This is a genomic window from Pseudomonas sp. BO3-4, from assembly GCF_034044115.1.
GTDB classification, from domain to species: Bacteria; Pseudomonadota; Gammaproteobacteria; order Pseudomonadales; family Pseudomonadaceae; genus Aquipseudomonas; species Aquipseudomonas alloputida.
In genome coordinates this window covers 5,392,501-5,450,171 of sequence record NZ_CP139018.1, presented here as the reverse complement: position 1 = coordinate 5,450,171, position 57,671 = coordinate 5,392,501, and the positions used below count along the sequence as shown (strand labels likewise).

Sequence of the window (57,671 nt, the reverse complement as noted above, 5' to 3'; positions counted from 1 at the left end):
TCCTGGTGAACTCCAACCCAGCCACCATCATGACCGACCCGGCCATGGCCGACGCCACCTACATCGAGCCGATCAAGTGGCAATCGGTGGCCAAGATCATCGAGAAAGAGCGCCCGGACGCCGTCCTGCCGACCATGGGTGGCCAGACCGCCCTGAACTGCGCCCTGGACCTGGAGCGCCACGGCGTTCTGGAAAAGTTCGGCGTAGAGATGATCGGTGCCAACGCTGACACCATCGACAAGGCCGAAGACCGCTCGCGCTTCGACAAGGCCATGAAGGACATCGGCCTGGAGTGCCCGCGCTCCGGTATCGCCCACAGCATGGAAGAGGCCAATGCGGTCCTCGAGAAGCTCGGCTTCCCATGCATCATTCGCCCGTCGTTCACCATGGGCGGCACCGGCGGCGGTATCGCTTACAACCGTGAAGAGTTCGAAGAAATCTGCACCCGTGGTCTGGACCTGTCGCCGACCAAAGAGCTGCTGATCGACGAATCGCTGATCGGCTGGAAGGAATACGAGATGGAGGTGGTCCGCGACAAGAAGGACAACTGCATCATCGTCTGCTCGATCGAGAACTTCGACCCGATGGGTGTGCACACCGGTGACTCGATCACTGTTGCCCCGGCACAGACCCTGACCGACAAGGAATACCAGATCATGCGCAACGCCTCGCTGGCGGTGCTGCGTGAAATCGGTGTGGAAACCGGCGGTTCCAACGTCCAGTTCGGCATTTGCCCGAACACCGGCCGCATGGTCGTCATCGAGATGAACCCGCGCGTATCGCGTTCGTCCGCCCTGGCCTCCAAGGCCACCGGCTTCCCGATCGCCAAGATCGCCGCCAAGCTGGCCATTGGTTACACCCTCGACGAGCTGCAGAACGACATCACTGGCGGTCGCACCCCTGCGTCCTTCGAGCCGTCGATCGACTACGTCGTTACCAAGCTGCCACGCTTCGCCTTCGAGAAATTCCCGAAAGCCGACGCCCGCCTGACCACCCAGATGAAATCCGTGGGTGAAGTCATGGCCATCGGCCGTACTTTCCAGGAATCCCTGCAGAAAGCCCTGCGCGGCCTGGAAGTCGGCGCCTGCGGCCTCGACCCGAAAGTCGACCTGGCCAGCCCAGAAGCCGCCAGCATCCTCAAGCGCGAACTGACCGTGCCGGGTGCCGAGCGTATCTGGTACGTGGCTGACGCCATGCGTTCGGGCATGACCTGCGAAGAAATCTTCAATCTGACCGGCATCGACATGTGGTTCCTGGTGCAGATGGAAGACCTGATCAAGGAAGAAGAGAAGGTCAAGACCCTGGCCCTGTCGGCAATCGACAAGGACTACATGCTGCGCCTCAAGCGCAAGGGCTTCTCGGACCAGCGTCTGGCAGTACTGCTGGGCATCACCGACAAGAACCTGCGTCGCCACCGCCACAAGCTGGAAGTGTTCCCGGTGTACAAGCGCGTCGACACCTGCGCCGCCGAGTTCGCCACCGACACCGCCTACCTGTACTCCACCTACGAGGAAGAGTGCGAGGCCAACCCGTCGACCCGCGACAAGATCATGATCCTGGGTGGCGGCCCGAACCGTATCGGCCAAGGTATCGAGTTCGACTACTGCTGCGTACACGCCGCCCTGGCGCTGCGTGACGACGGTTACGAGACCATCATGGTCAACTGCAACCCGGAAACCGTCTCCACCGACTACGACACTTCCGACCGCCTGTACTTCGAGCCGCTGACCCTGGAAGACGTGCTGGAAGTCTGCCGCGTCGAGAAGCCGAAAGGCGTGATCGTTCACTACGGCGGCCAGACCCCGCTGAAGCTGGCCCGCGCTCTGGAAGAAGCTGGCGTGCCGATCATCGGTACCAGCCCTGACGCCATCGACCGCGCCGAAGACCGTGAGCGCTTCCAGCAGATGGTTCAGCGCCTGAACCTGCTGCAGCCGCCAAACGCCACCGTGCGCAGCGAAGAAGAGGCTATCCGTGCTGCGGGCAGCATCGGCTACCCGCTGGTCGTGCGTCCGTCCTACGTACTGGGCGGCCGTGCAATGGAGATCGTCTACGAGCTGGACGAGCTCAAGCGCTACCTGCGTGAAGCGGTGCAAGTGTCGAATGACAGCCCGGTACTGCTCGACCACTTCCTCAACTGCGCCATCGAGATGGACGTGGATGCGGTGTGCGACGGCACCGACGTGGTCATCGGCGCGATCATGCAGCACATCGAGCAGGCCGGCGTACACTCCGGCGACTCGGCGTGCTCGCTGCCACCTTACTCGCTGAGCAAGGAAGTGCAGGACGAAGTCCGCGTTCAGGTCAAGAAAATGGCGCTGGAGCTGGGCGTGGTCGGCCTGATGAACGTGCAGTTGGCCCTGCAGGGCGACAAGATCTACGTGATCGAAGTCAACCCGCGTGCCTCGCGTACCGTACCGTTCGTGTCCAAGTGCATCGGCACGTCCCTGGCGATGATCGCGGCCCGTGTCATGGCGGGTAAAACCCTGAAAGAGCTGGGCTTCACCCAGGAAATCATCCCGAACTTCTACAGCGTGAAGGAAGCCGTCTTCCCGTTCGCCAAGTTCCCAGGGGTTGACCCGATCCTCGGCCCTGAGATGAAATCGACCGGTGAAGTCATGGGTGTCGGTGACAGCTTCGGTGAAGCCTTCGCCAAAGCCCAGATGGGTGCCAGTGAAGTGCTGCCGACGGGCGGTACCGCGTTCATCAGCGTACGCGACGACGACAAGCCACAAGTGGCCGGCGTTGCCCGCGACCTGATCGCCCTGGGCTTCGAAGTGGTTGCCACTGCCGGCACCGCCAAGGTTATCGAGGCGGCTGGCCTGAAAGTGCGCCGTGTGAACAAAGTGACCGAAGGTCGCCCGCACGTGGTCGACATGATCAAGAACGACGAAGTGTCGCTGATCATCAATACCACCGAAGGTCGCCAGTCGATCGCCGACTCCTACTCGATTCGTCGCAATGCGCTGCAGCACAAGATTTACTGCACCACTACCATTGCGGCTGGTGAAGCCATCTGCGAAGCGCTGAAATTCGGTCCGGAAAAGACCGTTCGTCGCTTGCAGGATCTGCATGCAGGACTGAAAGCATGAGCATTACCAAATACCCGATGACCGTCCAGGGCGCTCGCGCCCTGGAAGAAGAGCACCTGTTCCTGAGCAAGACCGAGCGCCCGCGCCTGAGTCAGGCCATTGGTGAAGCGCGTGAGCTGGGTGACCTCAAGGAAAACGCCGAATACCATGCTGCCCGTGAGGAGCAGGGTATGGTCGAAGCGCGTATCCGTGATATCGAAGGCCGTCTGCAGAATTCGGTGGTCATCGATGTGACCACCATCCCTCACACCGGCAAGGTGATTTTCGGTACCACCGTGGTACTGGCCAACACCGAAACCGATGAAGAGGTGACCTACCAGATCGTTGGCGAGGATGAAGCTGACGTGAAGCAGGGCAAGCTGTCGAGCGGCGCACCCATTGCCCGTGCCATCATCGGCAAGGAAGAAGGTGATACTGTCGTCGTCAAGACGCCTAGTGGCACGGTCGAGTACGAGATTGTCGAAGTCAAGCACATCTGACCGACGCCTGCGGGCGCCGTCCCTCGAGGGGATCCTCTGGCAACTGGCCCAGGTTTTCTGGGTCGGTGGCCTGTGGGTGTTCCATGTAGGGCTGGTGCCTGCGCTCAAGGTCAGTGGCCTGGCCCCGCTGCTGGTACAGGATATCGCCGGGCAGATCGACCGCTGGTTGATCGGCGTGGCGTTGCTTGGCTTGTTGACTCAGCTGGCAGTGCTGGCGAGGGTGGACGGCCTGGCGGCCTGGTGGCGGCAGTTCCGCGGCCAGATGCTGTTGCTCGGCTTTGGTGCCTGCGTGGGGTATTACACCTTGCGCTACGGTATTTCCGTGGGCGAGCGCTGGCAGATGTTCTGCTTCCTGGTGCTGGGCTTTTCCGGCATCGTGCTGGTGGCCCAGCCGGTACCGGTCAGGGCGCGTTCACCGCGCCACTGATCGGAGCCACCGTTACTTGTAACGGTGGATGTTGGACAGCTGTTTGTTCGGCTGTGGGTTCTTGCGGTAGATCAGGGCTTTCTTGCCGATGGTCTGCACCAGCTCGGCACGGCCGGCCTTGCACAGCTCGGCGATGGTCTCGGCGCGTTCCTCGCGGTCTTCCGAGCGAATTTCGACCTTGATCAGCTCATGGTCGACCAGAGCGCGCTCCAGTTCGGCGATCACGCCTTCATTCAAACCGTTGCCAGCAACGATCAGGACCGGCTTCAGGTCATGACCAATGGACTTGTATTGCTTCTTCTGCTCGTTATTGAGCGGCATAATCTGACCCTTTCCGTCTGATTCTGTAAAATTGACCGGCATTTTACCCGAGGGCCACCGGCTCCGCCCAGTCAATCACGACGCATATCATCGAGGTGCCCCGTGGTACAACGTTCCAAAAGCAGCGCAAACTGGCTGCGAGAGCATTTCAACGACCCTTTTGTGAAGCAGGCGCAGAAGGATGGGTATCGCTCGCGTGCGAGCTACAAACTGCTGGAGATCCAGGAGAAGGACCGCCTTATCCGCCCAGGCATGAGCGTGATCGACCTCGGCGCGGCCCCTGGTGGCTGGTCCCAGGTGACCAGTCGTCTGATTGGTGGCCAGGGTCGCCTGATCGCTTCCGACATTCTGGAAATGGACTCGATCGCCGACGTGACCTTCATTCAAGGTGACTTCACCCACGACGAAGTGCTGCAGCGCATTCTCGAAGCGGTGGGCGATTCGCATGTAGACCTTGTGATTTCCGACATGGCCCCCAATATGAGTGGTACGCCCGCGGTGGACATTCCGCGTGCCATGTTCCTCTGCGAGCTGGCCCTCGATCTGGCGACCCGCGTGCTCAAGCCCGGGGGCGACTTCCTGATCAAGATTTTCCAGGGCGAAGGTTTTGACGTGTACCTGAAGGATGTGCGCAGCAAGTTCGACAAGGTGCAAATGCGCAAGCCATCGTCGTCACGGGACCGTTCCCGCGAGCAGTACCTGTTGGGCAGGGGCTTCAAAGGGTAATGAAAGGTGTGAAGCGGGGTGGTCGATAGTTAATTCCAATCGGCCACTGCGTCAGGATCGTCCGAACTTCGTGTAGTCTAGCTTTCACAAAGGGTTACAGACGGTGCCTGCGGCTGCGTAGGTAATGTAGTAAGTTAGGGCGATGAATATCATGCGAGGCACGGCTGCGTCGTGCGCCGGCCTCAGAGGGTAGCTAATTGAACGACATGGCAAAGAATCTGATCCTGTGGTTGATCATCGCAGCTGTCCTGGTGACAGTGATGAACAACTTCTCCAGCCCTAACGAGCCGCAGACCCTCAACTACTCCGACTTCATCCAGCAGGTCAAGGATGGCAAGGTCGAGCGTGTGACCGTCGATGGCTACATCATTACTGGCAAGCGCACCGATGGCGACAACTTCAAGACTGTGCGCCCGGCCATCACCGACAATGGCCTGATCGGCGATCTGGTCGACAACCACGTGGTCGTCGAAGGCAAGCAGCCTGAGCAACAGAGCATCTGGACGCAGTTGCTGGTGGCGAGCTTCCCGATCCTGGTGATCATTGCCGTGTTCATGTTCTTCATGCGCCAGATGCAAGGGGGCGCGGGCGGCAAGGGCGGGCCGATGAGCTTCGGCAAGAGCAAGGCACGCCTGCTGTCCGAAGACCAGGTCAAGACCACGCTGGCTGACGTTGCGGGCTGCGACGAGGCCAAGGAAGAGGTTGGCGAGCTGGTCGAGTTCCTGCGCGATCCGGGCAAGTTCCAGCGCCTGGGCGGCCGTATCCCGCGCGGTGTGCTGATGGTTGGCCCACCCGGTACCGGTAAGACCCTGCTGGCCAAGGCCATTGCGGGCGAGGCGAAAGTACCGTTCTTCACCATTTCCGGTTCGGACTTCGTGGAAATGTTCGTGGGTGTCGGTGCCAGCCGTGTGCGCGACATGTTCGAGCAGGCCAAGAAGCACGCCCCGTGCATCATCTTCATCGACGAAATCGACGCCGTTGGTCGCCATCGTGGCGCTGGCATGGGCGGCGGTCACGACGAGCGTGAACAAACCCTCAACCAGTTGCTGGTGGAGATGGACGGCTTCGAGATGAACGATGGCATCATCGTCATCGCTGCCACCAACCGTCCGGATGTGCTCGACCCTGCGCTGCTGCGCCCCGGCCGCTTCGACCGCCAGGTGGTGGTTGGCCTGCCGGACATTCGTGGTCGCGAGCAGATCCTCAAGGTGCACATGCGCAAGGTGCCGATTGGCGAGAACGTCAACCCGGCGGTCATCGCGCGGGGTACCCCAGGCTTCTCCGGCGCCGACCTGGCCAACCTGGTCAACGAGGCTTCGCTGTTTGCCGCGCGTTCCAACAAGCGCCTGGTCGAAATGAAAGAGTTCGAGCTGGCCAAGGACAAGATCATGATGGGCGCTGAGCGCAAGACCATGGTCATGTCCGAAAAGGAAAAGAGAAACACGGCCTATCACGAGGCTGGCCACGCCATTGTCGGTCGCCTGGTGCCTGAGCACGACCCTGTCTACAAGGTTTCGATCATCCCGCGTGGTCGTGCCTTGGGTGTGACCATGTTCCTGCCGGAAGAAGACCGCTACAGCCTCTCCAAGCGTGCGCTGATCAGCCAGATCTGCTCGCTGTATGGCGGCCGTATCGCCGAGGAGATGACCTTGGGCTTCGATGGCGTGACCACTGGCGCGTCCAACGACATCATGCGCGCCAGCCAGATCGCTCGTAACATGGTGACCAAATGGGGCCTGTCCGAGAAGCTTGGCCCGCTGATGTATGCAGAGGAAGAGGGCGAGGTGTTCCTCGGCCGTAGTGCCGGTAGCCAGCATGCCAGCGTGTCCGGTGAGACGGCCAAATTGATCGACTCCGAGGTGCGCAGCATCATCGATCAGTGCTACGCCACTGCCAAACAGTTGCTGATCGACAACCGCGACAAGCTCGAGGCGATGACCGAAGCGCTGATGAAGTACGAGACCATCGATGCCGATCAGATTGACGACATCATGGCTGGGCGCACACCACGTGAGCCGCGTGATTGGGACGATGACAAGCACTCGGGCACGCCTGCGGCCCAGGATGAGCGTCCGGAATCGCCAATCGGCGGCCCAGCGGCTGAACACTAAGGGCATCTATGAGCTCAGTGCAGTACCCCACCCGGTTGCCTTGCGGCAGCCGGGTTCTTGATTTGTCACATACCCATGTCATGGGTATTCTCAATATCACCCCCGATTCCTTCTCCGATGGCGGTCGCTTCAGTCAGCGCGACGAGGCCCTGCGCCATGCCGAAGCGATGGTGGCCGCTGGCGCAACGCTGATCGACATCGGTGGCGAATCCACGCGCCCGGGTGCGCGTGCAGTGTCGGTGACCGAGGAGCTGGAGCGTGTGGCGCCAATGGTCGAGGCCATCAACAGTCGCCTCGACGTGGTCATTTCGGTCGATACCTCCACGCCTGCTGTCATGCGTGAAGCCGCACGCCTGGGTGCCGGGCTGATCAACGACGTGCGGGCTCTGGAGCGCGACGGCGCCCTGGACGCTGCGGCGGATACCGGTCTGCCGGTGTGCCTCATGCACATGCGTGGCGAGCCAGGCAACATGCAGGACGATCCGCATTACCAGGACGTGACCGCCGAGGTCACCCGTTATCTTGAACAGCGGATGGCCGCCTGCGCCGCAGCGGGCATCGACGCTGACAGAATCATCCTTGACCCGGGCTTCGGTTTCGCCAAGACACTGGCGCACAATCTGAGCCTGTTCAAGCACATGGAAGCGCTCTATCGCCTTGGGCGCCCACTGCTGGTGGGCGTTTCACGAAAGAGCATGATCGGCCTGACGCTGGAACGTCCGGTCGGCGAGCGCTTGTACGGCAGCCTTGCGCTGGCGGCGTTGGCCATGACCAAAGGGGCGAGCATCCTTCGGGTACATGACGTGGCCGAAACCGTTGATGTGGTACGCATGATCGCTGCGGTGCAAAACGCCGAATAAGAACATTGGAGTCCCTATGAGCAGAAAATACTTTGGTACCGACGGCATTCGTGGCCGCGTCGGCGAATACCCGATCACGCCTGACTTCATGCTGAAGCTTGGCTGGGCGGCCGGCATGGCCTTCCGCAAGCAAGGCCATTGCCGCGTGCTGGTGGGCAAGGACACGCGTATCTCCGGCTACATGTTCGAGTCCGCACTCGAAGCCGGCCTGTCCGCGGCAGGTGCCGATGTGATGCTGCTCGGGCCGATGCCGACACCGGCCATCGCTTACCTCACGCGTACCTTCCACGCCGAAGCCGGCATCGTCATCAGTGCCTCGCACAATCCGCACGATGACAACGGCATCAAGTTCTTCTCGGGCCAGGGCACCAAGCTGCCGGACGAGGTCGAGCTGATGATCGAAGAGCTGCTCGATCAACCGATGACCGTTGTCGAGTCGGGCAAGCTGGGCAAGGTTTCGCGTATCAACGATGCCGCCGGCCGCTACATCGAATTCTGCAAGAGCAGCGTGCCGAGCAGCACCAGCTTCGAAGGCCTCAAGCTGGTGGTCGACTGCGCCCATGGTGCGACCTACAAGGTTGCGCCCAGCGTATTCCGTGAGCTGGGTGCCGACGTGACCGTGCTGCATGCGCAACCGGACGGCCTGAACATCAACGAAGGTTGCGGCTCGACACACATCGAATCGCTGCAGGCCGCTGTACTGGTCGGGCATGCCGATCTCGGCATTGCCTTTGACGGTGATGGCGATCGCGTGCTGATGGTCGACCACACGGGCGCCATCGTCGACGGTGACGAGCTGCTGTTCATCATTGCTCGCGACCTGCAGGAGCATGGCAAGCTGCAAGGCGGGGTGGTCGGCACGCTGATGAGTAACCTGGGCCTGGAGCTGGCGCTCAAGGACCTGGACATCCCGTTTGTGCGAGCCAAGGTCGGCGACCGTTACGTCATGGCCGAGCTGTTGGAGCGTGAATGGCTGGTCGGCGGTGAAAACTCCGGTCACGTCGTGTGCTGTAACCACACCACAACCGGCGATGCGATCATTGCCGCGCTGCAGGTGCTGATGGCGCTCAAGCGCCGGGGTGAAACCCTGGCCCAGGCCCGTCAGGCCCTGCGCAAGTGCCCGCAGGTGCTGATCAATGTACGCTTTGGCGCCAGCAAGGTTGACCCGCTGGAGCACCCCGCCGTCAAGGAAGCCAGTGCAAAGGTTACCGATGCGCTGGCGGGGCGTGGTCGCGTGCTGTTGCGCAAGTCCGGTACCGAGCCGCTGGTGCGGGTCATGGTTGAGGGCGAAGACGAAAGCCAGGTGCGGGCCCATGCTGAAGCACTGGCCAAACTGGTCAGCGAAGTTTGTGTCTGAAGGCGCTTGCCAGCGCAGATCTGGTTGGGTAAGATCTGCGCCCACTTTGACCGACGAGGTAAAGCATGCGTCGCCCTATGGTAGCTGGTAACTGGAAAATGCACGGTACCCGCGCTAGCGTCGCTGAGCTGACCAAAGGCTTGAGCAATCTCGCCTTGCCGAGCGGAGTGGAAGTCGCCGTATTTCCACCGGCCTTGTTCATCAATCAGGTGATTGATGGTCTGGCGGGTAAAGAAATTACTGTCGGCGCACAGAATTCTGCTGTACAACCCGAACAGGGTGCGCTGACCGGGGAAGTTGCTCCCGAGCAGCTGGTTGAAGCAGGTTGCAAGTTGGTGTTGATTGGTCACTCGGAGCGTCGCCAGATTATTGGTGAAACCGACGAAGTGCTCAATCGCAAGTTTGCAGCGGCCCAGGCCAAAGGCTTGAAGCCAGTGCTTTGCATAGGGGAAACCCTTGAGGAGCGCGAGGCTGGCAAAACGCTCGAAGTTGTCGGGCGTCAACTAAGCAGTATCATCGAAGCATTCGGTGTTAAGGCTTTTGCCGATGCAGTAATTGCCTATGAGCCTGTATGGGCCATCGGTACAGGCCTTACGGCCACGCCACAGCAGGCCCAGGATGTGCACGCCGCCATCCGCGGCCAGTTGGCGGCAGAAGATGCTGAAGTGGCTGCGAAGGTGCAGTTGCTATACGGCGGCAGCGTGAAGGCGGCCAATGCGGCCGAACTGTTCGGCATGCCGGATATCGATGGGGGGCTCATTGGTGGGGCTTCCCTGAACGCAGACGAATTCGGTGCAATTTGTCGCGCCGCAGGAAACTGAACAAATGCTGGAAACAGTCATCGTTGTTTTTCATCTGTTGGCAGCGCTGTCGCTTGTAGTGCTGGTTCTGTTGCAACAGGGTAAAGGTGCTGAAGCAGGTGCATCTTTCGGCGCGGGGGCTTCAAATACCGTGTTCGGGAGCCAAGGCTCTGCAACGTTCCTAAGTAAATTAACTGCTATACTCGCTGCCACTTTCTTTTTGACAGCACTTGGGTTAGGATACTTCGCGAAGCAACAAGCTCACCAGCTTAGCCAAGCAGGTCTTCCAGATCCAGCAGTGCTAGAAGTGAAAGAGCCGCAAAAACCGGCAGTTAATGATGATGTACCGGTGCTCCAGCAGCAGAAGAGCGAAACCACCAGTAATACGGGTGATGTACCTCCTCCGGCTCAAGAGCAGAAGTAACGGGTTTCAAGTAGTAGTATTGCCGAGGTGGTGGAATTGGTAGACACGCAACCTTGAGGTGGTTGTGCCCATAGGGTGTAGGGGTTCGAGTCCCCTTCTCGGTACCAATTAAAGCTTGAGAGCCCGCTTTAGCGGGCTTTCTTGTAGGTGAATGTTTGGATTTGACCCTCAACAGGGTTCGGTCTTATACTTTTGCCCCAGCTTTGTCGCGGGGTGGAGCAGCTTGGTAGCTCGTCGGGCTCATAACCCGAAGGTCGTTGGTTCAAATCCAGCCCCCGCAACCAGCTTCAGCGGAGCCCCTTTTCAGGGGCTTTTTGCTAACCGAACAGTTTCGGCGTCGTTGTCCTACGGCGCTTTCAGGGATGGGCGCTTCGCCCATTTTTTATTTGCACAGCATGCACGAGGGGGTTCAGGTGTCGAGCAAGCTAGAACAGTTGCAGGCCTTGTTGGCCCCGGTTGTCGAGGGTCTGGGCTATCAGTGCTGGGGGATCGAATACGTTTCCCAGGGTAAGCATTCGGTACTGCGCATCTACATCGACAAGGAAGGCGGTATTCTGGTGGACGACTGCGAAGCAGTCAGCCGTCAGGCCAGCGCAATCCTCGATGTGGAAGATCCAATCAGCAGTGAGTACACCCTCGAGGTGTCTTCTCCAGGCATGGATCGCCCACTGTTCACGCTGGAACAGTTTGCCTCGCATGCCGGCGAACAAGTGAAGATCAAGCTGCGCTCACCCTTCGAGGGTCGTCGTAACTTCCAGGGCCTTCTCCGCGGTGTGGAGGAGCAGGATGTGGTGGTCCAGGTGGACAACCAGGAGTTCCTGTTACCGATCGACTCGATCGACAAGGCCAATATTATTCCCAGTTTTGACTGAGACGTGCCGGGCCCGGCGGACTATCCGGGCCCAATGGCTTGCGCAAGGCGAGGCGTACGATGAGCAAAGAAGTACTGCTGGTTGTTGAATCGGTATCCAACGAAAAAGGTGTACCGCCCGGCGTCATTTTCGAAGCGCTGGAAGTGGCCCTGGCCACTGCAACCAAAAAACGTTTTGAAGACGAAGTCGACCTACGTGTGGAAATCAACCGCCACACCGGTAGCTACGAGACTTTCCGTCGCTGGACCGTGGTCGACGAAGCCGATCTTGATGATCCGGCGATCGAGACCTGGCTGGACAAGATCAAGGACACCCACCCTGAAGCCAAGGTTGGTGACGTGATCGAAGAGAAGATCGAGTCCATCGAGTTCGGTCGTATCGCCGCCCAGACCGCCAAGCAGGTCATCGTGCAAAAGGTCCGTGAGGCCGAGCGTGCCCAGGTGGTCGATGCCTACCGTGAGCGCGTTGGCGAGATTATCTCCGGTACCGTGAAAAAGGTTACCCGCGACAACGTCATCGTTGACCTGGGCAACAACGCCGAGGCCTTGCTGGCTCGCGAAGACATCATTCCGCGCGAAACCTTCCGTGTTGGCGTGCGCCTGCGTGCGCTGCTCAAGGAAATTCGCACCGAAAACCGTGGCCCACAGCTGATTCTGTCGCGCACCGCGCCGCAGATGCTGATCGAGCTTTTCCGCATTGAAGTGCCGGAAATTGCCGAGGGCCTCATCGAAGTCATGGCTGCTTCCCGTGATCCGGGTTCGCGAGCCAAGATTGCCGTCCGCTCCAAGGACAAGCGTATCGATCCGCAAGGTGCCTGTATCGGCATGCGTGGTTCGCGCGTCCAGGCCGTATCCGGGGAGTTGGGTGGTGAGCGTGTGGATATCGTCCTGTGGGACGATAACCCGGCGCAGTTCGTCATCAACGCCATGTCGCCGGCTGAAGTCGCGGCGATCATCGTTGATGAAGATGCCCATGCCATGGACATCGCCGTCGCCGAGGACAACCTGGCCCAGGCCATTGGCCGTGGCGGTCAGAACGTTCGCCTGGCCAGTCAGTTGACCGGCTGGACCCTGAACGTGATGACCGAGAAGGACATCCAGGCCAAGCAACAGGCCGAAACCGGTGACATCCTGCGCAATTTCATCGAGGAACTGGAAGTCGACGAGGAGCTGGCCCAAGTGCTGGTCGACGAAGGCTTCACCAGCCTTGAAGAAATTGCCTACGTACCGTTGGAAGAAATGCTCAACATCGATGGCTTTGACGAAGACATCGTCAATGAGCTCCGCGCTCGAGCCAAGGACCGTTTGTTGACCAAGGCCATCGCTACCGAAGAAAAACTGGCAGACGCCCACCCGGCCGAAGACCTGCTCTCCCTTGAGGGCATGGACAAAGACCTGGCGGCTGAACTGGCGGTGCGCGGCGTGGTTAACCGCGAAGACCTGGCCGAGCAGTCGATCGACGATCTGCTCGACATCGACGGCATCGACGAAGAGCGTGCCGGCAAGTTGATCATGGCCGCCCGAGCCCACTGGTTCGAGTAATTAGGCGCGGCCTGAGGAGAGAAGTGCATGACGCAAGTCACGGTGAAAGAACTGGCCCAAGAGGTCGAGGCACCGGTAGAGCGCCTGCTGCAGCAGATGCGTGAGGCAGGTCTGCCGCACACCGACGCCGGTCAGGTAGTGACCGACAATGAGAAGCAGACCCTGCTGACTCATTTGAAAAGCAGCCACAAGAGCAAGGCGGAAGAGCCGCGCAAGATTACCTTGCAGCGCAAAACCACCAGCACCCTGCGTGTCGCCGGTAGCAAGAGCATCAGCGTAGAAGTACGCAAGAAGAAAGTTTTCGTTCAGCGCAGCCCTGAAGAAATCCAGGCTGAGCAGAAGCGTGAGCTGGAAGAGCGCCGCGCGGCTGAAAATGCCGCTCGCGACAAGGTCGAGGCCGAAGTTCGCCAGCGCAACGAAGAGCAGGCTCGCCGTCAGGCGGCCGGCTCCACCGCCGCCGCCCCTGCGCCTGCTGCCAAGCCAGAGCCGGCTCCTGCCGCTGCTCCGGTCGCTGCTCCGGCCCCGGTAGTCGCAGACGCCCCGGCCTCTGAAGACGCCGCAGCCCGTGCTGCCGAGCGCAAGAAAGACGAGACCCGTCGCAACGAAAGCCGTACCCGTGATGACGACCGTCGTCGTGGCGAAGCGCCTCGTGTGTCGATCAAGGTCAAGGTCAAGGAGAAGGAAAAGGCGCCGACTCCGCGTGCTGCTCCGCGCACTACCGACGAAGAGAGCGATGGCGCTCGTCGTGGCCGTGGTGGCAAGAGCAAGCTGAAAAAGCGTAATCAGCACGGCTTCCAGAACCCGACCGGCCCCGTCATCCGTGACGTGACCATCGGCGAGACCATCACCGTCTCCGAGCTGGCCAACCAGATGTCCGTCAAGGGCGCTGAAGTGGTCAAGTTCATGTTCAAGATGGGGACCCCGGTCACCATCAACCAGGTGCTCGACCAGGAAACCGCTCAGCTGATCGCAGAAGAGCTGGGCCACAAGGTCACGCTGGTCAGCGACACTGCCCTGGAAGACTCCCTGGCCGAATCGCTGAAGTTCGAAGGCCAGACCGAGTCGCGTGCGCCGGTGGTTACCGTCATGGGTCACGTTGACCATGGTAAGACCTCGCTGCTCGACTACATCCGTCGTGCCAAGGTTGCCGCTGGCGAAGCCGGTGGTATCACCCAGCACATCGGTGCCTACCACGTGGAAACCGACCGCGGCATGGTCACCTTCCTCGATACCCCTGGTCACGCTGCGTTCACCCAGATGCGTGCCCGTGGTGCCAAGGCGACCGACATTGTCATCCTGGTGGTGGCGGCGGACGACGGTGTGATGCCGCAAACCCGCGAAGCCGTTCAGCATGCCAAGGCAGCCGGTGTTCCGCTGGTCGTTGCAGTGAACAAGATCGACAAGCCAGGTGCTGACCTCGATCGCATCCGTAACGAGCTGTCCGTCGAAGGCGTTACCTCCGAGGACTGGGGTGGTGACACGCCGTTCGTCAAGGTTTCGGCCAAGATGGGTACCGGTGTCGACGAGCTGCTCGAAGCCGTTCTGCTGCAGGCCGAGATCCTCGAACTGACCGCTACCCCAACCGCGCCAGGTCGTGGTGTGGTTGTCGAATCGCGCCTGGACAAGGGTCGTGGCCCGGTGGCGACCATCCTGGTTCAGGACGGTACCCTGCGTCAGGGCGACATGGTCCTGTGCGGTTCCAACTATGGCCGCGTACGCGCCATGCTCGACGAGAACGGCAAGCCTGTGAAGGAAGCTGGCCCGTCGATCCCGGTCGAAATCCTCGGCCTGGACGGTACTCCGGAAGCCGGTGACGAGCTGTCCGTGGTTGCTGACGAGAAGAAAGCCCGTGAAGTTGCCCTGTTCCGTCAAGGCAAGTATCGCGAGGTCAAGCTGGCCCGTGCTCACGCCGGCAAGCTGGAAAACATCTTCGAGACCATGGGTCAGGAAGAGAAGAAAACCCTCAACATCGTTCTCAAGACCGATGTGCGTGGTTCTCTGGAAGCGCTGCAGGGTTCGCTCGGCGGCCTGGGCAACGACGAAGTGCAAGTGCGCGTGATTGGTGGTGGCGTCGGTGGTATCACCGAGAGCGATGCCAACCTGGCACTGGCTTCGAATGCAGTACTGTTCGGCTTCAACGTGCGTGCCGACGCCGGTGCGCGCAAGATCGTCGAGCAGGAAGGTCTGGATATGCGTTATTACAACGTGATCTACGACATCATCGAAGACGTCAAGAAGGCCCTGACCGGCATGCTCGGCAGCGATGTTCGCGAGAACATCCTGGGTGTCGCCGAAGTACGTGACGTGTTCCGTTCGCCGAAGTTCGGCGCCATCGCTGGCTGTATGGTCATCGAGGGTACCGTGTACCGCAACCGTCCGATTCGCGTACTGCGTGATGACGTTGTGATCTTCGAAGGCGAGCTGGAATCGCTGCGTCGCTTCAAGGACGATGCTTCCGAAGTCCGTTCGGGCATGGAGTGCGGTATTGGCGTCAAGAGCTACAACGACGTCAAGGTCGGCGACAAGATCGAAGTCTTCGAGAAAGTCCAGGTGGCTCGTACCCTTTAAGGGCGAGCGAGCCGCAAGCGCCTGCTACAGGGCGGCTTGCGGTACCTCTTCAGGTAGCGCCCGGTCAGGCATTCGTCTGTCCGGGCGTTTGCCGCTTTAAGTTACAGGTAGCAAGAATGGCCAAAGAATATAGCCGTACCCAACGTATTGGCGATCAGATGCAGCGCGAGCTGGCCGAGCTGATCCGTCGCGAAGTCAAGGACCCGCGTGTCGGTCTGGTGACTATCACCGCCGTGGACGTGAGCCGTGACCTGGGCCATGCCAAGGTGTTCATCACCGTCATGGGCGAGGAAACCCCGGATGCCGTGCAGCAATCGCTCAAGGCATTGAATAGCGCTGCCAGCTTCCTGCGTCTGCACCTGGGGCGTTCGATGCAACTGCGCAGCGTGCCGCAGCTGCACTTCCATTTCGATGAAAGTGTCAGCCGTGGTGTGCACCTGTCGGCGCTGATCGAGCGTGCAGTGGCCGAAGACCGCCTGCACAAGGATGCCGACGAGTCGGACACCAAGGAGTAAGCGGTGGCCCAGGTCAAACGTATCCGCCGCAATGTCAGCGGCATCATCCTGCTCGATAAGCCGCTGGGCTTCACGTCCAATGCCGCCTTGCAGAAAGTGCGTTGGCTGCTGAACGCGGAAAAGGCCGGCCATACCGGTAGCCTCGACCCGCTGGCGACCGGCGTGTTGCCGCTGTGCTTCGGTGAAGCGACCAAGTTTTCGCAGTACTTGCTGGATTCCGACAAGGGCTACGAAACCGTCATGCAGATGGGGCAGACTACCAACACCGGCGATGCCGAGGGTGAGGTGCTGCAGACCCGCGACGTGACCGTTGGTCGCGCCGACATCGAAGCACTGCTGCCACGTTTTCGCGGCCCGATCAGCCAGATACCGCCTATGTACTCGGCGCTCAAGCGTGACGGCCAGCCGTTGTACAAGCTGGCACGTGCAGGAGAGGTAGTGGAGCGCGAGGCGCGTTCTGTTACTATTAACCGCTTGGAGTTGCTCGAGTGCGAAGGCACCCGTGCACGGTTGAGCGTAGGATGCAGCAAAGGCACCTATATCCGCACGCTGGTGGAGGATATCGGTGAAGCCCTTGGTTGCGGCGCCTATGTCGCCGAGCTGCGCAGGACCCAGGCAGGGCCCTTTGCGTTGGCACAGACGGTCACCCTCGAGGAACTCGAACAGGCCCATGCCGAAGGTGGCAACGAAGCGCTCGACCGCTTCCTGATGCCATCGGACAGCGGGCTGCAGGACTGGCCGTTGGTCAGCCTGTCGGAACACAGTGCGTTCTACTGGCTGCATGGCCAGGCGGTACGCGCGCCGGACGCGCCACAATTTGGCATGGTGCGGGTACAGGATCACAACGCACGCTTCATCGGTATCGGTGAAGTGAGCGAAGACGGGCGCATTGCGCCGCGTCGGCTGATTCGGTCGGAATGACCGAAACCGCGGGGTCAGGCAGTTGCCGAGCCCCACGGCATCAAGGGTGGCTGTCAGTAGGCACGGTCACACCTTTTTTATTAATACAGGGATTTGTCCCTGGCCTATTGGACCCCGCTTGCGGGATCCGTTATCAGGAGAAGCCAAATGGCCCTCAGCGTTGAAGAAAAAGCTCAGATCGTTGCCGAATACCAGCAAGCCGCCGGCGATACCGGTAGCCCGGAAGTGCAGGTTGCTCTGCTGACCGCCAACATCAACAAGCTGCAAGGCCACTTCAAGGCCAACGATAAAGACCACCACTCCCGTCGTGGTCTGATCCGTATGGTCAACCAGCGTCGTAAGCTGCTGGATTACCTGAAGGGCAAAGACACCACTCGTTACAGCGCCCTGATCGGTCGCCTGGGCCTGCGTCGCTAATAGCGGCCTGGTCAGTGGTGTGCGTGGGGTGTCGCAGGCTTCGGCAGGGCTGTTTTGCAGCGCTGCCGTTGGGCACTTCACGCGTATCTCCGAGGTTGGCAGCCTGGCAATGCTGAGCGGTTTTTCCGCTTGGTGCCAGGCTCCCAGCCTCGTGTTGTATCTGGACGGTCAATGGGGCCGATTCCCCGTTCTGCCCAAGAATTCGCAAGAAACCAGTTCCCCCAAGAGCCACTGAAAAAGGTAGGAAACCGTGAACCCGGTAATCAAGACTTTCCAGTTCGGTCAATCGACCGTCACTCTCGAAACGGGCCGTATTGCCCGTCAGGCAACCGGCGCCGTGCTGGTTACCGTCGACAACGACGTCACCGTGCTGGTGACTGTGGTAGGCGCCAAACAGGCTGATCCAGGCAAGGGTTTCTTCCCGCTGTCGGTTCACTACCAGGAAAAGACCTACGCCGCTGGCAAGATCCCAGGTGGCTTCTTCAAGCGTGAAGGCCGTCCTTCCGAGAAAGAGACGCTGACCTCGCGCCTGATCGACCGTCCGATCCGTCCGCTGTTCCCGGAAGGCTTCATGAACGAAGTGCAGGTCGTCTGCACCGTGGTTTCCACCAGCAAGAAGACCGACCCGGACATCGCCGCGATGATCGGTACCTCGGCTGCCCTGGCCATTTCCGGCATTCCGTTCGAAGGCCCGATCGGCGCTGCCCGCGTTGCCTTCCACGAAAGCACTGGCTACCTGCTGAACCCGACCTACGAGCAACTGGCTGCCTCGAGCCTGGACATGGTCGTTGCCGGTACCTCCGACGCCGTACTGATGGTTGAATCGGAAGCTCAAGAGCTGACCGAAGACCAGATGCTGGGTGCCGTACTGTTCGCCCACGACGAATTCCAGGCTGTTATCCAGGCTGTCAAAGAGCTGGCTGCCGAAGCTGGCAAGCCGACTTGGGACTGGAAACCTGCCGTTGCCAACACCGAGCTGTTCAATGCTATCCGCGCCGAGTTCGGCGAAGCGGTTTCGCAGGGTTACACCATCACCGTCAAAGCCGACCGCTATGCGCGTCTGGGTGAGCTGCGTGACCAGGCGGTTGCCAAGTTCTCCGGTGAAGAAGGCCAGCCTTCGGCTTCCGAAGTAAAAGACATCTTCGGCGAAATCGAATACCGCACCGTTCGCGAAAACATCGTCAACGGCAAGCCACGTATCGACGGCCGCGACACCAAGACTGTACGCCCGCTGAACATCGAAGTGGGTGTGCTGCCGAAAACTCACGGTTCGGCACTGTTCACCCGTGGCGAAACCCAGGCCCTGGTCGTTGCGACCCTGGGTACTGCCCGTGATGCCCAGCTGCTGGACACCCTCGAAGGTGAGAAGAAAGACCCCTTCATGCTGCACTACAACTTCCCACCGTTCTCGGTAGGTGAGTGTGGCCGCATGGGCGGTGCTGGCCGTCGCGAAATCGGCCACGGCCGTCTGGCCCGCCGTTCGGTTCAGGCCATGCTGCCTGCTGCTGACGTGTTCCCGTACACCATCCGTGTGGTTTCGGAAATCACCGAATCCAACGGTTCCAGCTCCATGGCTTCGGTCTGCGGTGCTTCCCTGGCCCTGATGGACGCCGGTGTGCCGATGAAGGCGCCAGTTGCCGGTATCGCCATGGGCCTGGTCAAGGAAGGCGACAAGTTCGCAGTCCTGACTGACATCCTGGGTGACGAAGACCACCTGGGCGACATGGACTTCAAGGTAGCCGGTACCGCCAAAGGCGTCACCGCGCTGCAGATGGACATCAAGATCAACGGCATCACCGAAGAGATCATGGAAATCGCCCTGGGCCAAGCCCTGGAAGCGCGCCTGAACATCCTCGGCCAGATGAACCAGATCATTGGCCAGTCGCGTACCGAACTGTCGGCCAACGCCCCGACCATGATCGCGATGAAGATCGACACCGACAAGATCCGTGACGTCATCGGTAAAGGCGGCGCCACCATTCGCGCCATCTGCGAAGAGACCAAGGCTTCGATCGACATCGAAGACGACGGCTCGATCAAGATCTTCGGCGAAACCAAGGAAGCGGCAGATGCTGCCAAGCAGCGCATCCTGGGCATCACCGCCGAGGCCGAGATCGGCAAGATCTACGTCGGCAAGGTCGAGCGCATTGTCGATTTCGGCGCCTTCGTCAACATCCTGCCTGGCAAGGACGGCCTGGTGCACATCTCCATGCTGAGCGATGCTCGCGTCGAGAAAGTCACCGACATCCTGAAAGAAGGCCAGGAAGTCGAAGTGCTGGTACTGGACGTGGACAACCGCGGCCGTATCAAGCTGTCGATCAAAGACGTCGCTGCGGCCAAGGCCTCGGGCGTCTAAGCGACCGTCACGCAATAGAGAAAGGGCCCTTCGGGGCCCTTTTTTCATGGGGGCGGGAACCTTTTGCGGACTTGCATCTTGCATGCAGGTTTACCGCGCAGATTGCAAAATGCACGACCGCAGCAGCGATGGTGTTTTGCTAACTGATTGATTTAAAAGGAAATAAACGAAGAGGCCAAGCTGGCACAGCCCATGCAACTACCTTCATACCTGACGCCAGGACATACGGCGCAGACCCTTCGAAAAACAGGAGTGACCCACATGAAGAAGTTCGCCATTGCTGCCGCTACTGCTACCGCTCTGACCCTGACCATGGCTAACGGTGCATTCGCCGCTGAGCCAACCCAGGCTCCAGTCATGTTGGCGGCCAACACCGTCGACAACGCCAAGCAAGAAGGCTCCGACACTTGGATCACTACCAAGGTTAAAGCTGATCTGCTGACTGAAAAAGGCATCCCAGGCAGCGACATCAAAGTCGAGACCAGCCAAGGTGTTGTTTCGCTGTCTTCTGATGTGAAGGTTACCGAATCGCAGAAAGCAGAAGCGGTGCGCATCACCAAGAACATCAAAGGCGTCAAGAGCGTAATGTCTGACGGCCTGAAAGCCGAGTAAAGGAATGTCCCGTCGGCCAAATGGATTTGGCCACTTTCAGCAAAGCCCTGGCCCGTGCCAGGGCTTTTTCTTGAGTTCAATACACTGGGTTGCGCGCGATCACATCGCTTTCGAAGCATTCCTGCTCAAGGATCAGAGGATCCACCAATGGGCGGCTGTCGCGAAAATGCGCGGTCTGGGTATGCGCTTTATACGCAGCATCATCGCGGTAGATTTCGTACAGGTAGATCACCTCCGGATCAACCCGGTCCTGCGACACATCGAACACCAGACAGCCAGGCTCACTCGCCACGGAAGCTGCAGCATTGACCTTGATTGCACTCAGGAAAGCGTCGGCGCATCCAGGCTTCACTCGGGTCTTGATGAACAGGCTATACACAAATCTCTCCTTTTGTTTTAAATTCAATAATGAATTGTATACAAAAATGGAGCTTCGCCAATGTCCGAATTGCCTGCACGCCCTGGCCGCCTGAATGGCTTGCGCCACATCGCCCTGCTGGTGCCTAACCTGGAAGAGTGTGAACGCTTCTACGTCGATGTGCTGGGCATGGAAGTGCTGAATCGCGCCAATGAGGACCTGGTGTACCTCACTTGCGGTAACGACAACCTGTCATTGGGGCGTGGGGCAGGGGCGGCCAACGGGTTGCAGACCCTGGATCACTACGGGTTCGTTGTCGACAGTGTGGAGGAGCTGGAGGCCTGGTATGCCTACTTCAAGGCCCGTGGCGTGACCTTGCTCGACCGGCCGTTCAACCATGGTGACGGCGCACGCAGCTTCCACCTGCTGGACCCGGCCGGGAACAAGGTTCAACCGTTGTATCACCCGGCGGTGTCGGGGCAGCGCTTGGTTTAAAGCCCGTGCTGGCCTCTTCGCGGGCACGCCCGCTCCCACAGGTAGTGCGCAGGCCTGTGGGGGCAGGCGTGCCTGCGAACAGGCCAGGCCTGCCAGAGGGGATTACTCGGCATCCAGGTGCATCGGTGTCACCACCCGGCCATCGCTTTGAGGCTGCCCCAGGCTGGTATCGATGAAGTACACCCGGTCGTCTTCCAGCTTGCCCTTGTCGACCAGGTAGTCCTTGATGCTGCTGGCCCGCTCCTGCCCCAAGGTACGCAGCAAGGCGGTACTCTCGGCCCACGACTTGATCACGGCCTCGCGCAGCTTGGCGGCGCGCTCGTCACGGCCCAACTGCTCCCATTCGGCAGGCGGCTGCTGCTTCAGGCGGGTGCGGTAGATGCCTTCGAGCATCGCCGGTTTGTCACTGTCGTCAACCACCAGCATCGAGGCATTGGCCGGCACCTTGTCACCCCGTCGCTGCAGGATCTTGTACCAGGTGGCCTGGTACTCACGCTCCAGGCGTTGTTGCGCGATGAGCGGGCCATCACTGGCCTGGGCGCTGGTGCCTTCGATTTCCAGGCGCAGTTCCGGGCGCTCTTTCAGCGCGGATGCCAGCTTGTCCAAGGACGACTGGGCCTCGCCGCTGAGTTCACTGGAGCCGGGGGCGAAGGCCACGTTGCCAAGGTCTTCCGAGCTACCGCCGCTGATCAGCCCGCCAATGAATTTGAATGGCGCCTGCGCCGCGCGCAGCACCAGGTTGCGCAGGGTTTGCCAAACAATCGGCATCACGCTGAATTGCGGGTTGTTGAGGTCGCCAGACACCGGCAGCTCGATCGAGATCTTGCCCTCGGTATCCTTCAGCAATGCCACCGCCAGGCGGATCGGAAGGTCGACCGCATCCGGGCTGTCGACTTTCTCGCCCAACTGCAGTTGCTCCACTACTACCTTGTTCTCGGCCTTGAGCTGGCCGTTGGTGATCAAGTAGTGCAGGTCCAGGTTCAGCCGCCCTTTGCGGATGCGGAAACCGGCGAACTTGCCGGAGTAGGGCGTCAGCGTGGTCAGTTCGACGCGCTTGAAGCTGGTGGCAATGTCCAGGCTGGCCAGTGGGTTGAACGGGTTGAGTGCGCCCTTGATGGTGACCGGTGCGTAGCGGTCTACCTTGCCCTTGACGTCGACCTTGGCCGGCTGTGGCTTGCGGTTGTCGATGGTGCCGATCTGGCCGTTGAGTTGCTGGATGGCCGTGGCGAAGTTGGGGGTAAGCGACAGGTCGGCAAAGTTGGCCGAGCCGTCGTTGATGTCAATCTGCCCGATATGGATGCCAAGCGGCTTGTTGTTGCTGGCCGTGGTCGGCTTGGGCTGGCTGCTCGCCGGGGCGTCGGCCGGTTGCGGGATCAGCAGGTCATTGACATTGGTGGTGCGGTCTTCGTTGATGATGAAGCGTGCATAGGGCTGCAGCAGGGTCACCTTGTCGATCGACAGAGCATCGCCGTGCACGTAGGACAAGCCGTCGACGTTCACCTGCTGCCATTTGACGAAGTCGCGGCTCTTGATGGTGTCGAGGGTATGCAACTGGCTGACCTGCGCCTTGCCGGTCACATTGAAGGCCAGCGGCGCGGTGTTCTTCAGGTCGACCTTGAGGTCGCTCGAGAGCATGCCGCTGCGCAGCTCCAGCAGGATGAACGGGCTGATGTAGGCCTGGGCTACACGCAGGTCGATGTCGCGGGTGCTCACATCCAGCTTTGCCCATATCGGTGCCAGGTTGACCTGGCCTGCAGCCTGCAGCTTGCCTTGCTTACCCACACCTGTATCGAGTTTGAGGGTGAAGGGCGACTGGTTGAGGCTGTCGAAACCTTGCAGGTCGGCATTGAGAGGGCCAAGGTCCAAGGCTACCGGTGCCTTTTGGCTGCGATCTTCCAGGTGTACCAGGTAGTTGCGCAACTGCACGTCCTTGAGCAGCACTTGCCAGGGTTTGCTTGGCTCTTTGACCGCTTTCTCTTCAGGCGTAGGTGCTGCGGCCGCCGGCTCGGCCTTTTCCTTCGGCGTTGCTTTGGCGGGTTGGCTGGCGAACAGCTTCTGCCAGTCGAGCTGGCCATCTTTTTCCAGCGCCGCCCAGGTTTCGAGCTTTTCGCTGCGAACCTTGCCCACCGTGACCTGCTGCTTGACCAGGTCAATGGAGGTTTCGCTAACCTCCAGGCTGGCCAGGCGTGCCAACGGTCGGCCATCCGGCGCCTTGATCGCGAATGGCGCGATGCGCACGGAGACGTTATCCAGCAGCAGCTCGGTCTGTTTGGCGAGGTTGAGCTTGTAGTGCGTATCGAGGCTTACCACGCCGTCTTCCAGCACCAGTGGCACGGCATCGCGCACGTAGGGCCAGAACAGCTTCATCTTGCCGTCAGTGACCTTCAGTGTGCCTTCGGAGGCGATCGGCGACAGGCTCAGCGTGCCCTTCCAGTCGATGCGTCCGCCATTGGGGCCGCTGGCCACCAAGGTCATGTCGGCGTTGTCGTTGGGCAGGGTGCTGAGGTTTTTCAGCTCCAGATTCATGTTGTCGTAGAGGAACTCGATCGGCTCGCTGGGCCGCAGGTCCTCGAAGTGCAGGTAGCCGTCGACGAGCTTGATGCTGCCAATACGCAGCGGGAACGGGTCGCTGGGCGGCTCTTCGGGTTTGGCTTCGCTGGCCGGTAGTTTGAACAACCCGGTCAGGTTGAGGGTACCGTCCTTGGCGAACAGCACTTCGTTGCGCGGTTTGTCGAGCTCCACCGCTTCCAGATGCAGGGCTTTTGTCCACAGGCTGTCGAGCGAGGCGTTAGCGTAAAGACGCTCGAAACCGACCTGCTCCTTGCCCGGCTCGCCGATCTGCAGGCCCCACAGCGTCAGCTCGAGGCTGAATGGGTTGAGTTCGATCCGTTCGAGGTGGGCCGGCACGGTGGCGTATTGGGCCAACTGCTGGTTGGCGATGCGCAGTGCGACACCGGGAAGAATGAGAAAGCCGAGCAGGCTATACAGGGCTACCAAGGCCACGATTGCGCCAGCGGCGCGAGTCAATCCTTTGTACATGTGTCGCTTCGTCTGTCTAAGCAGGAGTGCTTGGAGTATGGCACGTTAAATCAGTTCCGCAGGGGGCACCCTTTTCGCTCAATCAATGCCCATGCGCCGTTTGGCCCGGTGTGCCGAGCCGTCGCGCATTGCCCAGCGAAGTACCGGCGCGGTGCGGCGCAGGCCCAGGCGGATCAGGCGCTGCTGCAGGGGCCCGTGCTGCAGGCCGAGCAGTGCCTGGGCCCAGCCGGGCAGCAAGTCGATACCCGCGTGCAGCATCAGTTTGCCAACTGGCTGTGCCAGGCGGCTGGGGGCAGGGGCGTCGAGCAGGATTCGCATGACCTCATGGCTGCGCGCATCACAGTGCAGCTGCGGGCGTATGCGTTGCAGATAGTCTTCAACTTGCTGGCACGAGCGCGGCACGTCACGGGCACCGAGGCGCTCGGCGATCAGGGCGATTTCGTTGTAATAGGCATCCTGCTCGGCGCGTGGCAGGTGTGGGTTGCGGTAACGCAGGTGGGCGGCGAGGAAACGGCTGACCTCCGCTACATGCACCCAGGTCAACAGATCCGGGTCGCTGGCCGCATAAGGGCGGCCATCCGGTGCAGTGCCGGTGACCTGCAGGTGAATGGTGCGCACTTTGTCGATCAGCCACTCGGCATCGCCAGTGGCGCCGAAGGTGGTGCCGGAAATGAACTGGCTGGTGCGGCGCAAGCGGCCGAGCAGGTCTTCACGAAAATTGGAGTGGTCCCACACACCGGCCAAGGCCAGGGGATGCAACAACTGCAGCATCAGCGCGCTGATGCCACCGACCAGCATGCTCGGGAAGTCGCCATGTACCCGCCAGCTAATACTGTGCGGGCCGAACAGGCCGGGGTCGCCCTTGGGCGATTCCAGGTCGAGCTGGCCGAGGGCCAGCCCAGTGAGGCTCATGACCTGGGTTTCGATACGGCGACGAAGGGCTTCCATGGCGACCTGCTGTACAGGGCGGCCAGATTTGCGGCCGCCGGTTACTGGTTGAGGCGTTTGTCGATCAGGCCCTGTACCACGCTTGGGTCGGCCAGGGTCGAGGTATCGCCCAGGTTTTCCAGCTCATTGCAGGCGATTTTGCGCAGTATACGCCGCATGATCTTGCCTGAGCGCGTCTTGGGTAGCGCTGGCGCCCACTGAATCAGCTCAGGCTTGGCGAAGCTGCCGATTTCCTTGCTGACCAGGGCCAGCAGCTCGGCCTTCAGCGTGTCATCTGGTGTCACGCCATTCATGGTCGTGACGAAGGCGTAGACGCCTTGGCCCTTGAGGTCGTGGGGATAACCGACCACCGCGGCTTCGGCCACGCTGTCATGCAGCACAAGTGCGCTTTCCACTTCAGCGGTGCCGATGCGGTGCCCGGATACGTTGATCACATCGTCGATGCGCCCGGTGATCCAGTAGTCGCCATCGGCATCGCGGCGGGCACCGTCGCCTGTGAAGTAGTAGCCGGGCAAGGGCTTGAAGTAGGTGTCGACCATCCGCTGGTGGTCGCCGTAGACACTGCGGATCTGCCCCGGCCAGCTGGCTTTGATCGCCAGCACGCCGGCGCCGGGGCCTTCGATCAGTTTGCCTTTTTCGTCCAGGAGCACCGGTTGCACGCCGAACATTGGCTGGGTAGCGCAGCCGGGTTTGAGTGACTGTGTGCCGGGCAGTGGGGTGAGCATGATGCCGCCGGTTTCGGTCTGCCACCAGGTATCCACAATCGGGCAGCGCTTTTGCCCGACCTCCTCGAAGTACCATTCCCAGGCTTCCGGGTTGATCGGCTCGCCGACGCTGCCCAGCAGACGCAGGCTTTTGCGTGAGGTGCTCTGCAGTGGCGCGGAGCCCTCACGCATCAGTGCGCGCAGGGCGGTCGGGGCGGTGTAGAAGATGTTCACCTGGTGCTTGTCCACCACCTGCCAGAAGCGCGAGGTATCCGGGTAGTTGGGCACGCCTTCGAACATCAGCGAGATTGCGCCATTGGCCAGCGGGCCATAGACGATGTAGCTGTGGCCGGTCACCCAGCCGACATCGGCGGTGCACCAGAACACCTCGCCGTCACGATAATCGAACACCACCTTGAAGGTCATCGTTGCCTGCAGCAGGTAGCCGCCGGTGGTATGCAGCACCCCTTTGGGTTTGCCGGTGCTGCCGGAGGTGTAGAGGATGAACAGCGGGTCTTCGGCCTCCATCGGTTCAGGGGGGCAGTCGTCGCCGGCCTCTTTCGTCGCTTCGTGATACCAGAGGTCGCGGCCCTCGGCCCAGGTAACATCGCCGCCAGTGCGGCGCACCACCAATACGCTACTGACCGCTGGGCAACTGGCCAAGGCTTTGTCGACGTTCTGTTTCAGTGGGATGCGTTTACCGCCACGCACGCCTTCATCGGCGGTGATCACGGTGCGGCAGTCGGCATCGAGAATACGGTCTCGCAAGGCATCGGGGGAGAAACCGCCGAACACTACCGAGTGGATGGCGCCGATGCGGGTGCAGGCGAGCATGGCGAAGGCGGCCTCGGGAATCATTGGCATGTAGATGCACACCCGGTCGCCTTTCTTCACACCGCGCGCTTTCATTGCATTGGCCAGGCGGCAGACCTGACGGTGCAGTTCGCGGTAGGTGATGGCCTTGGAGTCCTTGGGATCGTCGCCTTCCCACAGCAGGGCCGTTTGCTCGCCGCGCTGGGCCAGATGACGGTCGATGCAGTTGTAGCTGACGTTGAGTTGCGCACCGTCGAACCAGCGGGCCTTGCCGGTATGCAGGTCGCATTGCTGCACGCTTGACCAAGGCTTGATCCAGTCCAGACGTTTGGCCTGTTCGGCCCAGAAGGTGTCTGGGTCTTCGACCGACTGGCGGTAGAGGCGGCGGTAGTCTTCGGGGGTGAGGGCGGCGGACTGGCTGACGGCCAGGGCCTGGGGGTATTTGCGGATATCGAACATGGCGGGTGGTCCTGCTCTTGTAAGGGGCGATGGACTGCAACGGCTATTCGATAGGACAGTGTAGCTGGGAGCGGTGTTCAACCTGTGGCGGCCTCTTCGCGGGTAAACCCGCTCCTACGAGATAACGCGTTGCCTGGTAGGAGCGGGTTTACCCGCGAAGAGGCCGGCACAAGCTTCGGATCAACCGCGGTGACGGCCGCGGAAGTAGTTGATCAGGCCTTGGGTGGAACCGTCTTCGGCGCTGTCTTCCAGGCTGCCGACCAAGCGCTGGTAAACGCCCTTGCCCAGTTCCTTGCCCAGCTCAACGCCCCACTGGTCGAAGGCGTTGATACCCCAGATAACGCTCTGTACGAACACCTTGTGCTCGTACATCGCCACCAACGCGCCCAGGCGGCGCGGGCTGATGCGCTCGACCACCAACGTGTTGCTCGGGCGGTTACCCGGGATTACCTTGTGCGGGGCCAGCTTTTCGATGTCCGCTTCGTTGAGGCCTTTAGCGCGCAATTCGGCTTCGGCTTCCTCGCGGGTTTTGCCCAGCATCAGCGCCTGGCTCTGCGACAGGCAGTTGGCGTACAGCCACTGGTGGTGGTCGGCCACCGGGTTGAAGCTCACCACCGGCACGATGAAGTCGGCCGGAATCAACTGGGTGCCTTGGTGCAGCAACTGGTGGTAGGCATGCTGGCCGTTGCAGCCCACGCCGCCCCAGATCACCGGCCCGGTGTCGGTCTTCACCGGAGTACCGTCTTGCAATACGCTCTTGCCGTTGGATTCCATGTCCAGCTGCTGCAAGTGCTTGGTGATGTTGCGCAGGTAGTGGTCGTACGGCAGGATCGCGTGGCTGTTCGCGTCCCAGAAGTTGCCATACCACACGCCCAGCAGGGCCAGTAGCACCGGCATGTTCTTGTCGAACGGTGCGGTCTGGAAGTGCTGGTCCATGGTGTAGGCGCCGGACAGCAGTTCCTTGAAGTTGGCAGTGCCGATGGCCAGGGCGATCGGCAGGCCGATGGCCGACCACAGCGAGTAGCGCCCGCCCACCCAGTCCCACATCGGGAAGATGTTTTCTTCGCGGATACCGAACGCTACAGCAGCGGCCTTGTTGCTGGAAACTGCAATGAAATGGCGGTACAGCTCGGCTTCCGAGCCGCCTTGGGCCAGGTACCAGGTACGCGCGGCCATGGCGTTTTTCAGCGTCTCGAGGGTGTTGAACGACTTCGACGAGACGATGAACAGGGTGGTTTCGGCGCGCAGGTTGGCCGACAGTTCGTGGAACTCGCTGCCATCGATATTGGCCAGGTAGTGACAGCGCACGCCGCGCTGGGCGTAGGGTAGCAGCGCTTCGGACACCAGCTCGGGGCCGAGGAACGAACCGCCAATGCCAATGTTGACCACGTCGGTGATCGGTTTTTCGCTGTAGCCGCGCCACAGGCCATCGTGAATGCGGCCGACCAGTTCGGTAATCTGGTTGAGCACCTTGTGCACTTCCGGCATGACGTTCACGCCGTTGACGCTGAGTTTGTCACCTACGGGCCGGCGCAAGGCGGTGTGCAGCACCGGGCGGCCTTCGGAGGCGTTGATGATCTCACCGCTGAACATCGACTTGATGGCGTCTTGCAGGCCCACTTCATTGGCCAGGCTGACCAGCAGGTCGCGGCTTTGCTCGGTGATCAGGTTTTTTGAGTAGTCGAGGAACAGGCCGCAAGCGCTGAGGGAAAACTGGTCGAAGCGCTTGGCATCGGCGGCGAAGGCTTCGCGCATGCTGAAGCTTTGCATGGCGTCGCGGTGTTTCTGAAGCGCCTGCCAGGCGGGCAGGGCCGTCACATCGTGGGGTGTACGGTAATACGCCATTGCGCGGGGTTCCCTTGGTGCGTGGTGAGGGCTTGGACACGGCAGTCGTTGCCGGGTTCAGGCTGGCACCATTATAGGCAAAGGCCACGTGCTGGGAATGGGTATGGCAGGGGGATTTTGGTGGGGCATTGCAAGCAAGCCCGCCCCTACAGGTAAACGTGCAGGAGCGGGCTTGCCCGCGAATGGGCTGCAAGGCAGCCCAAGACCGTTATGCGGTCTTCTCTTCCAAATGCAGGTAGAGGTTGTCGATCAACCGTGTGTTACCCAGGTAAGCCGCCGCAATCACCACCAGGTCTCGATCATCGATCACTGCCGGGCGCAAGCTTACGGCATGGCGTACTTCCAGGTAATCCGGGCGGAAACCCGCTGCGCTCAGTTGCGCCTGGCCTTCAGCGACCAGCGCGGCAAAATCCCGCTGGCCACGGCCGATGCCCGCTGCAATGTGCTGCAGTGTGCGGTACAGCGCTGGCGCAGCAGTACGCTGCTCTGGCGTGAGGTAGCCATTGCGCGACGACAGCGCCAAGCCGTCTTCGGCACGCACGGTGGGTTCGCCGATGATCTGGATCGGCATGTTCAGGTCGCGCACCATGGCGCGGATCACCGCCAACTGCTGATAGTCCTTCTCGCCGAACACGGCAAGGTCTGGCTGGACCATGTTGAACAGCTTGTTGACCACGGTGGCCACGCCCTCGAAATGCCCAGGCCGGCTGGCGCCGCACAGGCCTTCGGAAAGCTGGGGCACGCTGACGCGTGTCTGCACGCTCATGCCGTCGGGGTACATCTCTTCCACGGTGGGCGCGAACAGCAGGTTGCAGCCGGCCTGCACCAGGCGCTCCTGGTCGGCTGCCAGGGTGCGTGGGTATTTGTCGAGGTCTTCGTTGGCGCCAAACTGCAGCGGGTTGACGAAGACACTGGCGACCACGAAGTCGGCGCGCTGGGCAGCCTTGGTCACCAAGGCTGCATGGCCGCTGTGCAGGTTGCCCATGGTCGGCACGAAACCGATGCGTTTGCCCTCACCGCGCGCGCGGGCCACTGCCGCGCGCAGTTCGCGGACGGTCTTGACTGTATTCATGCACTGAACCCGTGTTCGCTGCCTGGGAAACTGACTTGCTTGACCGCCTCGACGTAAGCGACGAGGGCGCTATGGATATCCGGTTGGCCCTGCATGAAGTTCTTCACGAACTTCGGTACCCGGCCGCTCAGCGACAGGCCGAGCATGTCGTGCAGTACCAGTACCTGGCCATCGGTGGCGCTGCCGGCGCCAATGCCGATTACCGGGATGCCAACGGCATTGGTGATTTCCGCTGCCAGCTCGCTGGGTACGCACTCGAGCAGCAGCATGGCCGCACCGGCCTGTTCCAGGGCAATGGCGTCGGCGCGCATCTGCCGGGCCTGGGCCTCCTGGCGGCCCTGCACTTTGTAGCCGCCCAGCACGTTGACGGTTTGCGGGGTCAGGCCCATGTGCGCGCACACCGGCACACCACGCTCGGCCAGCAAGCGGATGGTTTCGGCCAGCCAGGCTGCGCCTTCGATTTTTACCATGTGGGCGCCGGCCTGCATCAGTGTGGCGCTGTTGGCAAAGGCCTGCTCCGGCGTGGCGTGGGCCATGAACGGCAGGTCGGTGAGGATCAGCGCGCCGTCGTTGCCGCGTTTGACGCTGGCGGTGTGGTAGGCCATCTCCGCCGTGGTGACCGGCAAGGTGCTGTCGTGGCCCTGCAGGACCATCCCCAGCGAGTCGCCCACCAGCAACACTTCAACGCCGGCCTGGCTGGCGGCCTTGGCGAAGGTCGCGTCGTAGCAGGTCAGCATGGTGATTTTTTCACCCTTGGCCTTGAGGCCGTTAAGGGTGGTAAGGGTTACTTCAGGCATGTAGGAAATTCCTCGTTCAGGCGCTGTAAAAAACGACTGCATTCAACGCGTGTAGTCATCTTCCGGAGCGGCACATCATCGCGCGTGATGTTCGGGCACAGGTCCGTCCGGGCCTAAATACGGGTATGCGGCACTTTGGTGCCACACGGGACGCCTATAGTCGTGAGCGAGGTGGGGGAAGTCAATCACCCTGTTACCGCATTGTTACGATCAGGGTGTTACTGGCGTTACCGAGGTGGTAATGCAGGCTGGAACGCCCGGTCTACAGGCGTTCCAGGCCGACGAATGGGCATTCGTCGAGCAGTTGCGCGAGGGCACGACCATCGGCCAGGCGGAAATCGCCCGGTACCAGCTCGGCCAACGGATACAGCACGAAGGGGCGGGCATGCATGTGGTAATGCGGCACTTTCAGGCGTGGCTGGTCGAGCACCTGGTCACCGAACAGTAAGATGTCCAGGTCCAGCGTACGTGGGCCCCAGCGTTCCTTGCGCACGCGGCCCTGGTCGTTTTCGATGGCCTGCAACGCATCGAGCAATGCCAGTGGCGCCAGGGTGGTGTCCAGGGCGGCGACAGCGTTGGTGTAGCGCGGTTGGCCGGGCAGCAGCGAATCACTGGTGTACAGGGCCGAGGCGGCTACCAGGCGCGTGGCTTCGACCTGGTCCAGCGCCTGCAAGGCGCTACGCAACTGCTCGGCAGGTGCGTCCAGGTTGCTGCCCAGACCTACGTAGGCGCGAATGGTCACTCGAACGCCTCGTCGCCACTGCGCTTGCGTTTGCTGCCGCTGCGCTTGCGCTTGCGCGGGCCGGCACTGTCGTCACGGCTACCAAGCTCGCGGATCATCTCGCGGCGCTCGCTGTCGTTTGCCTCCTGGTAATCGGTCCACCACTGGCCCAGGTCGTCGGTTTCTTCCCCGGCGCTTTCACGCAGCAGCAGGAAGTCGTAACCGGCGCGGAAACGCGGGTTGTCCAGCAGCATGTCGGCGCGCTTGCCGCTGCGGCGCGGCAGGCGCTCCTGCATGTCCCAGATCTCGCGGATCGGCAGGGTGAAACGCTTGGGGATGGCAATGCGCGCGCACTGCTCGGCGATGAGGTCGTGGGCTGCACCGTTCATGGCCGGGATCGGCGGCACGCCCTGATTCTGCAGGTGCAGCACACGGGCCGGCAGAGCTGGCCAGAGCAGAGCAGCAAACAGGAAGGCTGGCGTCACCGGCTTGCCCTGCTTCACGCGCAGGTCGGTGTTGTTCAGTGCCTGGCTGATCAGCGTGTGGGTGTAGGTCGGCCGCTCATCCAGCGCGTGGGCACTGGCCGGGAATAGCGGTTCGAACAACTCCAGGTCAACCAGCATTTCGAAGGCGATGGCACCTTGGCCGCTGAGGAACAGCTTGAGGCATTCCTCGAACAGGCGCGCGGGTGGAATTTCGCGCAGCATCGGGGCCAGGCCGCGAATTGGCAGGTAGGTGTGCTTTTCGATGCCAAAGTCGAGCTTGGCGGCAAAGCGCACCGCGCGCAGCATGCGCACCGGGTCTTCCTGGTAGCGGTGGGTCGGGTCCCCGATCAGCCGCAGCAGGCGATTGCGCACGTCGTGCACACCGTTGGCGTAATCGAGAATGCGCTCGCTGACCGGATCGTAGTACAGGGCGTTGATGGTGAAGTCGCGGCGTTGCGCGTCCTCTTCCAGGGTGCCGTACACGTTGTCTCGCAGAATGCGGCCACTGGCGTTATGCGACGAACGGTGGGCATCGCCCTGGTCGTCCTCGGAGTGGTGGGCGCGGAAGGTGGCGACTTCAATGATCTCACGGCCGAAATGCACATGGACCAATTTGAAGCGACGACCAATGATGCGGGCGTTGCGGAACTCGGCACGGACCTGTTCGGGGGTGGCGCTGGTGGCGACGTCGAAGTCCTTCGGCGTGATGCCCAGCATCAGGTCGCGGACACAGCCACCGACCAGGTAAGCCTGGTAGCCGGCGCTTTGCAGGCGCTCCACGATGTTCACCGCATGACGGCTGAACTGGTGGCGCTGCAGCGAGTGCTGGCTCTTGTTGATCACCTCGGGCGTGGTGCGCCTGTGGTGCGGGCCCGGTACGGGCGGGCGGAAAGACTGGAACAGCTTCTTCAGCATGGGATGCACTGTGTGAAGGAATGTTCGGCCAAGAATAGGAGAATGGCCGCATGATGGGCGGGGATTCTAGCATTTACTCGGGGAATGGTGTAGGCGGGTAGCAGGATGCCTGCCAGAAGGGTAGAAACGACAAGGGGAGCCTAAGCTCCCCAAGAAGTCGTTGCGTGCTCTTATTGTTTTTTTGCTGGGCTTCTTGTTTTTGTTGAGTGCCCTGCCCACAAATCTCGAAACTTGTGGACGACCCCCAAACCGGGGGTAAAGAGCAAACGGATTGCTTTGGCCGCTGATGACACGTTGATCTGTCGATCCAACCAGTTCAGGCGCTGCTTTTAGTGCAGTTTTTGTTGTTCTCTGCCTGGTTGTGGGGCAAGCCCCAAACACGCATCCTCTCCAAAAGAATCAGTTAGCTGCGCCTCCGCCATCTTGTTTTTATTGTGCGTGAGCCGTTTCGTCTTGTTCTTATTCTGAGTTGCAGTGCTTGTTATTGTTCTTGTACCAAACATATAGCAGGTGCCGTGCCAACTTTTCAAAACTCAGTAAAATCAAGGGGTTGAGCGGGTTCTGCAATTTTTGGCAGGTCGAAAATGTCGCAATTTCGTTACCGTACGCCTCGGGGACTGTTACGGCGGAAAGCTTGGGTAACAGATTTTTACGGGAGGTGAGGTGTTACCTGGGGTGTTCGCCGTGACACGTTCAGCGCCTGTGAGGCCGAGCGCCGCCCGCGCGGCGCTTCGCGGCTAAAGCCGCGCCTACATGTGTTCGGGCTAATTTTTTCTGTGGGATTTGAGCGCGAACGCCTTGGCGCATGGCTCGAGATTGCGTCGTACAACAAGGCGGTCGCGCGCGCGTGGCACAGGAGGGACTGGCCCGAAACAAATGTAGGCGCGGCTTTAGCCGCGAAGCGCCGCGCGGGCGGCGCTCGGTCTCACCGACGCCGCATAGGCTGCGGCGTACGGTGCGCAGGTCGGTTATTCGCTGGTAGCGTTGCTCTTGCGCCGTGGGATGCCCAGGCGCTGGCGGCGTTCCCACAGGCACTTGCGGCTGACGCCGAGCTTGCGTGCCAGTTCGGTCTCGGTCATGTGGTCCTGGTGTTCAAGCACGAAGTGCTGGAAGTAGTCTTCCAGCGACAGGTCTTCGGTCGGCTCGTGGCTGGCATTGCCCGCGTTGGCCACCACCAGGGCATTGTCGAGGATGTCGTCCTCTTCCAGGTCGCTCAGCTCGATGTCGATGCCCAGCAGCTCGGCGGAAATTTCTGCGCTCTCGCTGAGAATCACCGCGCGCTCCACGGCATTTTCCAGTTCACGCACGTTACCGGGCCAGCTGTAGTGACGAATGGCTTGCTCGGCCTCGGCCGAGAAGTGCAGGTCGTCGCGGCCGATGCGAGCGCTTTGGCGGGCGAGGAAGACGCTGGCGATCTCGTTGACGTCGCTGCCACGCTCGCGCAGGGCCGGCAGCTTCAGGGCGATGACGTGCAGTCGGTAATACAAGTCTTCACGGAACTGGCCGGCCTTGGCCAGGTTTTTCAGGTCGCGGTGGGTCGCGGCGATCAGGCGCACATCGACCTTTTGCGACTGCACCGAACCTACCCGGCGTATCTCGCCTTCCTGCAGCACACGCAGCAGGCGAGCCTGGGCTTCGAGCGGCAGTTCGCCAATTTCATCGAGGAACAGCGTACCGCCATCGGCGGCCTCCACCAAGCCGGCGCGCCCGGCGCTGGCGCCGGTGAACGCGCCTTTTTCGTGGCCGAACAGTTCGGATTCGATCAGCGTTTCGGGGATGGCCGCGCAGTTCACCGAGATCATCGGTGCCTTGGCCCGGCGAGACAGGTTGTGCAGGGCGCGGGCCACCAGCTCTTTACCGGTGCCGGACTCGCCCTGGATCAGCACATTGGAGTCGGTAGGCGCGACTTTGCGGATCTTGCTGTACATGTCCTGCATGGGCTGGCACGAGCCGATGATGCCGATCTCGCCATTGGCCGTTGCCGCGCTGCCTTTGTCGGGCGCTGTAGCCTTGCCATTGCTGGCGCGTGGCTCGGCAGGCGGTGCTGCAGCGGGGGCGTTCTGCCGGTCACGCAGAATACGCGCTACGGCCTGCAGCATCTCGTCATGGTCGAAGGGCTTGGCAATGTAGTCCACCGCGCCCATTTTCATCGAGTCCACCGCTGAGCGCAGGCTGGCGTAACTGGTCATGATCAGCACCGGGGTGCCCTGGCCGAGCTTGATCAGCTCGGTGCCGGGCGCGCCTGGCAGGCGCAGGTCGCTGACGATGAGGTCGAAAGTGGCAATGCTGAAGCGTTCCTGGGCTTCCTGCACCGAGCCGGCCTCGCTGACCTGGTACTGGTTCCGCTCAAGCAGGCGACGCAGGGCCGAGCGGATGATGGTTTCGTCTTCGACGATCAGAATGTGCGGCATTGATTCAATTCTCTCGACGGTCTCGAATTTCAGGGGACGTCGCTACGACATGCCGGGGCAGGGTCACGCGGATCCGGGTGCCACGTTGCCGTTCGATATCGGCCGGGCTGTCGATGGTGATTTGCCCATAATGCTCTTCCACGATGGAATAGACCAGAGCGAGCCCCAGTCCGGTTCCTTCGCCCGGGTCCTTGGTGGTGAAGAAGGGTTCGAACAGGCGGTCCATGATGTTCTTCGGAATCCCGCTGCCTTCGTCTTCGACGATCAGGTCGACGGTGTGCTCGTTAACCTCGCTGCGCACGCGCACGGCGCTACCGGGCGGCGAGGCATCGCGGGCATTGGAGAGCAGGTTGATCAGCACCTGGGCCAGGCGCTGCGGGTCACCTTCGGCCCAATGGTCCGGGTCGCAAAGGTTGAAGAACTGTACTTCGAAATTGCGCCGGTTCAACGCCAGCAGACCGATGGCGTCTTGTGCCACTTCGGCCAGGCACACCGGTTCCTCGCTGTTCTGGTGGCTGCCGCCAGCATGGGCGAAGCTCATCAGCGACTGGACGATGCGCGATACGCGCTTGGTCTGGTCCAGGATCTGGCTGGACAACTCGATGATTTCGCCATCGCCTTCGCGTTCCTCGCGCAGGTTTTGCGCCAGGCAGGCGATGCCGGTGATCGGGTTGCCGATCTCGTGGGCCACCCCGGCGGCCAGGCGGCCGATGCTGGCCAGGCGCTCGGAGTGCACCAGCTTGTCTTCCAGTGCCTGGGTTTCGGTAAGGTCCTCCACCAGCAAAACCAGCCCGCTGTTACCGGGGGCCAGTGGCTCGTCGATGGCTGCCTTGTGCAGGTTCAGCCAGCGCGGCTGGCCGTCCAGCGCCAGGCGCTGCTTGTGCAGGTGCTCATCGGGCACGTTGATGAAACCTTGCAGCAGGCCGCGCCAAGGCTCGTCGATGGTGACCAGGCGCGAGCCGACCACATGCTTGGCGGCGATGCCGGTGAGCTCTTCCATGGCCTTGTTCCACATCAGGATTTCCTGGTCCTTGGCCAGTGAGCAGACGCCCATGGGCAATTCCTGCAGGGTCTGGCGATGGTAGCGGCGCAAGGCATCGAGTTCGGCGGCCAGCCCGGTCAGGCGCGAGTGGTAGTCTTCCAGGCGGCTTTCGATGAAGTGGATGTCTTCGGTCACGTAGTTTTCGTTACCGGACTTGTACGGCAGGAAAGTCTCGACCATGTCCTGGGCGACGCTCGGCCCCATCAGGCCGGACAAGTTGGCTTCGATGCGGTCGCGCAGGCGGCGCAGGGCATAGGGGCGGCGCTCGTCGAACGGCAGGTAGAGGTCGCGCAGCGCTTGCTCGACTTCCTTTTGCGCGGCCTTGGCGCCCAGCGGCTTGGCCAGCTGGGTGGCGAATTCCTGCGGCGAGGCGGCGTGCAGCTCGCGGCGCTGCGGGCGGCGCACGTTATCCACGGCACAGGCTTCGGCCGCGCTGACCTCTTCGGTGCTGGCGTTGGTGAACAGTGAGATCAGGGTGAACAGCAGCACGTTGGCCGCCAACGAGGCGATGGCTGCCATGTGCCAGCTGGTGTCGTCCAGCACATAGATCATGTCCAGCAGCGGGATGTAGAAGCCCTGCAAGTTGCCGAGAAGCGGCAGCAGCATGGTCACCATCCACACCAGGGTGCCGGCCAGCAGCCCGGCGATGAAACCGCGGCGGTTGGCGGTTGGCCAATAGAGCACCGATAGCACCCCAGGCAGGAACTGCAAGGTGGCGACGAACGCGACGATACCCAGGTTGGCCAAGCTCTGGTGGTAGTTCTGGCTCAGGTAGAACATGAAGCCGGCGGTGATGATGGCGACGATCAATGCACGGCGGGTCCACTTCAGCCAACGGTAGATGTTGCCTTCGGCCGGGGGCTGGTAAAGCGGCAGCACCAGGTGGTTCAGGGCCATGCCCGACAGCGCCAGGGTGGTGACGATGATCAGGCCGCTGGCTGCAGACAGGCCGCCAATGTAGGCCAGCAGTGCCAATGCCTGGTTGTTGGCGGCGATGCCCAGGCCCAGGGTGAAGTACTCGGGGTTGGTGCTGGCGCCCAGGCGCAGGCCGGCCCACAGCACCAGCGGCACGGCAAGGCTCATCAGCAGCAGGAACAGCGGCAGGCCCCAGCTGGCGCTGACCAGCGAGCGCGGGTTGAGGTTTTCGGTAAAGGCCATGTGGTACATGTGCGGCATGACGATGGCCGAGGCGAAGAACACCAGCAGCAGGGTGCGCCATGGGCCTTCCTGCAGGGGGGTGTGCAGGGCGGCAAGGGCGGTCTGGTTCTGCAACAGCCAGACTTCCAGCTCGTGCGGGCCGCCGAATACGCCATACAAGGCATACAGGCCGATGCCGCCCAAGGCCAGCAGCTTGATCACCGACTCGAAGGCGATGGCGAAAACCAACCCCTCATGCTTCTCGCGCGTGGCGATGTGCCGCGAGCCGAAGAAGATGGTGAACAGAATGATCAGCGTGCAAAAGGCAAAGGCCACCCGGGCCTTGACCGGTTCACCGGTAAGGATGCTGATCGAGTCGGCCACCGCCTGGATCTGCAGGGCCAGCAACGGGAGCACGCCAATCAGCATGATGATGGTGGTCAAGGCCCCGGCCCAGGTACTGCGGAAGCGGAAGGCCAGCAGGTCGGCCAGGGATGACAGCTGGTAGGTGCGGGTGATCTTGAGGATCGGATAGAGCAGCACCGGCGCCAGCAGGAATGCGCCAGACACCCCCAGGTAACAGGCAAGGAAGCCGTAGCCGTACTGGTAGGCCAGACCAACCGAGCCATAGAAGGCCCAGGCACTGGCGTAGACGCCCAGCGACAGGGTGTAGGTGAGTGGGTGGCGAATGATCGAACGCGGGATCAGCCCGCGCTCGCTGATCCAGGCCACGCCGAACAGCACCATGAGGTACCCGGCGCTGATCAGGATCATCTGGGTCAGGCTAAAGCTCATCGGCATCTCTTTGGCTCTGCAGGATGAAGGTGACGACGATCAGGATCAGCCAGAGCAGGTAGGGGCGGTACCAGGCTCCGGTCGGTTCGATCCACCAGTCCATGATGGCCGGGGAGAACAGGTAGATCCCCACGACCAGAAGCAGGACCAAACGATAGATGTACATGCTGGCCTCGATGGTTGGGCGCTGCGGGCTTGAACTTATTATTGGCGCAAATGGCAGGGGGGATGCTAGCGGGAATCCACAGCGTTCGCCAAGGGTTTGAATTTATTGGGCTTTTGTTTTTGAGAGGTGGAATGAATGTGCCGGCCTCTTCGCGGGTGAACCCGCTCCTACAGGTAAAGCGTTGCTTCTAGGTTTATTGAGGACCCTGTGGGCGCGGGCGCGCCCGCGAAGAGGCCGGAAGGTTCAGCGCAGATCAGCCTCTGGCACCGTGGTCCGCTGCGCGATGGCTTCCGGCCGCCATTGCGTGCGCGCGACTGCCAGCACCTCTGCCGGCGTCGCCAACAGCAGTTCCGGGTCTGTCTCCTGCCCCAGCGCCCGCAATGCCCGCAGCAGCAGGGGGGTAGCATGCTCCGCCTGCAGTGGCGGTGAGCGGTACGACTTGCCCAGCTTGTGCCCATCCGGCTGCACGATCAGCGGAATATGCAGGTAACGCGGCTGTGAGAAGCCCAGCAACTCCTGCAGGTACAGCTGGCGCGGGGTGTTGTCGAGCAGGTCGGCACCCCGCACGATGTCGGTAACACCCTGCCAGGCATCGTCCAGCACCACGGCCAGCTGGTAGGCGTACAACCCGTCACGACGCTGGATGACGAAGTCGCCCACCTCACGCCCCAGGTGTTGCTGGTACTCACCCTGCACCCGGTCGGTAAAGCGGTAGATCAGCTCTGGCACCCGCAAGCGGATTGCCGCCCCTTCACGGGCATGCCCGGCGTTACGGCAAAAGCCCGGGTAGATGCCGTTGTAGCGTTCCAGTTGCTTGCGCGAGCAGGTGCATGCATACGCCAGGCCCATGTTGAACAGGCGGTCTACCACGGCAGCATAGGCATCGTGGCGCTGGCTCTGGAATACCACCTCGCCATCCCAGTGCAGGCCATAACGTTCCAGTGTCTGGAGGATGGCATCGCGGGCGCCGGGCATTTCCCGGGGCGGGTCGGTGTCTTCCATGCGCAGCAGCCAGCGGCCGTTGACGGCGCGGGCATCGAGCCAGGAGGCGAGGGCGGCGACCAGCGAGCCGAAGTGCAGGAAGCCGCTGGGGGTGGGGGCGAAGCGCCCGATGTAGCTGAAGTCGGTCATGGTCAGGCTGGGCATATAAATGAAACGGGGCGCATGATGCGCCCCGTTCAGGTGGAAGAAAGATCAGCCTTTGCCGACCGTTTTTTCCTTTTTCTCGGCAATTTCCTTGCAGTCGAAGCACAGGTCGGCGGTAGGGCGGGCTTCCAGGCGGCGCAAGCCGATCTCGATGCCGCACGACTCGCACCAGCCGTACTCTTCGTCCTGAATCTTCTGCAGGGTTTTATCGATTTTCTTGATCAGCTTGCGCTCGCGGTCGCGGTTGCGCAGTTCGAGGGCGAATTCCTCTTCCTGGGATGCGCGGTCTGCGGGATCTGCGAAGTTGGCTGCTTCTTCTTTCATATGGTCAACGGTCTTGTCGACGCCGACCATCAGCTCTTGCTTCCAGCCAGTGAGGATCTTGGTGAAGTGCTTGCGCATGGGCTCACCCATGTACTCCTCACCCTTGGTCTCCTGATAGGGTGCAACCCCATAAAGATTCTGGTTGGCTTTTTGCTTTTCTAGGGTGGACATGAATAGACCGCCTCTCACTCATCTGATCCAATGCGCAGGATGCTCCATCTCCGGCGACCGCCGGCCCTGCGACTGCGAGCCGCCGAACTTACCAGATAGATCGGGGGTGCGCTACCCCGCCCGATCCTGCTAATTGACACCGGCCTGAGCGGTACGTTCGGTGGTGTGCAGAGGTAGAATCTCCAGTTTAGACCCAATTGAGAGAAGGTCATGGCCCAACCCTACAGTGCGCGCAGCCGCGCCATCGAACCTTTCCACGTCATGGCGCTGCTGGCCCGGGCCAATGAGCTGCAGGCGGCCGGGCACGACGTGATCCACCTGGAAATCGGCGAACCGGATTTCACCACGGCCGCACCCATCGTTGCGGCCGGCCAGGCCGCGCTGGCCGCCGGGCACACGCGCTACACCGCTGCACGCGGTCTGCCGGCACTGCGTGAGGCAATTGCCGGCTTTTATGGGCAGCGCTATGGCCTGAACATCGACCCGGAACGCATCCTTATTACCCCAGGTGGCTCCGGCGCGCTGCTGCTGGCCAGCAGCCTGCTGGTGGACCCGGGCAAGCACTGGCTGCTGGCCGATCCGGGTTACCCGTGCAATCGCCACTTCCTGCGCCTGGTCGAGGGCGGGGCCCAATTGGTACCGGTGGGCCCGGATGTGAACTACCAGCTGACTGCCGACCTGGTTGAGCGCTACTGGGACAAGGACACCGTCGGTGCCCTGGTCGCTTCGCCGGCCAACCCGACCGGTACCGTGCTGGGGCGCGATGCGTTGGCCTGCCTGGCCAAATCCACCCATGAGCGGCATGGCCACTTGGTGGTGGACGAGATCTACCACGGCCTCACCTATGGCATGGACGCGCCGAGCGTGCTGGAAGTCGACGACTCGGCATTCGTCCTGAATAGTTTTTCCAAGTATTTCGGCATGACCGGTTGGCGCCTTGGCTGGTTGGTGGCCCCGCCCGGTGCGGTCGCCGACCTGGAGAAACTGGCGCAGAACCTGTACATCAGTGCGCCGAGCATGGCCCAGCATGCCGCGCTGGCCTGCTTCCAGCCCGAGGCGCTGGCCATTTTCGAAGAGCGCCGCGCCGAATTCGCCCGCCGTCGCGACTACCTGCTGCCCGCCCTGCGTGAACTGGGCTTCCGCATCGCCGTCGAGCCGCAAGGCGCGTTCTACCTGTATGCCGATATCAGCGCTTTTGGCGGGGACGCGTTCGCATTCTGCCGACACTTCCTGGAAACCGAGCACGTGGCGTTCACGCCGGGCCTGGACTTCGGTCGCCACCTGGCCGGGCACCATGTGCGCTTCGCTTATACCCAGAGCCTGCCGCGCTTGGAAGAAGCGGTGCAGCGTATTGCCCGTGGCCTGCAGAGCTGGCAAGGCTGATGCGTTTCTCTCCTTCACTCGAGCAGGGCCGCCTGTTGCGTCGCTACAAGCGCTTTCTGGCTGATATCGAACTGGCCAGCGGCGAGCAGATGACTATCCACTGCCCGAATACCGGCTCCATGCTCAACTGCATGCGTGAAGGTGGGCAGGTGTGGTTCAGCCGCTCCAACGACCCCAAGCGCAAGCTGCCAGGGACCTGGGAAATCAGCGAAACCCCCCAGGGGCGGTTGGCCTGCGTGAATACCGGGCGGGCCAATGCGTTGGTCGAAGAGGCCCTGCGCGCCGGCACAATCACTGAACTGGCCGGTTTCACTGCACTCAAGCGCGAAGTGGCCTATGGCGAGGAAGGCAGCCGTATCGACTTTCGCCTGGAATTCGAGGGGGCTCCGGCCTATGTCGAGGTCAAGAGTGTGACGCTGGGCTACCCCGACACTGCAGTTGCGGCCTTCCCTGATGCGGTGACTCAACGCGGTGCGAAACACCTGCGCGAGCTGGCAAAGCTGGCCCGGCAGGGCGTGCGGGCCGTGCAGCTGTATTGCGTGAGCCTGACCGGTATCGACGCTGTGCGCCCGGCTGAAGAAATTGATACAGCCTACGCCCAGGCGCTGCGCGCTGCCGTAGCGGACGGGGTGGAGGTGTTGGCCTATGGCACTCGGCTGGACGCCGAGGGTATCGTCATCGATCGTCGCTTGCCGGTGCTGCTGACCCCTTGAACCAGATGCCCTGGCTGTCTTCGTGGCAGCCCAGGGGCTGCAACTGCTCACCCTCACAGGGGCCTGCCACGCATTCGCCGCTTTCTATCAGGAACAGCGCACCGTGATGGGCGCAGTGGATGAGGCTGGCGCTGTCATCCAGAAACGCGTCCTCTGCCCAGTTCAGCGGGATGTCCCGGTGCGGGCAGCGGTTGCGGTACAGGTACACCTGGCCTTGGCGACGCACGCCGAACAGTTCGAGGCCGTCTACGCTGAAGGCGCGGCTTTGGCCCTCGGCCAGGCCGAGGGATGTACAAAGGAAGTGCATGGCGAGGATGACCCGTGAAACACGTGATGGCTTGACGCTCCAATGCGAATAATTATCAAATTGATCGCATTCGCTGCGCCTGGCTGCCTATGGTGCGCAGTTCCGCTGCTCGCCACAAGGCGTGTAGCCCGTCTTCAGAAGGAACCCGATGATGCGCCGTCCAGCTGCTTTTCTCGCTCTGTGTGCAAGCCTTGTGCTCTCTACCCAAGCCTTGGCAGCCGAGCTGCCGCAACGCTGGGTCAGCGCGGGTGGCGCCTTGAGCGAGTGGATAACCGCATTGGGGGGGGAAGCGCGCCTGGTCGGAGTGGACACTACCAGTCAGCACCCGGCCTCGTTGAAAGCCTTGCCCAGTGTGGGTTATCAGCGGCAACTGTCGGCCGAGGGCATTCTCAGCCTGCGCCCGGATGTGCTGGTGGGCACCGAGGAAATGGGGCCGCCACCGGTACTGGCGCAAATCCGCAAGGCCGGCGTGCGGGTCGAGTTGTTCTCCAGCAAGGCCGAGCTGCCGGCAGTAGATGAAAACCTCAGGCACCTGGGGCAGTTGCTCGGTGCAGAGCAGCAAGCGTCCGCGCTTGCAGCGGACTACCGCCAGCGGCTCGATGCGTTGCAGGCCAACGTCAAGCTGGCCCAGGCCGGGCAGCAGGCTCCCGGGGTGTTGCTGCTGGTCGGCCATGCCGGGGCCAAGCCGCTGATCGCCGGGCAAGGCACTGCCGGTGACTGGCTGCTGAGCCAGGCGGGTGGGCGTAACCTGGCCGCGCACCCAGGCTACAAGAACTTCTCCAACGAAGCGTTGGCGGCGCTTGACCCGGATGTGATCGTGTTTTCCGACCGGGCGCTGGCCGATGAACAGGCCTTGCAGGCGCTGTTGAAAGAAAACCCCGCGCTGGCTGCCTCGCGGGCCGTGCGTGAGAAACGCCTGGTCTCCTTGGACCCGACGCTGCTGGTCGGCGGGCTCGGGCCTCGGCTACCGGCGACCTTGCAGTCGCTGGCAGCCACCTTCTACCCGGCTGCTCAGGCCAGCTTCGCGCAATGAAACAGCGGGTCTCGCCACGTACGTTGTTCATTAGCCTGAGCCTGCTGTGCCTGTTGGCGATCTGGCTGTCACTGGCGCTGGGGCCAGTCAGCCTGTCAATGTTCGATACCCTGCGCGCTGGCCTGCGCCTTTTGGGATTGCCTGTCTCCGAAGATGGCCTGCAGCAGGCCGAGATGATCCTTGGTCAGATCCGCCTGCCGCGCACCCTGTTGGGGTTGGCGGTGGGCGCGGTGCTGGCTCTGTCCGGGGTGGCGATGCAGGGGCTGTTCCGCAACCCGCTGGCCGACCCCGGGCTGGTAGGGGTTGCCGCCGGCGCCGCGATGGGGGCAGCGGTTGCCATTGTTGGCGGCGCCTGGTTTGGCGGCATGCCGGATGCTTTCGCGCCTTATCTGCTGTCGTTCTGCGCGTTTGTCGGCGGGCTTGGGGTAACTGCGCTGGTCTACCGCCTGGGGCGCCGCGATGGCCAGACCAACGTCGCCACGATGCTATTGGCTGGCGTGGCCATGACCGCACTGGGGGGCGCGGCCGTGGGGCTGTTCTCTTACCTGGCCGATGACGCCACCTTGCGCACGCTGACGTTCTGGAACCTTGGCAGCCTCAATGGCGCCAGCTATGAGCGGCTGTGGCCATTGTTGCTGGTGGCGACAGGGGTGGCGGTGTGGCTGCCGCGCCGGGCCAAGGCGCTGAATGCCCTGTTGCTGGGTGAGTCGGAGGCGCGTCACCTGGGCGTTGACGTGGAGCGGCTCAAGCGTGAGCTGGTGTTCTGCACGGCGCTGGGCGTGGGGGCGGCAGTGGCGGCAGCCGGGTTGATCGGCTTCATCGGCCTGGTAGTGCCGCACCTGGTACGTCTGCTGGCCGGGCCTGATCATCGTGTGGTGCTGCCTGCCTCGCTGCTGGCCGGCGGTGTACTGATGTTGTTCGCCGACCTGGCGGCGCGGCTGCTACTGGCGCCTGCCGAGCTGCCGATTGGTATCGTCACGGCCTTCATTGGTGCGCCGTTCTTCCTGTTCCTGCTGATGCGAGGGCGCAGCTGATGTTGCATGTAGAGGGCCTGTACCTGCGCAGGGGCAGCAATGAGGTGCTGCACGACATTCACCTGCAGTTGCCTCCGGGGCAGGTCGTGGGTGTGCTCGGTCCCAACGGTGCCGGCAAGAGCAGCCTGCTGAGTGTGCTGTGCGGTGAACTGGCGCCCGACCGCGGGCGGGTAACGCTGCAGGGCCGCCCGCTGGCCGATTGGGCCGGACAGGAACGGGCAAGGCGCCTTGCAGTGTTGCCTCAGGTGTCCAGCCTGGGTTTCTCGTTTCGGGTGGAGGAAGTGGTAGGCATGGGGCGCATGCCTCATGGCACCGGTCAGCGGCGCGATGCGGAAATCGTCGAAGCGGCGTTGCGGGCGGCAGATGCCTGGCACCTGGTAGAGCGCAGCTACCTGGCGCTTTCCGGTGGCGAGCGGCAACGGGTACACCTGGCCCGTGTGCTGGCGCAACTATGGCCGGGGGAGGAGGGCAGCACGTTGTTGCTCGACGAACCGACCTCGATGCTCGACCCGCTGCATCAGCACACCACCCTGGAAGCCGTACGCCGTTTCGCCGACTGCGGTGCTGCAGTGTTGGTGATCCTGCATGACCTGAACCTGGCAGCACGTTACTGTGACCGTATCCTGTTGCTGGAACAGGGGCGCTGCCACGCGTTTGCCACGCCCGAAGAGGCACTGACCCCAGCGGCACTGAAGGCGGTGTACGGTATTGACGTGTTGGTGCAGGCGCACCCCGAGCGCGGGCACCCGCTGATCATCACCCGTTGATGTGCTCAACGCGTGCATGGCCTTTCTGAAAGTGGCCTTGTCTTGCGACCGGCCCGCCCCCGGTGCAGGCCATTTAAAGTGTGGATGACATGGAGTAACTGCCGATGCGACACCCGATGCTGTCCGGTTTCTCGCTGTGCCTGGTACTGGCGATAGGCGGCTGTCAGGCCAGCCTGCCGCCGTTGCCCGCCTGGCAGAGCAGTGAAGGTCGCACGCACGCCGAGCTGGGAAAGATTGTCGACCTGTCCAATGAGCAGGTCATAAGCCCTGAAACGCTGGTGCAGCGCCTGGCTGATGCGCCCCGAGTGCTTGTCGGCGAGAAGCATGACAACCCTGACCATCACGCGCTGCAACTGTGGCTGCTGCGCGCTCTTCAAGGCCAGCGCATTCAGGGCAGCCTGTTGCTGGAGATGCTGCAGCCCAGCCAGCAATCGCGGGTGGACAAGCTGGTGGGGCAGCCTTTGCCGGAAGACTTGCCCAAGGCACTGGCCTGGCAGGAGGGCTGGGATTGGCAGTTGTACGGGCCGATTGTCACCGAAGCCTTGCAGCATCGGGTGACGTTGCTGGCCGCCAACCTTTCGCCCGCCGAGATGCGTCAGGCCTATCGACAGCCGGCGCCGGTGCAGGGCGAAAAGTCCAATGCACCCGCGGTAAAGGCTGCCTTGCTGGAACAGGTGCGCGCCGGGCATTGCGGGATGCTGCCGGAAAACCAGTTACCGGCGATGCTGGCCGTTCAGCAGCAGCGCGACCGGCGCATGGCCGAGCGCTTGCAGGCGGCACCGCAGCCGGCGCTGCTGTTTGCCGGGGCTTACCATGTGCGCAAGGACCTGGGCATACCCTTGCATCTGGCTGACCTGGGGGTGTCGGGGGAGAGCAAGGTTTTGCTGCTGGCTGAGGTGGGCGAGCGAGTCGAGCCTGGCGAGGCTGATTATGTGTGGTACACGGCGGCGATGCCGGAGCAGGATTATTGTGCGCAGCTGCGGCGTTGATCCTGAAAAAGCACAGGCAAAAAAAAGACCCGGCAAATTGCCGGGTCAATAACCGTGATTAGCCTGATGAGGAGATAATCTGAGAGTCCGAACCAGGGGCTCTTAGCTTATCCAACCAGTCTCGCGACCAGTTGTGATAATCATAACAATTCTCATTTAGCCGTCAATCCCTTTACCCCGATTATTTTGGTTTTTTTTGCGCAGGGTTTTTCGCGTCCAATTGTTGGTTGAGTGCTTCCTTGCGTTCGAGCGGCAAATCGTTCCAGTGCATGTCCAGCAGGGCGCCTTCAATGGCATACAACAGCACCTTCGATGCACGGAACCCTCGTGTCTTCACGGCCTGGTACGCACCCACCGCGCCCAGGCGGCGCAAATCCGATGCACTGTGGATGCCGGCTGCATGCAGCCACTGCGCAGAAGTCTTGCCAAGGTTCTTCAGATGCTGCAATTCATCGTTCATCGAGCCTCCTTGCGATGGCTGAACGGGAATGGGGGATAAATCGCGAGCAGGTCTGAGAGGAGTGTAGCGGGCGTTGGGAAATATGCGGCTTTTTGCCATCGGGTGATGAGCGGCCTGTGCCTGCCCCTTCGCGGGCAGGCACAGGAAGATGACGAACTTACAGGCCAGGCAACCGCTGGCGAATCTGCTCGATCACTTGATCCATGCTGCCGGCAGCCTGGGTATCGACGCGGGTGCTGTGCACCAGCTCCTGCGCATCCAGCGCCTCACGGCTGGCCTGCTGGGCCTTGATCACCTCCAGCGTGGCATCCGAGGGGTCGCTGTTTTCAGCCTGGCGCTGCTCCAGCCAACTGGCGATGACCGCCTCTGGCGCGTGGCAGTCGAGGATGAGGAACGGCACGCCGGTCTGGCTGGCAACGTCTGCCGCAGCCTGACGCTGCTCACGCTTGAGGTAGGTGGCGTCCAGCACCACCGGGAAGCCGGCGCGCAGCACGGTCGCTGCCACCTCGTGCAGGCGCTGATAGGTCGCTGCGCTGGCGTCCTGGTCGTATATGCCCGTACTCAGCTGGCCGGCATCAGCCTGCTGCTGTTCGCCGAACAGGCGCTTGCGCTCTACGTCCGAACGCACGCGCACTGCACCCAAGGCCTCGACCAGGCGCATGGCCACGTGACTTTTGCCCACCGCCGAAACACCATGGGTGATGGCCAGCAGGCGCGACGGGATGGCGCTGTAACTTTCGGCCAGGTTGGCGTAGTTGCGGTAGGTGCGCAGGGTGGTGGCACGTTGCACGCCATCGGCGTCGGCCGGCATGCTGAACAGTGCGACCTTGGCCCGCACCAGCGCACGGTAGGCTTTGTAGAAGTTGAGCAGTTCCAGGCCTTCGTAATCCCCCGTCAGTTCCAGGTACTGGCTGATGAAGCGCCGGGCCAGGCATTTCAGGCCGCGGTCTTCCAGGTCCATGGCCAGGAAGGCGGTGTCGGCGTAGACGTCGGTCAGTCGGAAAGGCTCGTTGAATTCGATGCAATCGAAAATCACTACCTTGCCATCGATCAAGGTGGCGTTGCCCAGGTGAATGTCACCGTGGCACTCACGGATGAAGCCATTGGCCTTGCGCTTTTCCAGCAGCCCGTGCAGGCGCTCGAAGCTGCTGCGGGCCCAGGCCTGCAGGGCGTCAAGTTGCTGCAGATCGGCTTTGTCGCTGAGGAATGGGCGAATCTGCTCGAAGTTCTGCTCCACCGGGGCCATCACGCTGTCTGGCGTGCCCAGCGGGTGCTCCATCGGCACACGCGGAGCCTGAAGGTGAAAATCGGCAATCTGCCGAGCCATCTGGTCGATGTGCGTGGCGTTCAGTTCGCCATTGGCCTGCAGGGTGTTGAGCATCTGCCCCTGGGGGAACTGGCGCATCTTCAGCGCGTACTCGATGGCTACGCCTTCGCCACCGATCTGCGGTGCGTCGACGCTACCGGTGATGGGCAACACTTCCAGGTACAGGCCTTCGGTCAGGCGTTGGTTCAGGCGCAATTCTTCGTTACAGAAATGCTGGCGCTGGTCCAGTCCGGTGAAGTCCAGGAAGCCGAAATTCATCGGTTTCTTGATCTTGTAGGCGTATTCGCCAGTGAGCAGGACCCAGGAGATATGCGTCTCGATGAGCTGAAACCCCTCCACGGGGTGAGGGTACAGGGCAGGGTTCTGCAACGCAGTAATAAGAGCTTGGCTCACGGCAAATCCTTCCGGGGCAAGGGAATTCGAATGCGCCATTATGGTCAATGGTGCCGTCCCTGCCTACCGCCGGGCCGTCTGCCCAGCCTTTATAAAGTGCGTATAATCCGCCGCCATGACCCGAACCCGAAATCCCCGCACCCCTCAGAAACGCCCGACCGGCCGCTCCCGCGCCTGGCTGGGCTGGGCTTTGAAGCTCAGCCTGGTTGGCCTGGTGATCGTCGCCGGCTTCGCGGTTTACCTCGATGCCGTCGTCCAGGAAAAGTTCTCCGGCAAGCGCTGGACCATCCCGGCCAAAGTGTATGCCCGACCGCTGGAGCTGTTCACCGGCCAGAAGTTGAGCAAGAACGACTTCCTCACCGAGCTCGATGCGCTCGGCTACCGTCGCGAAAGCGCCGCCAATGGCCCGGGCGCTGCGTCCGTCAGCGGCAATACCGTCGACCTCAATACCCGTGGCTTCCAGTTCTACGAGGGCATGGAACCGGCGCAGTTCGTCCGCGTGCGCTTCTCTGGCGATTACGTTGCGGGCCTTTCCGGTGCCAATGGCAAGGCGCTTGACGTGGTGCGGCTGGAGCCGCTGATGATCGGCGGCATCTACCCGAAAAATCTCGAAGACCGCATCCTGATCAAGATCGATCAGGTACCCAAATATCTGCTCGAAACCTTGGTGGCCACGGAAGACCGCGAGTTTTACAGCCACTACGGCGTGTCGCCAAAGTCCATCGCCCGGGCCATGTGGGTCAACACGTCGTCCGGCTCGATGCGCCAGGGTGGCAGTACCCTGACCCAGCAGTTGGTGAAGAACTTCTACCTCAGCAGCGAGCGCAGCCTCAGCCGCAAGCTGACCGAGGCGATGATGGCGGTCCTGCTCGAACTGCACTACGACAAGCGTGAGATCCTTGAGGCTTACCTCAACGAGGTGTTCGTCGGCCAGGACGGTCAACGCGCGGTGCACGGCTTTGGTCTGGCGAGTCAGTTCTTCTTCAGCCAGCCGCTGTCCGAGCTGAAACTGCATCAGATCGCCCTGCTGGTGGGCATGGTCAAAGGCCCGTCCTACTACAACCCGCGGCGTCACCCCGAGCGTGCCTTGGCTCGCCGCAACCTGGTGCTCGACCTGGTGGCCGAGCAGGGCGTGGCCAGCCAGGCAGAAGTCGATGCGGCGAAGAAAATGCCGCTGGGCGTGACCAAGCGTGGCAGCCTGGCCGACAGCTCGTTCCCTGCCTTCCTCGACCTGGTCAAGCGACAGTTGCGCCAAGATTATCGCGACGAAGACTTGACCGAAGAAGGCCTGCGCATCTTTACCAGCTTCGACCCTATCCTGCAGATGAAGGCCGAAACCTCGATGAGCGAGACCTTCAAGCGCCTGGCGGGCCGCAAGGGGGCAGACGATGTCGAAGCGGCAATGGTCGTGACCAACCCTGAGACCGGTGAAGTACAGGCGCTGATCGGTAGCCGCCAGGCAGGTTTTGCCGGCTTCAACCGGGCCATTGATGCTGTACGGCCGATCGGCTCCCTGGTCAAACCGTCGGTATACCTGACTGCGCTGGAGCAGCCGAGCAAGTACACCCTGACCAGTTGGGTGCAGGACGAGCCATTTTCGGTCAAAGGGGCTGACGGCCAGGTCTGGCGCCCGCAAAACTATGATCGCCGCCCGCATGGCACTATCTACCTGTACCAGGGGCTGGCCAACTCTTACAACCTGTCGACCGCCAAGCTCGGCCTGGAAGTGGGTGTGCCGAACGTGATCAAGACCATTGGTCGTTTGGGCGTGAATGTCGACTGGCCAGCGTTTCCGGCCATGTTGCTGGGGGCGGGTGGCATGTCGCCGATGCAGGTCGCAACCATGTACCAGACCATCGCCAACGGCGGCTTCAACACGCCGATGCGCGGTATCCGCAGCGTGCTCACCGCCGAGGGCGAGCCGCTCAAGCGCTACCCGTTCCAGATCCAGCAAACCTTCGACCCGGGTGCCATTTACCTGGTGCAGAACGCCATGCAGCGTGTAATGCGCGAAGGTACAGGGCGTTCGGTGTACAACACCTTGCCACGCTCGCTGACCCTGGCGGGCAAGACCGGTACCAGTAACGACTCGCGTGACAGCTGGTTCTCCGGCTTTAGTCAGGATCTGCTGGCCGTGGTGTGGATGGGCCGTGACGATAACGGCAAGACACCGTTTACCGGCGCCACCGGCGCCTTGCAGGTGTGGACCAGCTTCATGAAGAAAGCCGACCCGCTGCCGCTGGATATGCCGCAACCGGATAACGTGGTGCAGGCCTGGATCGACCCTTACACAGGCCATGGGTCTGATGCCAGCTGTCCGGGAGCGGTGCAGATGCCGTATATTCGCGGGAGTGAGCCGCCGGCCGGCGCAACCTGTGGCGGCGAGCAGGACCCAGTCGAATCGGTAATGGACTGGGTCAAGGGCTGGATGAATTAAGCACAGGCTGCATTGATGAGGTGTGACGTGAACAAGTGGCTGTTTCCTGCCGTGACGGCGTTGGCTGTGCTCCAGGGGTGCTCCAGCGTCCCGCGTGGCAATATTCCGGTGGTCGACTCGAGCACCCGCGTGTCCAACAGCGAACGCGTGACGGCCAACCGCTCGGCGGGTGGCTATAACACCGGCACCGCCCAGGCGCAGACGCTGCCGGAGGATTCCGGTGTCACCGTGATGATCCCGCAGGGCGCAGGCGCATCGGGCATCCAGACATTCCCGGCGGGCAATAGCGCTGCGCCGATCAGTACCTCGCCGATCACCCCGGGGCCGATCAGTGCAGGGCCTGTCAGTTCGGCGCCGATGACCACCAATCCCAACCCGATTGCCGATGAACCCTTCGACATCGCTGCGATGAACAGCACCCCGCAAAGCGCCAGTGCGCCAACCGGTATTCCGCGCAGCGCCGCCGCCGGTGGCCTGTCGGCCGACGAGCAGCTGGACGGTCCTGTGCTGGCACTGCTGACCACTGCGAAGACGCAGCAGGGCAGTGGCGACTTCAACGGTGCCGCCTCGAGCCTGGAGCGTGCCCAGCGCATTGCTCCGCGTGAGCCGCAGGTACTGTATCGCCTGGCCCAGGTGCGCCTCTCGCAAGGTGATGCGGCGCAGGCCGAGCAGTTGGCGCGCCGCGCCCTGACCTACGCCAACGGCCGCCCAAGCCTGCAGGCAGAGCTTTGGAACACGATCGCCCAGGCCCGTGAAAAGCAGGGTGACAGCGCCGGCGCTGCGCTGGCCCGGCAAAAGGCGCGGGTCAATTCGTGATGATCGAGCAACGCGTGCTGGATATTGCCGACCACCTGCTCTTGATCGAGCGCGAGCTGCAGGTGCAAGGCTGGTGGGATGACGAGCCGCCAAGCGACGAGGCACTGGCCAGTACGGTGCCGTTCGCCGTGGATACCCTCAGTTTTGAGCAGTGGCTGCAATGGATCTTCCTGCCACGCATGAAGATCATCATCGAGCTGGGCCACCCGCTGCCCAACGCATCGAGCATCCTTGTCATGGCCGAAACCGTGTTTACCGACCGGCCGGAGCAAAGTCGTGAGCTACGCCGCCTGTTGGCAGCTTTTGACCAATTGATCGCTCCTTCCGCCTGATTTCTTCAGTTTTTCCGTCAAGGGCCGCAGATTGTGGCCCTTTTTTTTGGAAATCTTCTTAATTCTGCTGCTGAAGCGATTTTTAGTGGTGGCAGGAATTCATCTTGGGGAAAAATTGGCAATAATTTTTCTTGACTTGTTGGCGCCGAATCACAAGAATCCAACTTCCGCTGTAGAGGGACTGCCAGAAGCAGACCCGCTAAGCAGATCATGAGGTGCACACCCGCGCCGACCTGTTACACCCCGCAACGCGTTACCTCGCGCTGGGTGGGAAACCCCCGCAACACTCTGGGGATTTCCCAATACTTGCTCAGTCAGTGCTGACGTTCGCTCATGCTCTGCTTGGCAGTAAACCTATTAAGACCCGTCCAGTGAGGGCGGTATTCTGGCGTTTTAGAGGTGAACAACGTGGAGCTTTTATCTGGCGCTGAGATGGTCGTCCGCTTTTTGCGTGACGAAGGCGTTAAGCACATCTACGGGTACCCTGGTGGTGCTCTCCTGCATGTTTACGACGCACTGTTCAAAGAACCGGAAGTGGAACACATCCTGGTTCGTCACGAGCAGGCGGCCACCCATATGGCGGACGGTTACGCTCGCGCCACCGGCAAGGCCGGTGTGGTGCTGGTAACCTCCGGTCCTGGCGCAACCAATGCCATTACCGGTATTGCCACCGCCTACATGGACTCGATTCCGATGGTCATCCTGTCCGGCCAGGTGCCTAGCACCATGGTGGGCACCGATGCCTTCCAGGAAACCGACATGATCGGTATCTCGCGGCCGATCGTGAAGCACAGCTTCATGATCAAGAATCCGACCGAGATCCCTGAAGTTCTGAAAAAAGCTTTCTACCTGGCGCAATCCGGTCGTCCAGGTCCAGTCGTGGTCGACATTCCAAAAGATATGACCAACCCGGCTGAGAAGTTCGAATACGTCTACCCGAAAAAGGTCAAGCTGCGCTCCTACAGCCCGGCGGTCCGTGGTCACTCCGGCCAGATCCGCAAGGCTGCCGAGATGCTTCTGGCGGCCAAGCGCCCGGTCGTCTACTCCGGTGGCGGTGTGATCCTCGGCGGTGGCTCCGAAGCCCTGACTGAAATCGCCAAGTCGCTGAACCTGCCGGTCACCAATACCCTGATGGGGTTGGGTGGCTTCCCGGGTACCGACCGCCAGTTCCTCGGCATGCTCGGCATGCATGGCAGCTACACCGCCAACATGGCCATGCACAATGCCGACGTCATCTTTGCCGTCGGTGCGCGTTTCGACGATCGCGTTGTAAACGGTCCGGCCAAGTTCTGCCCGAACGCCAAGATCATCCACATCGACATCGACCCGGCGTCGATCTCGAAGATGATCAAGGCCGACGTGCCAATCGTCGGCCCGGTCGACAGCGTGCTCAGCGAAATGCTCGGCATCCTCAAGGAAATCGGCGAGCAGCCTGACAAGGCTTCGCTGGATGCCTGGTGGAAGCAGATTGACGAATGGCGTGGCAATGGCGAGTTGTTCCCTTACGACAAGGGCGATGGCAACGTCATCAAACCGCAAAAAGTCATCGAGACACTGTGTGAAGTGACCAATGGCGATGCCTTCGTCACTTCCGACGTGGGCCAGCATCAGATGTTTGCCGCGCAGTACTACCGCTTCAACAAGCCAAACCGCTGGATCAACTCCGGTGGCCTGGGCACCATGGGCTTCGGCTTCCCGGCGGCGATGGGCGTCAAGCTCAACTTCCCGGATCAGGACGTGGCCTGTGTGACCGGCGAAGGCAGCATCCAGATGAACATCCAGGAGCTGTCTACCTGCATGCAATACGGCCTGCCGGTGAAGATCGTCAACCTCAACAACGGTGTGTTGGGCATGGTCCGCCAATGGCAGGACATGGCCTACAACGGTCGTCACTCGCACTCGTACGTCGAGTCGCTGCCTGACTTCATCAAGCTGGCCGAGGCCTATGGCCATGTGGGTATCCGCATCACCAGCCTGAAGGACCTCAAGCCGAAGCTGGAAGAAGCATTTGCGATGAAGGACCGTCTGGTGTTCATCGACATCGCGGTTGACCGCAGTGAGCACGTCTATCCGATGCAGATCAAGGATGGCTCGATGCGTGACATGTGGCTGAGCAAGACGGAGCGTACCTGATATGCGGCACATCATTTCCCTGCTGCTGGAAAACGAACCAGGTGCGTTGTCCCGCGTGGTCGGCCTGTTCTCCCAGCGCAACTACAACATTGAAAGCCTGACTGTAGCGCCGACCGAAGACCCGACCCTGTCGCGTCTGACGCTGACCACCGTTGGCCATGACGAAGTGATCGAACAGATCACCAAGAACCTGAACAAGCTGGTCGAAGTGGTCAAGCTTGTCGACCTGTCGGAAAGCGCTCACATCGAGCGTGAACTGATGCTGGTCAAGGTCAAGGCCACCGGTGCCCAGCGTGCCGAGATCAAGCGCACCACGGATATCTTCCGTGGCCAGATCGTCGACGTGACCGCCAGCGTGTACACCGTGCAGCTGAGCGGTACCAGCGACAAACTGGACAGCTTCATCCAGGCGATCGGCACTGCATCGATTCTGGAAACCGTGCGCAGCGGCGTTACCGGTATTGCCCGTGGCGACAAAGTGCTCAGCATCTAAATCCAAAAAATTAGCGATGGCTCCGCAGGGGCCGAGATATAACCAGGGGTATTTTCATGAAAGTTTTCTACGATAAAGACTGCGACCTTTCCATCATCCAGGGTAAGAAAGTCGCCATCATCGGTTACGGCTCCCAGGGCCACGCTCAGGCGTGCAACCTGAAAGACTCCGGTGTAGACGTTACCGTCGGTCTGCGTAAAGGTTCGGCTACCGTTGCCAAGGCTGAAGCCCACGGCCTGAAAGTTGCCGACGTTGCTACCGCTGTCGCTGCGGCTGACCTGGTCATGATCCTGACCCCGGACGAGTTCCAGGGTGCTCTGTACAAGAACGAAATCGAGCCGAACATCAAGAAGGGCGCTACCCTGGCCTTCTCTCACGGTTTCTCGATCCACTACAACCAGGTTGTTCCGCGTGCCGACCTCGACGTGATCATGATCGCGCCGAAAGCCCCGGGCCACACCGTTCGCTCCGAGTTCGTCAAAGGCGGCGGCATCCCTGACCTGATCGCTATCTACCAGGACGCTTCCGGCAACGCCAAGAACGTCGCACTGTCCTACGCTTCGGGCGTGGGTGGTGGCCGTACCGGTATCATCGAAACCACCTTCAAGGACGAAACCGAAACCGACCTGTTCGGTGAGCAGGCTGTTCTGTGTGGCGGTACCGTCGAGCTGGTCAAAGCCGGTTTCGAAACCCTGGTCGAAGCTGGCTACGCGCCGGAAATGGCCTACTTCGAGTGCCTGCACGAGCTGAAACTGATCGTAGACCTCATGTACGAAGGCGGCATCGCCAACATGAACTACTCGATCTCCAACAACGCCGAATACGGTGAGTACGTCACTGGCCCGGAAGTCATCAACGAAGAATCCCGCAAGGCCATGCGCAATGCCCTGAAGCGCATCCAGGACGGCGAGTACGCGAAGATGTTCATCTCCGAAGGTGCTACCAACTACCCATCGATGACCGCCAAGCGCCGCAACAACGCCGCTCACGGCATCGAAATCATCGGCGAGCAGCTGCGCTCGATGATGCCGTGGATCTCGGCTAACAAAATCGTCGACAAGACCAAGAACTAAGTCTTATCGAAAGATGAAAAACGCGGCTTCGGCCGCGTTTTTTCGTTCTGGCATCCAGCTTCTGGTATAAAGCAGACCAGTGGCTCGCTGTCAGAACCTGTTTCGCGGGCCCGTGTCGAACATTTTCCATCCTGTTGCAAGGTACCCTCCATGAGCGAACGTCCCGAAGAGCCGAACAAGCCCTCCGACGCCGAAAGCCTGCTACCTGTCGATGAGCACGTTGAAGAAGGGCATGACGCCGAAGGCCGCAAGGTGCGCCACCGCGGCATCTACCTGCTGCCCAACCTGTTTACCACCGCCAACCTGTTTGCCGGTTTCTATTCCATCATCAGCTCGATGAGCGCACAGAGCGCCCTGAGTGCCGGCGACCCGCGTGAGGCGAGCAAGTACTTCGCTTTTGCCGCTATCGCCATCTTCGTGGCCATGGTGCTCGACGGCCTGGACGGCCGCGTTGCGCGCATGACCAATACCCAGAGTGCCTTCGGTGCCGAGTATGACTCGCTGTCGGATATGGTCGCCTTCGGCGTGGCCCCGGCTTTGCTGGCCTTCGGCTGGGCGCTGGGTGACATGGGCAAGGTCGGCTGGATGGTTGCCTTCATCTATGTGGCCGGTGCCGCGTTGCGCCTGGCGCGCTTCAATACCCAGGTCGGTACCGCCGACAAGCGCTACTTCATCGGCCTGGCCAGCCCGGCTGCCGCAGGTGTGGTGGCGGGCACCGTATGGGCGTTCAGCGACTATGGCATCCAGGGCTCCAAGCTGTCGTTCCTGGTCGCGCTGCTGGTGGCTGCTGCTGGCATGCTGATGGTCAGCAACATCAAGTACAACAGTTTCAAGGAGCTGGACCTCAAGGGGCGCGTGCCGTTCGTGGCGATCCTGGCGGTGGTGCTGGTGTTTGCCGTCGTGTTCAGCGACCCGCCGCGTATCCTTCTGTTGATCTTCCTCGCCTATGCAGCATCGGGGCCGATCCAGTTCCTGCTGAAGGCGCGCCGTCGCAAAGCGTGAAAATCACTTAACGCTGGAATAACCTCACGGCTCCATAGTCTTACTGGTACATCCGTTACTCAGTGCTATGGAGCCGTTCATGCTTATCAAGCTTCCCAGGTCTTCCGAGTGCAAGGCGTCGGAGATCACCCCCGAAGGCATTTACCTTTCCCGTCGAGCCCTGCTGGGTGGCTCATTGGCTGGCTTGGCGCTAGGCGCATTGCCGGGCGGTGTGGGCGCGGCGCAAATGTCGCGTTATGCCGATGTGCAGGCTGGGGCCGCGCCGGCCTGGTTCACTGACAAGCTCGCGGCCACGCGCTGGCAGGCGGTGACGGTGAAGGACGAGGCGATCACGCCGTTCAAGGATGCCACTCACTACAACAACTTCTACGAGTTCGGGCCCGACAAGGGCGACCCGGCGGCCAATGGCGACAGCCTGAAGACCGAACCGTGGTCCATTGTGGTGGATGGTGAGGTTGGCAAGCCCGGACGCTATGCACTGGAGGACTTCGTCAAACCCTATCAGCTTGAGGAGCGGATCTATCGGCTGCGCTGCGTAGAGGCGTGGTCGATGGTCATTCCGTGGCTGGGGTTCCCTTTGGCTCAGGTGCTCAAGCAGGTCGAGCCGACTTCCAGTGCGCGTTATGTGCGTTTCGAAACGCTGAAGGATCCGCAGCATATGCCGGGGCAGCGTTCTGGCTTCGCCTTGATCGACTGGCCTTATAGAGAAGGGTTGCGCCTGGATGAGGCGATGCACCCGC

At 61.5% G+C, this 57,671-nt stretch carries 50 protein-coding genes and 2 tRNA genes (2 of these 52 only partly in view); 34 read left to right on the top strand and 18 right to left on the bottom strand.

Features of this window, described 5'->3' with window-relative positions:
* The 3 genes in view from carB to REH59_RS25045 are tightly spaced (at most 2 nt apart) and all read left to right on the top strand, a layout consistent with a single transcriptional unit that may run on beyond the window.
* On the top strand, positions 1-3,089 hold the 3' portion of the coding sequence (gene carB, locus REH59_RS25055) for a carbamoyl-phosphate synthase large subunit (protein ID WP_003249937.1). Its footprint begins 133 nt before the window's first position; the window shows 3,089 of its 3,222 coding nt (coding positions 134-3,222); its start codon lies off the left edge, out of view; the stop codon is at positions 3,087-3,089.
* A 2-nt stretch (positions 3,090-3,091) separates the two neighbouring features.
* Complete coding sequence (gene greA / locus REH59_RS25050) at positions 3,092-3,568, top strand: transcription elongation factor GreA (RefSeq protein ID WP_024717413.1); 477 nt, start codon at positions 3,092-3,094, stop codon at positions 3,566-3,568.
* On the top strand, positions 3,546-3,995 hold the full coding sequence (locus REH59_RS25045) for a hypothetical protein (protein WP_012053750.1): 450 nt from the start codon (positions 3,546-3,548) through the stop codon (positions 3,993-3,995). Before greA ends, REH59_RS25045 begins: the two co-directional genes overlap by 23 nt.
* Positions 3,996-4,007: 12 nt before the next feature.
* On the opposite strand, the gene yhbY is transcribed toward REH59_RS25045, so the two are convergent.
* Positions 4,008-4,316 (bottom strand): ribosome assembly RNA-binding protein YhbY, encoded by a 309-nt coding sequence (gene yhbY / locus REH59_RS25040; RefSeq protein ID WP_003249945.1) that lies wholly within the window; start codon positions 4,314-4,316, stop codon positions 4,008-4,010.
* A gap of 102 nt (positions 4,317-4,418) precedes the next feature.
* Here yhbY and rlmE point away from each other — a divergent pair, with 102 nt between their 5' ends.
* From rlmE to REH59_RS24960, 16 genes are all read left to right on the top strand, one after another.
* On the top strand, positions 4,419-5,042 hold the full coding sequence (rlmE, locus tag REH59_RS25035; RefSeq protein WP_003249947.1) for a 23S rRNA (uridine(2552)-2'-O)-methyltransferase RlmE: 624 nt from the start codon (positions 4,419-4,421) through the stop codon (positions 5,040-5,042).
* Between the two features lie 206 nt (positions 5,043-5,248).
* Positions 5,249-7,153, top strand: coding sequence for an ATP-dependent zinc metalloprotease FtsH (gene ftsH / locus REH59_RS25030; protein ID WP_003249950.1), 1,905 nt, complete (start codon positions 5,249-5,251; stop codon positions 7,151-7,153).
* 8 nt (positions 7,154-7,161) lie between these two features.
* Positions 7,162-8,013, top strand: coding sequence for a dihydropteroate synthase (gene folP, locus REH59_RS25025; RefSeq protein ID WP_128573564.1), 852 nt, complete (start codon positions 7,162-7,164; stop codon positions 8,011-8,013).
* A gap of 16 nt (positions 8,014-8,029) precedes the next feature.
* Positions 8,030-9,370: a phosphoglucosamine mutase gene (gene glmM / locus REH59_RS25020; RefSeq protein WP_003249955.1), complete on the top strand. Its 1,341-nt coding sequence runs from the start codon at positions 8,030-8,032 to the stop codon at positions 9,368-9,370.
* 65 nt (positions 9,371-9,435) lie between these two features.
* Positions 9,436-10,191, top strand: coding sequence for a triose-phosphate isomerase (tpiA, locus tag REH59_RS25015; protein WP_003249956.1), 756 nt, complete (start codon positions 9,436-9,438; stop codon positions 10,189-10,191).
* A 4-nt stretch (positions 10,192-10,195) separates the two neighbouring features.
* On the top strand, positions 10,196-10,594 hold the full coding sequence (gene secG, locus REH59_RS25010) for a preprotein translocase subunit SecG (RefSeq protein ID WP_003249958.1): 399 nt from the start codon (positions 10,196-10,198) through the stop codon (positions 10,592-10,594).
* A gap of 21 nt (positions 10,595-10,615) precedes the next feature.
* A tRNA-Leu gene (locus tag REH59_RS25005) sits at positions 10,616-10,701 on the top strand.
* A gap of 100 nt (positions 10,702-10,801) precedes the next feature.
* Positions 10,802-10,878 (top strand) — tRNA-Met (locus REH59_RS25000).
* Positions 10,879-11,007: 129 nt separating this feature from the next.
* On the top strand, positions 11,008-11,466 hold the full coding sequence (gene rimP, locus REH59_RS24995; protein ID WP_003249960.1) for a ribosome maturation factor RimP: 459 nt from the start codon (positions 11,008-11,010) through the stop codon (positions 11,464-11,466).
* A gap of 59 nt (positions 11,467-11,525) precedes the next feature.
* Positions 11,526-13,007, top strand: a complete 1,482-nt coding sequence (gene nusA / locus REH59_RS24990; protein ID WP_003249963.1) for a transcription termination factor NusA — start codon at positions 11,526-11,528, stop codon at positions 13,005-13,007.
* Positions 13,008-13,034: 27 nt separating this feature from the next.
* The gene (gene infB, locus REH59_RS24985; protein WP_004575779.1) at positions 13,035-15,575 is read left to right on the top strand and encodes a translation initiation factor IF-2; all 2,541 of its coding nucleotides are present in this window, start codon (positions 13,035-13,037) and stop codon (positions 15,573-15,575) included.
* Between the two features lie 116 nt (positions 15,576-15,691).
* Complete coding sequence (rbfA, locus tag REH59_RS24980; RefSeq protein ID WP_003249967.1) at positions 15,692-16,090, top strand: 30S ribosome-binding factor RbfA; 399 nt, start codon at positions 15,692-15,694, stop codon at positions 16,088-16,090.
* 3 nt (positions 16,091-16,093) lie between these two features.
* Complete coding sequence (truB, locus tag REH59_RS24975) at positions 16,094-17,011, top strand: tRNA pseudouridine(55) synthase TruB (protein WP_003249968.1); 918 nt, start codon at positions 16,094-16,096, stop codon at positions 17,009-17,011.
* A 147-nt stretch (positions 17,012-17,158) separates the two neighbouring features.
* Entirely contained in the window at positions 17,159-17,428 is a 270-nt protein-coding gene (rpsO, locus tag REH59_RS24970; protein WP_003249971.1) for a 30S ribosomal protein S15, read from the top strand.
* A 250-nt stretch (positions 17,429-17,678) separates the two neighbouring features.
* Complete coding sequence (gene pnp / locus REH59_RS24965) at positions 17,679-19,784, top strand: polyribonucleotide nucleotidyltransferase (protein WP_014859357.1); 2,106 nt, start codon at positions 17,679-17,681, stop codon at positions 19,782-19,784.
* A 261-nt stretch (positions 19,785-20,045) separates the two neighbouring features.
* Positions 20,046-20,396 carry a BON domain-containing protein gene (locus tag REH59_RS24960; RefSeq protein WP_003249976.1) on the top strand — a complete coding sequence of 117 codons (351 nt, stop codon included), beginning with the start codon at positions 20,046-20,048 and terminating at the stop codon, positions 20,394-20,396.
* A gap of 76 nt (positions 20,397-20,472) precedes the next feature.
* Here REH59_RS24960 and REH59_RS24955 read toward each other — a convergent pair whose 3' ends face one another.
* The gene (locus REH59_RS24955; protein WP_014859356.1) at positions 20,473-20,775 is read right to left on the bottom strand and encodes a putative quinol monooxygenase; all 303 of its coding nucleotides are present in this window, start codon (positions 20,773-20,775) and stop codon (positions 20,473-20,475) included.
* A gap of 60 nt (positions 20,776-20,835) precedes the next feature.
* Here REH59_RS24955 and REH59_RS24950 point away from each other — a divergent pair, with 60 nt between their 5' ends.
* The gene (locus REH59_RS24950; protein WP_003249980.1) at positions 20,836-21,249 is read left to right on the top strand and encodes a VOC family protein; all 414 of its coding nucleotides are present in this window, start codon (positions 20,836-20,838) and stop codon (positions 21,247-21,249) included.
* Between the two features lie 102 nt (positions 21,250-21,351).
* Here REH59_RS24950 and REH59_RS24945 read toward each other — a convergent pair whose 3' ends face one another.
* The 13 genes from REH59_RS24945 to dksA form a co-directional block, all read right to left on the bottom strand.
* The gene (locus tag REH59_RS24945) at positions 21,352-24,288 is read right to left on the bottom strand and encodes a DUF748 domain-containing protein (protein ID WP_014859355.1); all 2,937 of its coding nucleotides are present in this window, start codon (positions 24,286-24,288) and stop codon (positions 21,352-21,354) included.
* Between the two features lie 78 nt (positions 24,289-24,366).
* The gene (locus REH59_RS24940) at positions 24,367-25,236 is read right to left on the bottom strand and encodes an oxygenase MpaB family protein (protein ID WP_012053743.1); all 870 of its coding nucleotides are present in this window, start codon (positions 25,234-25,236) and stop codon (positions 24,367-24,369) included.
* Positions 25,237-25,277: 41 nt separating this feature from the next.
* A complete protein-coding gene (gene acs, locus REH59_RS24935) occupies positions 25,278-27,212 on the bottom strand; it encodes an acetate--CoA ligase (protein ID WP_014859354.1) in 1,935 nt (644 codons plus the stop codon).
* A gap of 180 nt (positions 27,213-27,392) precedes the next feature.
* Positions 27,393-29,057 carry a glucose-6-phosphate isomerase gene (pgi, locus tag REH59_RS24930; RefSeq protein ID WP_012053741.1) on the bottom strand — a complete coding sequence of 555 codons (1,665 nt, stop codon included), beginning with the start codon at positions 29,055-29,057 and terminating at the stop codon, positions 27,393-27,395.
* A 208-nt stretch (positions 29,058-29,265) separates the two neighbouring features.
* On the bottom strand, positions 29,266-30,129 hold the full coding sequence (panC, locus tag REH59_RS24925) for a pantoate--beta-alanine ligase (RefSeq protein WP_014859353.1): 864 nt from the start codon (positions 30,127-30,129) through the stop codon (positions 29,266-29,268).
* The gene (panB, locus tag REH59_RS24920) at positions 30,126-30,926 is read right to left on the bottom strand and encodes a 3-methyl-2-oxobutanoate hydroxymethyltransferase (RefSeq protein WP_003249992.1); all 801 of its coding nucleotides are present in this window, start codon (positions 30,924-30,926) and stop codon (positions 30,126-30,128) included. The genes panC and panB overlap by 4 nt, the downstream gene beginning before the upstream one ends.
* A 262-nt stretch (positions 30,927-31,188) precedes the next feature.
* Entirely contained in the window at positions 31,189-31,668 is a 480-nt protein-coding gene (gene folK, locus REH59_RS24915; RefSeq protein ID WP_003249995.1) for a 2-amino-4-hydroxy-6-hydroxymethyldihydropteridine diphosphokinase, read from the bottom strand.
* Positions 31,665-33,047 carry a polynucleotide adenylyltransferase PcnB gene (locus REH59_RS24910; RefSeq protein ID WP_003249997.1) on the bottom strand — a complete coding sequence of 461 codons (1,383 nt, stop codon included), beginning with the start codon at positions 33,045-33,047 and terminating at the stop codon, positions 31,665-31,667. Before REH59_RS24910 ends, folK begins: the two co-directional genes overlap by 4 nt.
* Positions 33,048-34,015: 968 nt before the next feature.
* Positions 34,016-35,458 carry a sigma-54-dependent transcriptional regulator gene (locus tag REH59_RS24905; RefSeq protein WP_004575784.1) on the bottom strand — a complete coding sequence of 481 codons (1,443 nt, stop codon included), beginning with the start codon at positions 35,456-35,458 and terminating at the stop codon, positions 34,016-34,018.
* Positions 35,459-35,462: 4 nt separating this feature from the next.
* The gene (locus REH59_RS24900; RefSeq protein ID WP_012053738.1) at positions 35,463-38,438 is read right to left on the bottom strand and encodes a sensor histidine kinase; all 2,976 of its coding nucleotides are present in this window, start codon (positions 38,436-38,438) and stop codon (positions 35,463-35,465) included.
* A complete protein-coding gene (locus REH59_RS24895) occupies positions 38,422-38,598 on the bottom strand; it encodes a hypothetical protein (protein WP_003250005.1) in 177 nt (58 codons plus the stop codon). Before REH59_RS24895 ends, REH59_RS24900 begins: the two co-directional genes overlap by 17 nt.
* A 243-nt stretch (positions 38,599-38,841) precedes the next feature.
* Complete coding sequence (gene gluQRS / locus REH59_RS24890) at positions 38,842-39,729, bottom strand: tRNA glutamyl-Q(34) synthetase GluQRS (protein WP_167551146.1); 888 nt, start codon at positions 39,727-39,729, stop codon at positions 38,842-38,844.
* Positions 39,730-39,792: 63 nt separating this feature from the next.
* Complete coding sequence (dksA, locus tag REH59_RS24885; protein ID WP_003250009.1) at positions 39,793-40,239, bottom strand: RNA polymerase-binding protein DksA; 447 nt, start codon at positions 40,237-40,239, stop codon at positions 39,793-39,795.
* A 210-nt stretch (positions 40,240-40,449) separates the two neighbouring features.
* On the opposite strand from dksA, the gene REH59_RS24880 reads away from it, so the two are divergent.
* Both REH59_RS24880 and sfsA read left to right on the top strand, forming a co-directional pair.
* Positions 40,450-41,622 (top strand): pyridoxal phosphate-dependent aminotransferase, encoded by a 1,173-nt coding sequence (locus tag REH59_RS24880; protein WP_014860190.1) that lies wholly within the window; start codon positions 40,450-40,452, stop codon positions 41,620-41,622.
* Complete coding sequence (gene sfsA, locus REH59_RS24875; RefSeq protein ID WP_014860191.1) at positions 41,622-42,335, top strand: DNA/RNA nuclease SfsA; 714 nt, start codon at positions 41,622-41,624, stop codon at positions 42,333-42,335. The genes REH59_RS24880 and sfsA overlap by 1 nt, the downstream gene beginning before the upstream one ends.
* On the opposite strand, the gene REH59_RS24870 is transcribed toward sfsA, so the two are convergent.
* Positions 42,298-42,642 carry a Rieske (2Fe-2S) protein gene (locus tag REH59_RS24870; RefSeq protein WP_017147960.1) on the bottom strand — a complete coding sequence of 115 codons (345 nt, stop codon included), beginning with the start codon at positions 42,640-42,642 and terminating at the stop codon, positions 42,298-42,300. The genes sfsA and REH59_RS24870 overlap by 38 nt on opposite strands.
* A gap of 148 nt (positions 42,643-42,790) precedes the next feature.
* Here REH59_RS24870 and REH59_RS24865 point away from each other — a divergent pair, with 148 nt between their 5' ends.
* The 4 genes from REH59_RS24865 to REH59_RS24850 all read left to right on the top strand — a co-directional run bounded on the left by REH59_RS24865 (position 42,791) and on the right by REH59_RS24850 (position 46,465).
* On the top strand, positions 42,791-43,675 hold the full coding sequence (locus REH59_RS24865) for a heme/hemin ABC transporter substrate-binding protein (protein ID WP_012053733.1): 885 nt from the start codon (positions 42,791-42,793) through the stop codon (positions 43,673-43,675).
* Positions 43,676-43,725: 50 nt separating this feature from the next.
* Entirely contained in the window at positions 43,726-44,709 is a 984-nt protein-coding gene (locus REH59_RS24860; RefSeq protein WP_167551147.1) for a FecCD family ABC transporter permease, read from the top strand.
* Positions 44,709-45,476 (top strand): heme ABC transporter ATP-binding protein, encoded by a 768-nt coding sequence (locus tag REH59_RS24855; RefSeq protein ID WP_003250021.1) that lies wholly within the window; start codon positions 44,709-44,711, stop codon positions 45,474-45,476. The genes REH59_RS24860 and REH59_RS24855 overlap by 1 nt, the downstream gene beginning before the upstream one ends.
* A gap of 104 nt (positions 45,477-45,580) precedes the next feature.
* A complete protein-coding gene (locus REH59_RS24850) occupies positions 45,581-46,465 on the top strand; it encodes a ChaN family lipoprotein (protein WP_014860193.1) in 885 nt (294 codons plus the stop codon).
* Positions 46,466-46,646: 181 nt separating this feature from the next.
* On the opposite strand, the gene REH59_RS24845 is transcribed toward REH59_RS24850, so the two are convergent.
* The gene (locus REH59_RS24845) at positions 46,647-46,925 is read right to left on the bottom strand and encodes a TfoX/Sxy family protein (RefSeq protein WP_003250025.1); all 279 of its coding nucleotides are present in this window, start codon (positions 46,923-46,925) and stop codon (positions 46,647-46,649) included.
* Positions 46,926-47,082: 157 nt separating this feature from the next.
* Positions 47,083-48,645, bottom strand: coding sequence for an AAA family ATPase (locus REH59_RS24840; protein WP_014860194.1), 1,563 nt, complete (start codon positions 48,643-48,645; stop codon positions 47,083-47,085).
* A gap of 115 nt (positions 48,646-48,760) precedes the next feature.
* On the opposite strand from REH59_RS24840, the gene mrcB reads away from it, so the two are divergent.
* From mrcB to msrP, 8 genes are all read left to right on the top strand, one after another.
* Positions 48,761-51,082 (top strand): penicillin-binding protein 1B, encoded by a 2,322-nt coding sequence (gene mrcB, locus REH59_RS24835; RefSeq protein ID WP_003250030.1) that lies wholly within the window; start codon positions 48,761-48,763, stop codon positions 51,080-51,082.
* 15 nt (positions 51,083-51,097) lie between these two features.
* The gene (locus REH59_RS24830; protein ID WP_128573656.1) at positions 51,098-51,898 is read left to right on the top strand and encodes a tetratricopeptide repeat protein; all 801 of its coding nucleotides are present in this window, start codon (positions 51,098-51,100) and stop codon (positions 51,896-51,898) included.
* Complete coding sequence (locus REH59_RS24825; RefSeq protein ID WP_003250034.1) at positions 51,898-52,230, top strand: YqcC family protein; 333 nt, start codon at positions 51,898-51,900, stop codon at positions 52,228-52,230. Before REH59_RS24830 ends, REH59_RS24825 begins: the two co-directional genes overlap by 1 nt.
* A gap of 408 nt (positions 52,231-52,638) precedes the next feature.
* Positions 52,639-54,363: an acetolactate synthase 3 large subunit gene (locus tag REH59_RS24820; protein ID WP_003250036.1), complete on the top strand. Its 1,725-nt coding sequence runs from the start codon at positions 52,639-52,641 to the stop codon at positions 54,361-54,363.
* A gap of 1 nt (position 54,364) precedes the next feature.
* Positions 54,365-54,856, top strand: coding sequence for an acetolactate synthase small subunit (ilvN, locus tag REH59_RS24815; protein WP_003250040.1), 492 nt, complete (start codon positions 54,365-54,367; stop codon positions 54,854-54,856).
* A gap of 56 nt (positions 54,857-54,912) precedes the next feature.
* A complete protein-coding gene (ilvC, locus tag REH59_RS24810) occupies positions 54,913-55,929 on the top strand; it encodes a ketol-acid reductoisomerase (protein WP_003250043.1) in 1,017 nt (338 codons plus the stop codon).
* Positions 55,930-56,079: 150 nt separating this feature from the next.
* Complete coding sequence (pssA, locus tag REH59_RS24805) at positions 56,080-56,931, top strand: CDP-diacylglycerol--serine O-phosphatidyltransferase (protein ID WP_003250045.1); 852 nt, start codon at positions 56,080-56,082, stop codon at positions 56,929-56,931.
* 79 nt (positions 56,932-57,010) lie between these two features.
* Positions 57,011-57,671, top strand: partial view of a protein-methionine-sulfoxide reductase catalytic subunit MsrP gene (msrP, locus tag REH59_RS24800; RefSeq protein WP_014860198.1) — the 5' portion only. Its footprint extends 353 nt past the window's final position; 661 of the gene's 1,014 nt are visible here — the first part of the coding sequence; it begins with the start codon at positions 57,011-57,013; the stop codon falls past the right edge of the window.

What these genes read in the sequence shown, in the direction of transcription:
- yhbY (WP_003249945.1), bottom strand. Translation starts at nt 4,316, where the DNA reads ATGCCGCTCAATAACGAGCAGAAGAAGCAATACAAGTCCATTGGTCAT.
- ftsH (WP_003249950.1), top strand. Translation starts at nt 5,249, where the DNA reads ATGGCAAAGAATCTGATCCTGTGGTTGATCATCGCAGCTGTCCTGGTG.
- folP (WP_128573564.1), top strand. Translation starts at nt 7,162, where the DNA reads ATGAGCTCAGTGCAGTACCCCACCCGGTTGCCTTGCGGCAGCCGGGTT.
- glmM (WP_003249955.1), top strand. Translation starts at nt 8,030, where the DNA reads ATGAGCAGAAAATACTTTGGTACCGACGGCATTCGTGGCCGCGTCGGC.
- tpiA (WP_003249956.1), top strand. Translation starts at nt 9,436, where the DNA reads ATGCGTCGCCCTATGGTAGCTGGTAACTGGAAAATGCACGGTACCCGC.
- secG (WP_003249958.1), top strand. Translation starts at nt 10,196, where the DNA reads ATGCTGGAAACAGTCATCGTTGTTTTTCATCTGTTGGCAGCGCTGTCG.
- nusA (WP_003249963.1), top strand. Translation starts at nt 11,526, where the DNA reads ATGAGCAAAGAAGTACTGCTGGTTGTTGAATCGGTATCCAACGAAAAA.
- infB (WP_004575779.1), top strand. Translation starts at nt 13,035, where the DNA reads ATGACGCAAGTCACGGTGAAAGAACTGGCCCAAGAGGTCGAGGCACCG.
- rbfA (WP_003249967.1), top strand. Translation starts at nt 15,692, where the DNA reads ATGGCCAAAGAATATAGCCGTACCCAACGTATTGGCGATCAGATGCAG.
- rpsO (WP_003249971.1), top strand. Translation starts at nt 17,159, where the DNA reads ATGGCCCTCAGCGTTGAAGAAAAAGCTCAGATCGTTGCCGAATACCAG.
- REH59_RS24960 (WP_003249976.1), top strand. Translation starts at nt 20,046, where the DNA reads ATGAAGAAGTTCGCCATTGCTGCCGCTACTGCTACCGCTCTGACCCTG.
- REH59_RS24950 (WP_003249980.1), top strand. Translation starts at nt 20,836, where the DNA reads ATGTCCGAATTGCCTGCACGCCCTGGCCGCCTGAATGGCTTGCGCCAC.
- REH59_RS24945 (WP_014859355.1), bottom strand. Translation starts at nt 24,288, where the DNA reads ATGTACAAAGGATTGACTCGCGCCGCTGGCGCAATCGTGGCCTTGGTA.
- REH59_RS24940 (WP_012053743.1), bottom strand. Translation starts at nt 25,236, where the DNA reads ATGGAAGCCCTTCGTCGCCGTATCGAAACCCAGGTCATGAGCCTCACT.
- acs (WP_014859354.1), bottom strand. Translation starts at nt 27,212, where the DNA reads ATGTTCGATATCCGCAAATACCCCCAGGCCCTGGCCGTCAGCCAGTCC.
- pgi (WP_012053741.1), bottom strand. Translation starts at nt 29,057, where the DNA reads ATGGCGTATTACCGTACACCCCACGATGTGACGGCCCTGCCCGCCTGG.
- panC (WP_014859353.1), bottom strand. Translation starts at nt 30,129, where the DNA reads ATGAATACAGTCAAGACCGTCCGCGAACTGCGCGCGGCAGTGGCCCGC.
- panB (WP_003249992.1), bottom strand. Translation starts at nt 30,926, where the DNA reads ATGCCTGAAGTAACCCTTACCACCCTTAACGGCCTCAAGGCCAAGGGT.
- REH59_RS24910 (WP_003249997.1), bottom strand. Translation starts at nt 33,047, where the DNA reads ATGCTGAAGAAGCTGTTCCAGTCTTTCCGCCCGCCCGTACCGGGCCCG.
- REH59_RS24905 (WP_004575784.1), bottom strand. Translation starts at nt 35,458, where the DNA reads ATGCCGCACATTCTGATCGTCGAAGACGAAACCATCATCCGCTCGGCC.
- REH59_RS24900 (WP_012053738.1), bottom strand. Translation starts at nt 38,438, where the DNA reads ATGCCGATGAGCTTTAGCCTGACCCAGATGATCCTGATCAGCGCCGGG.
- REH59_RS24895 (WP_003250005.1), bottom strand. Translation starts at nt 38,598, where the DNA reads ATGTACATCTATCGTTTGGTCCTGCTTCTGGTCGTGGGGATCTACCTG.
- gluQRS (WP_167551146.1), bottom strand. Translation starts at nt 39,729, where the DNA reads ATGACCGACTTCAGCTACATCGGGCGCTTCGCCCCCACCCCCAGCGGC.
- dksA (WP_003250009.1), bottom strand. Translation starts at nt 40,239, where the DNA reads ATGTCCACCCTAGAAAAGCAAAAAGCCAACCAGAATCTTTATGGGGTT.
- REH59_RS24880 (WP_014860190.1), top strand. Translation starts at nt 40,450, where the DNA reads ATGGCCCAACCCTACAGTGCGCGCAGCCGCGCCATCGAACCTTTCCAC.
- sfsA (WP_014860191.1), top strand. Translation starts at nt 41,622, where the DNA reads ATGCGTTTCTCTCCTTCACTCGAGCAGGGCCGCCTGTTGCGTCGCTAC.
- REH59_RS24870 (WP_017147960.1), bottom strand. Translation starts at nt 42,642, where the DNA reads ATGCACTTCCTTTGTACATCCCTCGGCCTGGCCGAGGGCCAAAGCCGC.
- REH59_RS24865 (WP_012053733.1), top strand. Translation starts at nt 42,791, where the DNA reads ATGATGCGCCGTCCAGCTGCTTTTCTCGCTCTGTGTGCAAGCCTTGTG.
- REH59_RS24855 (WP_003250021.1), top strand. Translation starts at nt 44,709, where the DNA reads ATGTTGCATGTAGAGGGCCTGTACCTGCGCAGGGGCAGCAATGAGGTG.
- REH59_RS24850 (WP_014860193.1), top strand. Translation starts at nt 45,581, where the DNA reads ATGCGACACCCGATGCTGTCCGGTTTCTCGCTGTGCCTGGTACTGGCG.
- REH59_RS24845 (WP_003250025.1), bottom strand. Translation starts at nt 46,925, where the DNA reads ATGAACGATGAATTGCAGCATCTGAAGAACCTTGGCAAGACTTCTGCG.
- mrcB (WP_003250030.1), top strand. Translation starts at nt 48,761, where the DNA reads ATGACCCGAACCCGAAATCCCCGCACCCCTCAGAAACGCCCGACCGGC.
- REH59_RS24830 (WP_128573656.1), top strand. Translation starts at nt 51,098, where the DNA reads ATGAGGTGTGACGTGAACAAGTGGCTGTTTCCTGCCGTGACGGCGTTG.
- REH59_RS24825 (WP_003250034.1), top strand. Translation starts at nt 51,898, where the DNA reads ATGATCGAGCAACGCGTGCTGGATATTGCCGACCACCTGCTCTTGATC.
- ilvN (WP_003250040.1), top strand. Translation starts at nt 54,365, where the DNA reads ATGCGGCACATCATTTCCCTGCTGCTGGAAAACGAACCAGGTGCGTTG.
- ilvC (WP_003250043.1), top strand. Translation starts at nt 54,913, where the DNA reads ATGAAAGTTTTCTACGATAAAGACTGCGACCTTTCCATCATCCAGGGT.
- pssA (WP_003250045.1), top strand. Translation starts at nt 56,080, where the DNA reads ATGAGCGAACGTCCCGAAGAGCCGAACAAGCCCTCCGACGCCGAAAGC.